The sequence below is a fragment of the Streptomyces sp. NPDC002867 genome, assembly GCF_053591895.1.
This window is the reverse complement of the sequence record NZ_JBSFUR010000003.1, coordinates 168,271-225,941: the sequence shown is the minus strand read 5'-3', so window position 1 is coordinate 225,941 and position 57,671 is coordinate 168,271. Positions and strand designations below refer to the sequence as shown.

At 71.8% G+C, this 57,671-nt stretch carries 44 protein-coding genes and 4 pseudogenes (1 of these 48 running past the window's edge); 24 read left to right on the top strand and 24 right to left on the bottom strand.

All coding sequences use genetic code 11. The features are described 5' to 3' along the window. Positions 1-455: 455 nt before the first annotated feature. The 3 genes and pseudogenes from ACWD0A_RS04115 to ACWD0A_RS04105 all read left to right on the top strand — a co-directional run bounded on the left by ACWD0A_RS04115 (position 456) and on the right by ACWD0A_RS04105 (position 3,648). Positions 456-980, top strand: coding sequence for a ricin-type beta-trefoil lectin domain protein (locus tag ACWD0A_RS04115; RefSeq protein ID WP_451294415.1), 525 nt, complete (start codon positions 456-458; stop codon positions 978-980). 136 nt (positions 981-1,116) lie between these two features. Next, positions 1,117-3,174 carry a phosphocholine-specific phospholipase C gene (locus tag ACWD0A_RS04110; RefSeq protein WP_451294413.1) on the top strand — a complete coding sequence of 686 codons (2,058 nt, stop codon included), beginning with the start codon at positions 1,117-1,119 and terminating at the stop codon, positions 3,172-3,174. 7 nt (positions 3,175-3,181) lie between these two features. Then, positions 3,182-3,648, top strand: a pseudogene (locus ACWD0A_RS04105) (SRPBCC family protein). Positions 3,649-3,662: 14 nt separating this feature from the next. Here the strand turns inward: ACWD0A_RS04105 and ACWD0A_RS04100 are convergent. From ACWD0A_RS04100 to ACWD0A_RS04080, 5 genes are all read right to left on the bottom strand, one after another. Continuing rightward, entirely contained in the window at positions 3,663-4,076 is a 414-nt protein-coding gene (locus tag ACWD0A_RS04100; RefSeq protein ID WP_451294411.1) for a DUF6191 domain-containing protein, read from the bottom strand. A gap of 270 nt (positions 4,077-4,346) precedes the next feature. After that, positions 4,347-5,405: a hypothetical protein gene (locus ACWD0A_RS04095; RefSeq protein WP_451294409.1), complete on the bottom strand. Its 1,059-nt coding sequence runs from the start codon at positions 5,403-5,405 to the stop codon at positions 4,347-4,349. Between the two features lie 144 nt (positions 5,406-5,549). Then, positions 5,550-6,998: a Yip1 family protein gene (locus ACWD0A_RS04090; protein WP_451294407.1), complete on the bottom strand. Its 1,449-nt coding sequence runs from the start codon at positions 6,996-6,998 to the stop codon at positions 5,550-5,552. An 81-nt stretch (positions 6,999-7,079) separates the two neighbouring features. Next, positions 7,080-8,087, bottom strand: coding sequence for a questin oxidase family protein (locus ACWD0A_RS04085; protein WP_451294405.1), 1,008 nt, complete (start codon positions 8,085-8,087; stop codon positions 7,080-7,082). A 57-nt stretch (positions 8,088-8,144) separates the two neighbouring features. Next, positions 8,145-8,600, bottom strand: a complete 456-nt coding sequence (locus ACWD0A_RS04080; RefSeq protein ID WP_451294403.1) for an Lrp/AsnC family transcriptional regulator — start codon at positions 8,598-8,600, stop codon at positions 8,145-8,147. A 130-nt stretch (positions 8,601-8,730) separates the two neighbouring features. Here ACWD0A_RS04080 and ACWD0A_RS04075 point away from each other — a divergent pair, with 130 nt between their 5' ends. The 5 genes from ACWD0A_RS04075 (at position 8,731) to ACWD0A_RS04055 (ending at position 16,000) form a co-directional block, all read left to right on the top strand. After that, positions 8,731-9,753: an asparaginase gene (locus tag ACWD0A_RS04075; RefSeq protein ID WP_451294401.1), complete on the top strand. Its 1,023-nt coding sequence runs from the start codon at positions 8,731-8,733 to the stop codon at positions 9,751-9,753. A 142-nt stretch (positions 9,754-9,895) separates the two neighbouring features. Then, a complete protein-coding gene (aspA, locus tag ACWD0A_RS04070; RefSeq protein ID WP_451294399.1) occupies positions 9,896-11,347 on the top strand; it encodes an aspartate ammonia-lyase in 1,452 nt (483 codons plus the stop codon). 170 nt (positions 11,348-11,517) lie between these two features. After that, the gene (locus ACWD0A_RS04065) at positions 11,518-12,414 is read left to right on the top strand and encodes an arginase family protein (protein ID WP_451294397.1); all 897 of its coding nucleotides are present in this window, start codon (positions 11,518-11,520) and stop codon (positions 12,412-12,414) included. Positions 12,415-12,714: 300 nt separating this feature from the next. Then, a complete protein-coding gene (locus tag ACWD0A_RS04060) occupies positions 12,715-15,429 on the top strand; it encodes a SpoIIE family protein phosphatase (RefSeq protein ID WP_451294395.1) in 2,715 nt (904 codons plus the stop codon). Positions 15,430-15,502: 73 nt separating this feature from the next. Further along, a complete protein-coding gene (locus tag ACWD0A_RS04055; RefSeq protein ID WP_451294393.1) occupies positions 15,503-16,000 on the top strand; it encodes a peptidylprolyl isomerase in 498 nt (165 codons plus the stop codon). Between the two features lie 77 nt (positions 16,001-16,077). Here ACWD0A_RS04055 and ACWD0A_RS04050 read toward each other — a convergent pair whose 3' ends face one another. Next, positions 16,078-16,503 carry a transglycosylase family protein gene (locus tag ACWD0A_RS04050; protein ID WP_451294391.1) on the bottom strand — a complete coding sequence of 142 codons (426 nt, stop codon included), beginning with the start codon at positions 16,501-16,503 and terminating at the stop codon, positions 16,078-16,080. A 259-nt stretch (positions 16,504-16,762) separates the two neighbouring features. Between ACWD0A_RS04050 and ACWD0A_RS04045 the strand changes: the two genes are divergently transcribed. Beyond that, a complete protein-coding gene (locus tag ACWD0A_RS04045; RefSeq protein ID WP_451294388.1) occupies positions 16,763-17,827 on the top strand; it encodes a cation diffusion facilitator family transporter in 1,065 nt (354 codons plus the stop codon). Between the two features lie 12 nt (positions 17,828-17,839). Here the strand turns inward: ACWD0A_RS04045 and ACWD0A_RS04040 are convergent, their stop codons facing one another. The 3 genes from ACWD0A_RS04040 to ACWD0A_RS04030 form a co-directional block, all read right to left on the bottom strand. Continuing rightward, complete coding sequence (locus ACWD0A_RS04040) at positions 17,840-20,356, bottom strand: SpoIIE family protein phosphatase (protein ID WP_451294386.1); 2,517 nt, start codon at positions 20,354-20,356, stop codon at positions 17,840-17,842. A 76-nt stretch (positions 20,357-20,432) separates the two neighbouring features. Further along, complete coding sequence (locus ACWD0A_RS04035; protein WP_451294384.1) at positions 20,433-21,245, bottom strand: hypothetical protein; 813 nt, start codon at positions 21,243-21,245, stop codon at positions 20,433-20,435. 209 nt (positions 21,246-21,454) lie between these two features. Beyond that, positions 21,455-22,912, bottom strand: coding sequence for an amino acid permease (locus tag ACWD0A_RS04030; RefSeq protein ID WP_451294382.1), 1,458 nt, complete (start codon positions 22,910-22,912; stop codon positions 21,455-21,457). A gap of 411 nt (positions 22,913-23,323) precedes the next feature. Between ACWD0A_RS04030 and ACWD0A_RS04025 the strand changes: the two are divergent. Then, positions 23,324-23,681: pseudogene (locus ACWD0A_RS04025) on the top strand (SulP family inorganic anion transporter); the annotation flags it as partial. Positions 23,682-23,747: 66 nt separating this feature from the next. On the opposite strand, the gene ACWD0A_RS04020 reads toward ACWD0A_RS04025, so the two are convergent. Beyond that, positions 23,748-25,229: a short-chain fatty acid transporter gene (locus ACWD0A_RS04020; RefSeq protein ID WP_451294380.1), complete on the bottom strand. Its 1,482-nt coding sequence runs from the start codon at positions 25,227-25,229 to the stop codon at positions 23,748-23,750. A gap of 305 nt (positions 25,230-25,534) precedes the next feature. Here ACWD0A_RS04020 and ACWD0A_RS04015 point away from each other — a divergent pair, with 305 nt between their 5' ends. Together ACWD0A_RS04015 and lpdA are read left to right on the top strand one after the other, a co-directional pair. Next, positions 25,535-26,056: an AMIN-like domain-containing (lipo)protein gene (locus ACWD0A_RS04015; protein WP_451294378.1), complete on the top strand. Its 522-nt coding sequence runs from the start codon at positions 25,535-25,537 to the stop codon at positions 26,054-26,056. Between the two features lie 145 nt (positions 26,057-26,201). Then, positions 26,202-27,602, top strand: a complete 1,401-nt coding sequence (gene lpdA, locus ACWD0A_RS04010) for a dihydrolipoyl dehydrogenase (protein ID WP_451294376.1) — start codon at positions 26,202-26,204, stop codon at positions 27,600-27,602. Positions 27,603-27,622: 20 nt separating this feature from the next. On the opposite strand, the gene ACWD0A_RS04005 is transcribed toward lpdA, so the two are convergent. The 4 genes from ACWD0A_RS04005 to ACWD0A_RS03990 form a co-directional block, all read right to left on the bottom strand. Continuing rightward, positions 27,623-30,055 carry a SpoIIE family protein phosphatase gene (locus tag ACWD0A_RS04005; protein WP_451294374.1) on the bottom strand — a complete coding sequence of 811 codons (2,433 nt, stop codon included), beginning with the start codon at positions 30,053-30,055 and terminating at the stop codon, positions 27,623-27,625. Continuing rightward, positions 30,055-31,893 (bottom strand): glycoside hydrolase family 15 protein, encoded by a 1,839-nt coding sequence (locus ACWD0A_RS04000; protein WP_451294372.1) that lies wholly within the window; start codon positions 31,891-31,893, stop codon positions 30,055-30,057. The genes ACWD0A_RS04005 and ACWD0A_RS04000 overlap by 1 nt, the downstream gene beginning before the upstream one ends. Before the next feature lie 96 nt (positions 31,894-31,989). Further along, positions 31,990-33,720, bottom strand: a complete 1,731-nt coding sequence (ctaD, locus tag ACWD0A_RS03995) for an aa3-type cytochrome oxidase subunit I (RefSeq protein ID WP_451294370.1) — start codon at positions 33,718-33,720, stop codon at positions 31,990-31,992. A 169-nt stretch (positions 33,721-33,889) separates the two neighbouring features. Beyond that, positions 33,890-34,132: a hypothetical protein gene (locus ACWD0A_RS03990; RefSeq protein WP_451294368.1), complete on the bottom strand. Its 243-nt coding sequence runs from the start codon at positions 34,130-34,132 to the stop codon at positions 33,890-33,892. A gap of 88 nt (positions 34,133-34,220) precedes the next feature. On the opposite strand from ACWD0A_RS03990, the pseudogene ACWD0A_RS03985 reads away from it, so the two are divergent. The 5 genes and pseudogenes from ACWD0A_RS03985 (at position 34,221) to ACWD0A_RS03965 (ending at position 39,025) form a co-directional block, all read left to right on the top strand. Continuing rightward, positions 34,221-34,917: pseudogene (locus ACWD0A_RS03985) on the top strand (GntR family transcriptional regulator). A gap of 120 nt (positions 34,918-35,037) precedes the next feature. Then, positions 35,038-35,403, top strand: a pseudogene (locus tag ACWD0A_RS03980) (amidohydrolase family protein); the annotation flags it as partial. A 227-nt stretch (positions 35,404-35,630) separates the two neighbouring features. Continuing rightward, entirely contained in the window at positions 35,631-36,974 is a 1,344-nt protein-coding gene (locus ACWD0A_RS03975) for an amidohydrolase family protein (protein WP_451294366.1), read from the top strand. 149 nt (positions 36,975-37,123) lie between these two features. Beyond that, a complete protein-coding gene (locus tag ACWD0A_RS03970) occupies positions 37,124-37,975 on the top strand; it encodes a GNAT family N-acetyltransferase (protein WP_451294364.1) in 852 nt (283 codons plus the stop codon). Between the two features lie 393 nt (positions 37,976-38,368). Beyond that, positions 38,369-39,025 carry a pyridoxamine 5'-phosphate oxidase family protein gene (locus tag ACWD0A_RS03965; RefSeq protein WP_451294362.1) on the top strand — a complete coding sequence of 219 codons (657 nt, stop codon included), beginning with the start codon at positions 38,369-38,371 and terminating at the stop codon, positions 39,023-39,025. On the opposite strand, the gene ACWD0A_RS03960 is transcribed toward ACWD0A_RS03965, so the two are convergent. Then, positions 39,022-41,079: a SpoIIE family protein phosphatase gene (locus ACWD0A_RS03960; RefSeq protein ID WP_451294360.1), complete on the bottom strand. Its 2,058-nt coding sequence runs from the start codon at positions 41,077-41,079 to the stop codon at positions 39,022-39,024. The genes ACWD0A_RS03965 and ACWD0A_RS03960 overlap by 4 nt on opposite strands. A gap of 322 nt (positions 41,080-41,401) precedes the next feature. Further along, positions 41,402-42,280 carry a PP2C family protein-serine/threonine phosphatase gene (locus ACWD0A_RS03955; protein ID WP_451294358.1) on the bottom strand — a complete coding sequence of 293 codons (879 nt, stop codon included), beginning with the start codon at positions 42,278-42,280 and terminating at the stop codon, positions 41,402-41,404. 201 nt (positions 42,281-42,481) lie between these two features. Here ACWD0A_RS03955 and ACWD0A_RS03950 point away from each other — a divergent pair, with 201 nt between their 5' ends. Then, positions 42,482-43,630 (top strand): hypothetical protein, encoded by a 1,149-nt coding sequence (locus tag ACWD0A_RS03950; protein ID WP_451294356.1) that lies wholly within the window; start codon positions 42,482-42,484, stop codon positions 43,628-43,630. Between the two features lie 259 nt (positions 43,631-43,889). Further along, positions 43,890-45,725 (top strand): SpoIIE family protein phosphatase, encoded by a 1,836-nt coding sequence (locus tag ACWD0A_RS03945; protein ID WP_451294585.1) that lies wholly within the window; start codon positions 43,890-43,892, stop codon positions 45,723-45,725. Between the two features lie 41 nt (positions 45,726-45,766). Here the strand turns inward: ACWD0A_RS03945 and ACWD0A_RS03940 are convergent, their stop codons facing one another. The 6 genes from ACWD0A_RS03940 to ACWD0A_RS03915 all read right to left on the bottom strand — a co-directional run bounded on the left by ACWD0A_RS03940 (position 45,767) and on the right by ACWD0A_RS03915 (position 50,286). Continuing rightward, positions 45,767-46,579 (bottom strand): SDR family oxidoreductase, encoded by an 813-nt coding sequence (locus tag ACWD0A_RS03940; protein WP_451294354.1) that lies wholly within the window; start codon positions 46,577-46,579, stop codon positions 45,767-45,769. Positions 46,580-46,647: 68 nt separating this feature from the next. Continuing rightward, a complete protein-coding gene (locus tag ACWD0A_RS03935) occupies positions 46,648-47,790 on the bottom strand; it encodes a YhjD/YihY/BrkB family envelope integrity protein (RefSeq protein WP_451294352.1) in 1,143 nt (380 codons plus the stop codon). Continuing rightward, positions 47,790-48,098: a DUF3618 domain-containing protein gene (locus ACWD0A_RS03930; protein ID WP_451294350.1), complete on the bottom strand. Its 309-nt coding sequence runs from the start codon at positions 48,096-48,098 to the stop codon at positions 47,790-47,792. Before ACWD0A_RS03930 ends, ACWD0A_RS03935 begins: the two co-directional genes overlap by 1 nt. Next, the gene (locus ACWD0A_RS03925) at positions 48,095-48,502 is read right to left on the bottom strand and encodes a phage holin family protein (RefSeq protein WP_451294348.1); all 408 of its coding nucleotides are present in this window, start codon (positions 48,500-48,502) and stop codon (positions 48,095-48,097) included. The genes ACWD0A_RS03930 and ACWD0A_RS03925 overlap by 4 nt, the downstream gene beginning before the upstream one ends. Before the next feature lie 115 nt (positions 48,503-48,617). Further along, entirely contained in the window at positions 48,618-49,073 is a 456-nt protein-coding gene (locus tag ACWD0A_RS03920; RefSeq protein ID WP_451294346.1) for a hypothetical protein, read from the bottom strand. Between the two features lie 148 nt (positions 49,074-49,221). Beyond that, entirely contained in the window at positions 49,222-50,286 is a 1,065-nt protein-coding gene (locus ACWD0A_RS03915) for an AraC family transcriptional regulator (RefSeq protein ID WP_451294344.1), read from the bottom strand. A 177-nt stretch (positions 50,287-50,463) separates the two neighbouring features. Here ACWD0A_RS03915 and ACWD0A_RS03910 point away from each other — a divergent pair, with 177 nt between their 5' ends. Together ACWD0A_RS03910 and ACWD0A_RS03905 are read left to right on the top strand one after the other, a co-directional pair. After that, positions 50,464-52,542: a neutral/alkaline ceramidase gene (locus tag ACWD0A_RS03910; protein ID WP_451294342.1), complete on the top strand. Its 2,079-nt coding sequence runs from the start codon at positions 50,464-50,466 to the stop codon at positions 52,540-52,542. A 72-nt stretch (positions 52,543-52,614) separates the two neighbouring features. After that, positions 52,615-53,013 carry a DnaJ family domain-containing protein gene (locus ACWD0A_RS03905; protein WP_451294340.1) on the top strand — a complete coding sequence of 133 codons (399 nt, stop codon included), beginning with the start codon at positions 52,615-52,617 and terminating at the stop codon, positions 53,011-53,013. 64 nt (positions 53,014-53,077) lie between these two features. On the opposite strand, the gene tgmB is transcribed toward ACWD0A_RS03905, so the two are convergent. Together tgmB and tgmA are read right to left on the bottom strand one after the other, a co-directional pair. Continuing rightward, a complete protein-coding gene (tgmB, locus tag ACWD0A_RS03900) occupies positions 53,078-54,007 on the bottom strand; it encodes an ATP-grasp ribosomal peptide maturase (RefSeq protein ID WP_451294338.1) in 930 nt (309 codons plus the stop codon). Positions 54,008-54,022: 15 nt separating this feature from the next. Beyond that, entirely contained in the window at positions 54,023-54,214 is a 192-nt protein-coding gene (tgmA, locus tag ACWD0A_RS03895) for a putative ATP-grasp-modified RiPP (RefSeq protein ID WP_177148025.1), read from the bottom strand. Positions 54,215-54,789: 575 nt separating this feature from the next. On the opposite strand from tgmA, the gene ACWD0A_RS03890 reads away from it, so the two are divergent. The 3 genes from ACWD0A_RS03890 to ACWD0A_RS03880 form a co-directional block, all read left to right on the top strand. Further along, positions 54,790-55,305 (top strand): mycothiol transferase, encoded by a 516-nt coding sequence (locus tag ACWD0A_RS03890; protein WP_451294336.1) that lies wholly within the window; start codon positions 54,790-54,792, stop codon positions 55,303-55,305. A 65-nt stretch (positions 55,306-55,370) separates the two neighbouring features. Further along, positions 55,371-56,198 (top strand): alpha/beta fold hydrolase, encoded by an 828-nt coding sequence (locus ACWD0A_RS03885; protein ID WP_451294334.1) that lies wholly within the window; start codon positions 55,371-55,373, stop codon positions 56,196-56,198. Positions 56,199-56,336: 138 nt separating this feature from the next. Continuing rightward, positions 56,337-57,671, top strand: the 5' portion of a protein-coding gene (locus ACWD0A_RS03880) for a glutamate-cysteine ligase family protein (protein ID WP_451294332.1). It continues 144 nt past the right edge of the window; 1,335 of the gene's 1,479 nt are visible here — the first part of the coding sequence; it begins with the start codon at positions 56,337-56,339; the stop codon falls past the right edge of the window.

Here is a 57,671-nt window from a genome sequence, read left to right as displayed (position 1 = left end):
GACCGCTGCTCGCCATTGCCGTCGGCCCCCGCCGCCCAGGGGCAGGCCCACAAGAGTCCAACCGGCCTGCCCGTAAGTCCATGCCCTCACCGAGCCGCCGCTCCCATTCTGTGGTGTGTACGTGCCCCACCCTCCCCCACAGCTCCTCTCCTGGAGGCACTCGTGCACCGCATCAGATCCCTGTGCGTCGCCGCGGCCGTGGCCGTCGCGGCGCCTGCGGGGCTCGCCGCTCCTGCCGCCGCCGCGGGCGGCGAGACGCGCGGCACCTACACCGACTACGGCTTCCCCTCCGGCACCGGCGCGCTCTCGGACGTCACCTTCGGCACGACGGTCGAGGCCGACCCCGGCCGCGGAAACGTCTTCTGGGCCCACCAGTTCGGGTTCACCAACGGTGTCGGCGGATACACCGGACAGCAACGCCGGCGGACGGGCACCGGCATGTTCCTGTTCTCCCTGTGGGACGCGGCCGCCGCCAGAGCCGGGTCCGCGGGGGCACTTCGGCGTCCGGCACCGCCGTCACGGCCTCGGTCGGCGGCACCTCGACGAGCAGAACCTGCAGCGCCTACGCGAAGGTCACCAAGGTGCCGGGCGGCAGCGTGCAGGAGGACGCCATCGGCAACTCCGCGTCCGGTGCGATCACCGGGATCGGCGGCAAGTGTGCCGACATCGACGGCGGGAGCGGCGCGGACGGCACGCCGGTCCAGCTGTGGACCTGCAACGGCGCCAACCACCAGAACTGGGTGCTCGCCCACAACGGCACCGTACGCGCCCTGTACACGTGCATGACGGCGAGCAGCAGCGGCGTACAGCTGAGGACCTGCGACGGCTCGGCCGCGCAGCAGTGGACACGCAGCGGCAACACCGTGGTCCATCAGGGCAGGTGCCTGGACGCCATTGGCGGGAGCAGCGCGAACGGTACGCGGCTGATCCCCTATCCGTGCACCGGCGGCGCCAACCAGAACTGGAACACACCGGGCTGACCGCCCGGCACACCGCGTCAAGACCCCGTACAGCCACAGTTCACCGGAACAGCAGCCCGGGCCCCTTCCCTTCCCCTCGGCCCTCTTGGAGGATTCCGGTCGCTCCTGTTCCCCTACCCCCCAAGAGGCCTCGCCCATGCCTGACATCAACCGGCGCCGCTTTCTGCAGATCGCGGGCGCGACAGCGGGCTTCGCGGCGCTGTCGAGCAGCATCGACCGCGCCGCGGCCATCCCCGCAGCCCGCAGCACCGGCACCATCCAGGACGTCGAGCACATCGTGGTGCTGATGCAGGAGAACCGTTCGTTCGACCACTACTTCGGCGCGCTGAAGGGCGTACGGGGCTTCGGCGACCCGCGCCCCGTGACGCTGCCCAGCGGCAAGCCGGTCTGGCACCAGTCGGACGGCAAGAAGGTGACGCTCCCCTTCCACCCGACGGCCGACGATCTCGGGATGCAATTCCTCCAGGGCCTCAACCACGACTGGGCGGGCGGCCACAAGGCGTTCAACAACGGCAAGTACGACCAGTGGGTGCCCGCCAAGACGCCGACGACGATGGCGTACCTCGACCGGGACGACATCCCCTTCCACTACGCCCTCGCCGACAGGTTCACCGTCTGCGACGCGTACCACTGCTCGTTCATCGGGGCCACGGACCCCAACCGCTACTACATGTGGACGGGTTACACCGGAAACGACGGCGCGGGCGGCGGGCCTGTCCTCGGCAACGAGGAGGCGGGGTACGGCTGGAGGACGTATCCCGAGCGGCTGGAGCAGGCGGGGATCTCGTGGAAGATCTACCAGGACGCGGGCGACGGCCTGGACGCCGCCGGCCACTGGGGCTGGATCAGCGACGCCTACCGCGGCAACTACGGCGACAACTCCCTCCTCTACTTCAACCAGTACCGCAACGCCCAGCCGGGCAATCCGCTGTACGACAAGGCACGCACCGGCACCGACGTCAAGAACGGCGACGGGTACGTCGACGACCTCAAGGCCGACGTACAGGCCGGCACGCTCCCCGAGATCTCCTGGATCGCCGCCCCCGAGGCGTTCACCGAGCACTCCAACTTCCCCTCGAACTACGGTGCCTGGTACATCGCGCGCGTCCTCGACGCACTGACGGCCAACCCGGCGGTGTGGAGCAGGACGGCCCTGTTCATCACCTACGACGAGAACGACGGCTTCTTCGACCACATCGTGCCCCCGTACCCGCCGGCGTCGGCCGCGCAGGGCAGGTCCACCGCGGACACCTCCACCGAGTTCTACGCGGGCGGCACGTCGTACGCCGCGGGCCACTACGGCCTGGGCCCGCGTGTGCCGATGCTCGTCGTCTCCCCATGGAGCACCGGCGGCTACGTGTGCTCCGAGGTCTTCGACCACACCTCGATCATCCGCTTCATGGAGCGCCGCTTCGGTGTGACCGAACCCAACATCTCCCCCTGGCGCCGCGCGATCTGCGGCGACCTCACCTCGGCCTTCGACTTCGGCGCCACCGACACCACTCCGGTGACGCTGCCCGACACCTCGGCCTACGAGCCGCCGGACCGCGAGCGCCACCCCGACTACCGGCCCACCCCGCCCGCCGTCGGCAGCATGCCGGCGCAGGAGCCCGGGGCGCGCCCCACCCGGCCGCTGCCCTACGCGCCGTACGTCGACAGCGCCGTCAACACGGCGGACGGCCGCATCGCCCTCACCTTCGGTCCGGGCGCGGCGGCCGGAGCGCAGTTCTACGTGACGTCTCCGAACCGTACCGACGCCCCGTGGACGTACACGGCGGAGGCGGGCAAGACCGTCACCGACACCTGGAACTCCGCCTACTCCAAGGGCACGCACCACCTCACCGTGCACGGGCCGAACGGCTTCCTGCGCACCTTCAGGAGCCCGGGGAAGACCGTGACCGTCGAAGCGAGGGCCCGTCACGACGCCACCACGGGAAACCTCGACCTGACCCTGACCAACCCGGGCGCCACGGCCGCGAGCCTCACCGTCACCAACGCCTACGGCGGCGCGCCCCGGATCCTCGCCCTGCCCGCCGGGGCCACGGTGACGCACACGGTGGACCTGAGCGGCACCGGGCGCTGGTACGACGTGTCGGTGGTCTGCGACACGAACAGCGTGTTCCTGCGCCGCTTCGCCGGTCACGTGGAGACCGGCGCGCCGGGGGTGAGCGACCCGGCGATCCGGACCACCTGAGAGCCGTATGCTGCCGGGCGCGTATGCGACGCAGGTCTCCCGGCACATCAGGGCGCCGCGGTCCGTCGTCTACCGGGCGCTTGTCGATGCGGAGGCACTCGCCACCTGGCGGGTGCCCTCCGGCATGAGCAGCCAGGTGCACGAGTTCGACGCCCGCGAGGGCGACGCGTTCCGCATCTCTCTCACGTACGAGGGACCGGGCGGCGCGGGCAAGTCGGGCGCCCGTACGGACACGTACCACGGACGCTTCGCGCGGCTGGTGCCCGACGAGCTGGTCGTCGAGGTGTTCGAGTTCGAGACGGCCGATCGCTGCGCGGCGAGATGACGATGACGACGACGCTCACCGACGCGGACGGCGGCACCGATGTCCTCATCGTGCACGAGGGAATCCCCGACAGCGTGCCGCCCGCCGACAACGAGACCGGCACCTGCATGGCCCTGGACAACCTCGCGAGGCTGGTCGAGACGGACTAGGCGTGTCCGATGGGTCAGCGAGCCTGCCGTGCGTGGTCGGAACCTGCGGATCCCCCCGTCCGGGCCGGCGCAACAATCAGCCGGCCCTCACGGGCGCGCCCGTGAGCGCACGAGCCATCCGCTGCCTGTGGCAACACGATGAACGCCGTGCCCTTGGTGAGGTCAATGCTGGAGCGGGGCGGCGCACCGTCGCTCTCGTCGTCCCGCCGCAGCAGTTCCACCCTCCGCTGCTCCAGCTCCACCGTCTTGTTTCCGTTCACGACCGCCGTGAATTCATCGAAGGCGATGTTCGACAACGACCGCCCCGTGCGCCTGCGTAGCCACGGCATCAAACCCAGCCCGGTGGACCATCGCCACGCGCTCTCCACCAGGGCGAACAAGACCAGCAGAGACGCGAACGCCGGGAACGACATGAGCAAAATCGTCACAGATGGCCCCTCATCGTGCTCGCCACGGTCGACTGCCGGGAAACGGCGGAAGGGTCGGCGCCGTGCTCATGGGACGTGCGGACTGGGAGAACCCGGAACGCCGGCCACGGCTCATCTTGCTGGTTGGCATGGGCTCACTGTTCTGGATCCGCAGCGCGCGGGGATCAGGCCGGCGCATGATCCCATTCCCCCATGCGGCGGAGGCGCCCTCCGAGGGAGATCCACCGCATGGAGGAGTGCCTGGGAGCAGGCCGGCTTCGGGGCGCGCGCTCAGTCTTCCGGAACGTGAACCGCGCACGTACGGAAGGGATGCCGTTGCACGCACGCGAACAGGGCGCTCCACCGGCCGCTGCCCTCGGCGGCCTCGGCTACCGTCGTCGCGCAGGTCGACTCGGACAGGGCCCAGAGGGAGCCGATGTTCCAACCGATCTCACGCGTTCGGTTCCTGATCATGTCGACACAGACGGCGGGCCCCTTGTGACGCTTGACCTCGTCGAGAAGTTCCAGGAACTCGGGATTCCGTAGCGAGCCGGCCCACTGTTCCAGCCGTCTGTTCGCCGCCCTCCGCTCCTGCGGCGTAGCCGTGGGGTCCCGGGATGTCGCCAGCGCGTCGCTGATCTCCTTCACGGTCTGCTGGATCTTGAATCGATCCTTCGGATCCTTGGGCCTGGCGCTGGGTTCCTGGAGCATCCCCGGCAGGCCACTGGCCCGTCGCACGAGGTTCATGAAGGACGCCCGCTCCTGCGGCGGCAGGGTCGGGACGGCCTCCACCGCTTCGGTGAGCCCCTCCGCGATGCTCCTGAGTACGGCCCGCTCCCGGGCCGTGGTGTTCGGTTGCTCGGCCATATCCAGCGTGGTGATGACCCCGTTCACGATGCTCCCGTAGGCGGCCCGCTCCCTGGGCGTGGTCTTGGGGTCGCTCATGACGTCCAGCGTCTCGCTCAGGGCCTTGTTCAGCTTCGCCTTCATCTCCTTGGTCGCCGTCAGTTCCGTCAGGGCAGCCTGCAGTTCCGTCCTCAGTTCCGGGGGGTTCGCCGGTGGGCGCTCAGGCGGTGGCGGCGCCTCTGGCGGTTCCGGTGGAGGCGGCTCAGGGGTTGGCGGCTCGGGAGGTTCCGGTGGCGGCGGCTCCCGTGGCGGCGGCTTCGGTGGCGGCGGCTCAGGCGGCTCCGGTGGCAGGGGTGTGGGTTGGCCCGGTGCTGCCTTCATGGCCCGGGCGACGCCATCGACCGCCGTCGCATCAGCGACCAAGCCCGCAGGCAAAGCGAGCGCGACGGTCAGACAGGGCACGCCGAGAAGGCGGGAGAGGTGTCGCCGGGGGATTTCGGCCATGACGGTTCCAGGTGCGGTCGGGGAACTGGCCGTTGAGGCGGCCCAGGGTCACCGGAGATCCACAGGCGTTACACATCAACTCTTCGCCCGCTCACGTCGTCTCGCAACTCAGGGGCCACTCGTCAATGCATCAACAATGCCACCTCAGGCAGCCGGGGAATTCAGCAGTTCAACAAAAGACACAATCGCTTGCGCATCAACGGCACTGACACCGTACCTGCCCTTTTCTCTTTTGTTTTCCTTTTCGGCACCGATCGCCTCGTCCAAAGACTCCGGAATGAAATCCGGCGACGACGATATGAATGCCGCGGACCTTGAATCAAAGGGAGTGACACCCCAGAGCGAGGTCACATAGACCGGCCGACGCGTGACATTGATGATATTGTTGTTGTGGCGGAGCCTGGAGCGATAGGCAACGTACTGGCCGCACTTCTTGACGGGGCAATAAAAGGCTCCCTGCCGCGCATCCCAAGAAGGATGCGCCACCTTGAATTCCTCCAGATCCACCTTCCCGCGATCCTTTCTCATCAGTTCGACCGTGAGGTCGGCCTGTATCGCGTCGTACCTGGCGGATCTGGGCAGTTGGACCAACTTCTCCTCTGTGTACTCCTCGCCTGGCGCGAGCCACGAACCCGGCCCGTAGAACAATCCTGTGCTTATGGTGTACCTCTCGGGCAATCCAGTGAAAAGCGCCACGTCGTGCTCAGCCTTCATGGCACTCTCCCACCCCCTCAGCCCGCCGGCACCGTCGGAGAGGTCGGCCCTGAGGCCAACAACCGAATAGTTGTCGCTGATGATGTAGGCCGGGACCTTTCCGGCGTTTTTGACCTGGAGGGTCAGGGGGAGGTGGATGGTGTCGAGTTCGGCGTCGATCCGCGCCTTGCCGAATTTGACCTCCAGATCGAAAAGCACGGCGGCGGAGACCGGCTGATAGACCGCGGAATAGGACAGATTGACTGCAGCCAGTAGCGTGGTGGCAGCCACCCCGGCCGCAAATCGCTTCGGATGGGGAGTTCCTCTCCACGCTTCTTCATGAATGAGCACCCAGAGAGCCCACAAAGACCAGCACCAGAGCGGGGGGTACGCGAACAGATACCGCGTGTACTCCCTTTCCTGGAACCAGAGGAAAAGCAGGAGACCGTTGATGGCCAGTGCGATGAGCGCCCCGATCAGGACAACCGCTCCAGAGAATTTCAGCCGGCGCTTTCCCCAGTAGTCGAGCACTGCCAGTGCCGCCAGGCCCTCCACGCCGCCCAGGAGGATCAACAGGACGCCGGTGATTCTTCCCGCGAAAGTGAGTGCGCCGACGACATCGGGGCTTCCGACAACGAAGAGCAGCGTCATGGATCCGAGCAGTCCCGCCGTCATCAGCGCCATGGTCGTGCGCCTCCGCCACGCGCGGTCGGGCCACGTTCCGCTGTCCGCCTCGCGCCAGTGCACGGATGCCCGGTCCTCCACATCCATGTCCCTCGGACAACCATGGTGGGTGAGGACTTTCCGCAGATCGCGCAGCGACCACGCGCTCCCCACCTTCGTGCCGCCGATCGAGATGTCGCGTAGCCCACGGCTGTCCGGTGGCTCGACGACCACCACCTTGGGTCTGCTCCTCATGGCATCAGGCTCTGGTCCGCGCCGAGTGCGTGCAAAGAGGACTGCTCCATTCGCCGGGGCGGCTCAGGAGAGGGGTTCGCTGAGTTCGACGGCGTACAGCGCGGCGGCCAGTGCCTGTTCGTCGCCGACGTCCAGGGCGGTGTCGGTCAGCTTGATGACGTGCTCGTCGCCGTGTCCGAGGGCCCATTCGAGAACCTCTTCGGCGGTGATGCGCCCCGGGGGCGTGTACGGCACCGGTTCCGCCGGGGCGTACATCGCGGTCACCGCCGCGGAGGCGGTCCACGCCGCATGCAGGCTGGGCACCCACAGCGCGCTCGGGAGCGCGGGGAGGGCGCGCAGCACCGCGTTGGGTGCGGTGGCCGCGTGGACCAGCATCGTCTCCTCGCCTTGCCCGTGGGTGGCGTAGCGATGTGTCGCGGCGCGCACCAGCTCGGTGAGCCGCCGCCGGGCTTCCTCCGGGTCGGTCACTCCGGCCGACCAGGCCGGCAGCCGGTCGACGAGGGCGAGCCGGGCGGGGAAGCCGCCCTGGGGGGCGCGGACCGGGGGCACCGCGTCCAGGGCGTTCCGTGCGTCCGCCGCGGCGCTGAGCAGGTCGACACCCGTGAGCGGGCGGTGCCGGGCGGCCCAATAGCCCAGCCCGTGGGCGAGTTCGGTGAGCCGGGGCACGCTCTCACCGCCTTCCATGAGGGCGCGTACGGCGTGACCGACCCGGATCACCGGATGCGTCGACCCGGCGTACATCCCCGGCAGCAGACGCGGCCACCAGGTGGCGAGCACGCTCCGCCAGGGCTGTTCGGCACCGGCGCGGGTGAAGTACGCGATCCAGTCGGCGGCCCGTCGCGGATCGCCCAGGGCGGCCGGCCAGTTGTCGTCCGTGACGCGCGCGACGGGGGTGGGGAACTCCTCGAGCTTGTTCGCGTAGCGATCCCGCCACCGGTGCACGGCTCCGGCCCGCCCCTGCGCCACCAGCGCCTCGACCACCATGGGGGCGTGGTTGGTGAGTCGCCCGAGCCGCTCCGGGCCTGATGCGTGCGATGTGTGCTGCGCCGTATCGGGCCGGGGAACGAACATCCGGTGCGGCCGGTGTCCTACGACCGAAGTCGCAGCGGTGGCGCCGGACCGCCCGCGTCAGCCGTCCACCGGCAGGCCGGCGGGGTCCTTGATCCGCTTCATGATGATCTGCGAGTTGACCTCGGTGACACCGGACAGAGCTGTGAGCTTCTCGATCCACAGCTGCTCGTACGCCCGCAGGTCCGCCACCGCGATGCGCAGCAGACACCCCGGGCTGCCGAACAACCGGTACGCCTCGATGACGTCCGGGATGTCCTGGAGCGCCCCCTCGAACGCCTCGACCGCCTCGCGGTCACGCCGTACCTCGATGGAGACGAGCACCTCGAAGCTGCGCCCGACGGCCTCGGGGTCGATCACCGCGCGGTAGCCCTGGATCACGCCGTCCTGTTCCAGTTGCCGGACCCGGCGCATGCAGGGCGAGGGCGTCAGGCCCACGCGCTGCGCCAGGTCCTGGTTGCTGAGCCGTCCGTCCTGCTGCAGCTCACGCAAGATTGCACGATCGATGGCGTCCATTGCGCAATTATCCACCACACCCTCCCAACCGGGCGAGTCGAAGAGGCAATCATATTGCGGGATAATCCACCTATCATTGCGTCGCACTCGAACCACCGCCCCCACCGGGGCACCGACGAGGAGAACGCAGATGGGACGGATCGTCGTCATCAGCACCGGCGGAACCATAGCCAGCCGCTGGCAGGGATCCGGATTCGCCGCCGATGCCCATGGCCAGGAGGTCATGGCGACCGCGGCGGTCCCCGCGGACGTCACCATCGAGATCGTCGACCTGTTCAGCGTGAACAGCCCCCGGCTCACCACGGCCCACCAGCTCACCCTGCTGCGCACCGTCCACGAGGTCCTCGCCGACCCGGACGTGGACGGCATCGTCGTCACGCACGGCACCGACACCCTGGAGGAGTCGGCGTTCCTCGTCGACCTCCACCACGACGACCCGCGTCCGGTCGTCTTCACCGGCGCCCAGCTGCCGCTCGACGCCGCCGACGGCGACGGCCCCGGCAACCTCCACGACGCCCTGCTGACCGCCTCGACGACCCGCGGCCTCGGCGTGCTGGTCGCCTTCGACGGCAAGGTGCACGCCGCACGCGGCACCGTCAAGACCGAGACACTCGCGGCGGACGCCTTCGCCGACCCCTCCGGCGCCCGCATCGGCAACGTGGGCTTCGGGCGCGTCTCGGTCCTGCGCCACCCCCGGCGTCCTGCGGGCCTGCCGCTCCCGGCCATGCCCGACAGCCCGCCGCGCGTCGACATGGTGATGCACTACTGCGACGCCGACCCGTATCTGCTGAACGCGGCCGTCGACGCCGGCGCGCAGGGCATCGTCCTGGTGGCCACCGGCGCCGGCAACGCCACTCCCGAGACCGTCGAGGCCGTCGCCGCCGCGGTGTCCCGCGGCGTGCTCGTCGCCCTGACCACACGTGTCCAGGCCGGACCCGTCACCGAGATCTACACCCACGGCGGTGCGGTCGACCTCGTCGCCGCCGGGGCCGTGCCGGCGGGCACGCTGCGCGCCGGCCAGACCCGTATCGCCGTGCTCAGCGCGCTGCTCGCCACCACCGACCCGCGCGAGCGCGACGAGGTACTGCGCCACGCCCTCGCCGTCCCCGTGCCGGCCGACGCCGCGTCGCCGGCCGAACTCGCCCGGGCCTAGGCCCGCCGCCGCGCACCGCGCGGACCTGCGGCCGTCACCGCGAAAGCAGCGCCCGGCGCCACCACCCGTGCTCCGGGCCCCCTTCACCCGTCACCCACGCCCCGACCCCGCGTACCCACGCGACAGGAGAGTCCGAACCTCCATGGCCACGCACCAGGACCACGTCCGCCCCGGGACACGTACCGAGCACGACCTGCTCGGTGACCGCGACGTCCCCGCCGACGCGTACTACGGCATCCACACCCTGCGGGCGGTGGAGAACTTCCCCATCACCGGCACCCCCGTCTCGGCCTACCCGGACCTCGTCACCGCCCTCGCCTGCGTCAAGCAGGCCGCGGCCCTCGCCAACCGCGACCTCGGCCTGCTGGAGGGACGCAAGGCGGACGCGATCGTGGCGGCGTGCGAGGAGATCAGGGCCGGGCGGCTCCACGACGCGTTCGTCGTCGACGTGATCCAGGGCGGCGCCGGGACCTCGACCAACATGAACGCCAACGAGGTCGTGGCCAACCTCGCCCTGGAACTCCTCGGTCACCGCAAGGGCGAGTACGCGCACCTGCACCCGCTGGAAGACGTCAACGCGGGCCAGAGCACCAACGACGTCTACCCGACCGCCGTCAAGATCGCGCTCGACTTCACGGCCCAGCGGCTGCTGGACGCCATGGAGGTGCTGCGCTCGGCGTTCGCGTCGAAGGCCGAGGAGTTCGCGGACGTCCTGAAGATGGGCCGCACCCAGCTCCAGGACGCGGTACCCATGACGCTGGGTCAGGAGTTCGCCACCTACGCCGTCATGCTGGCCGAGGACCACAAACGGCTCACCGAGGCACGGGAGCTGATCCGCGAGATCAATCTCGGCGGCACCGCCATCGGCACCGGGCTCAACGCCCACCCCCAGTACGCGGCGCTGGCCTGCCGTCACCTGCGCACCGTCACCGGACTGCCGCTGACGGTCGCCGACGACCTCGTCGAGGCCACCCAGGACGCGGGCGCGTTCGTCCAGCTGTCGGGTGTGCTGAAGCGGATCGCCGTCAAGCTCTCCAAGGTCTGCAACGACCTGCGGCTGCTGTCCTGCGGACCCCGCGCGGGCTTCGCCGAGATCAACCTGCCCGCGGTGCAGGCGGGATCCAGCATCATGCCCGGCAAGGTGAACCCCGTCGTCCCCGAGGTCGTCAACCAGATCGCCTTCGAGGTCATCGGCAACGACATGGCCGTGACCATGGCCGCCGAAGCGGGTCAGCTCCAGCTGAACGCCTTCGAACCGGTCATCGCCCACAGCCTGCTCAAGAGCCTGTCGCACCTGCGCGCCGGCTGCCTGACCCTCGCCGAGCGCTGCGTCGCCGGCATCACCGCGAACCGCGAGCACCTCGCCCACCTCGTCACCCACTCCATCGGTCTGGCGACCGCGCTCAACCCGCACATCGGGTACGAGCAGGCCACCGCCGTCGCCCAGGAAGCTCTGGTGACCGGCCGGAGTGTGCGTGAACTCGTCCTGGCCAAGGGACTGCTGACCGAGAGCGAGCTCCAGCTCGTCCTGCACCCTGACAATCTCGCCCGCCCGCACGTGCTGACCGAGGCCGCGAGCCCGGCCCTCGGCTGAGCCGCCCGACGGCGCGCCCAGGCGGGTGGCCCCGTTCACGAGAACGGACCCTGCGGCGATGTCCCCGTGCCGCCCCAGGGCAGCCCGGCATAGGGTCCGGTCCGCGGCCCCGCGCTGTCGGCCCCCGTCGCGCGGTTCCCGCGGCCGCCTCGCGGCGAAGGGGTGCGCACGTGCAGGTACTGGAGTTCATCGAGGCGCCGTCCGTGCTCGGTCTGCGGCCGTCCGGTGTCCAGGACCTTCCGCGCGCGCTGCTGGACGCCGGTCTGACGGGTCTTCCCGGGGCCGTGCGGGCGGGCCGGGTCGAAGCGCCGGCGTACGACCCGAGGCGTGACGAGGAGACCGGGGTCCTCAACCCCGCGGGTATCGCGCGGTACTCGATCGAACTGGCCGACGCCGTCGGCGGCGTGCTCGGCCGCGGCCACTTTCCCGTCGTGCTCGGCGGCGACTGCAGCATCCTGCTCGGCAGCCTGCTCGCCCTGCACCGCCGCGGACGCCACGGCCTGCTGTTCCTCGACGGCCACACGGACTTCTACCAGCCGTCCGCGGAGCCGGCCGGCGAGGCGGCGTCGATGGAACTGGCCCTGGCGACGGGCCGCGGCCCCCGGATCCTGACCGACCTGGAGGGGCGCGGGCCGCTGCTGCGGGACGAGGACGTCGTCGCCTTCGGCTTCCGCGACGCGGCCGAGTCGGCGCGGGCGGGGATGCAGCCGCTGCCGCCGCGCCTGCACGCGATGGGGCTCGACCGCGTCCGGGCGTCGGAGGCCGCCGCGGCCGCACGCCAGGCGGTCGACCACCTCACCCGCGGGGAGACGGCCGGCTTCTGGGTGCACCTCGACGTCGACGTCCTCGACGACGCGATCATGCCTGCCGTCGACTACCGGATCCCGGACGGACTGTCGTGGACGGAGCTGGAGACGGTGCTGGCGACGGCGCTGGCCGACGAGCGGGCCCGGGGACTGGACGTCACCATTTTCAACCCCCGGCTCGATCCCGGGGGAACGATGGCGGCCCGTCTCGTGGAATGCCTGCGTCAGGGGCTGTCGGCGCGAACGGACCGGCGTGTCTGACAACTGAGGGGGCGACCGGGCCACCGTGCGCCACGGGCCGTCCCGGCCACCGGCGACCGTCCACGCCGGCGGATCACCGCCTCGCCGCCACCGGCGATTCGTCCACGCCGGCGGATCGCCGCCGTGTCCGCCGCGGCGCGGATCGCTGCGCCCCGGGGCGCAGCCCAGGAGGGCGAAAAGTACATTGATGCTAGAAGGGTCATGATCGGGCCGTCGTCACGGCCCCCGGCCTTCGGCCGCCCGCCGCCTCACCGGAGGTCCGCCCGCAACGGACGCCCAGGTCCCCGGGAGTGGAACGCTATGAACCGGCACAGGCTCGACAGGTTCGACGCCTTGCGGCGCGCCCTGCGCGGCCCGATGTCCCTCCTGAGTTCCCGCAGCGTCGCCGGACAGGTCCTCTTCCTCCAGACCGTGGTCGCGGTGCTGCTCATCGTGGCCGCCGTGATCGCCCTCGTACTGCAGGCGCAGCACAACAGCGAGCAGGATGCGCAGAACCGGTCGATGGCTACCGCCGCCGCCTTCGCCCACGCCCCGGGGACCGCGGCCGCCCTGCGCTCGTCCGATCCCAGCGCCGTGCTCCAGCCGCTCGTGACGGCCGCCGCCCGCGAGTCGGGGGTCGACTTCATCACCGTGATGGCCCCCGACGGCATGCGCTACGCCGACACCTACCCCGACCTCGTCGGCCGGGTCGCCGTGGGGGTGGAGCGGGCCGGAGCCGGGGAGGCGTTCGCGGAGATCTTCGAAGGAGCTCCGAGCGACGCGGCCCGCGCGATCGTTCCGGTGATGACGCCCGACGGAACCGTCATCGGTCTGGTCGGCGCCGGCGTCCAGATCGCGAACGTCGGCAACGCCGTGGACCGGCAGCTCCCGGTGCTCCTGGCCTCCGCCGCCGCAGCCCTCGCCCTGGCCACGGCCAGCGCCGCCCTGGTGAGCCGGCGCCTGCGACGCCAGACGCACGGCATCGGCCCCGAAGAGATGACCCGGATGTACGAGCACCACGACGCGGTCCTGCACGCGGTGCGCGAAGGCGTCCTGATCGTCGGCGGCGACGACCGCCTGATGCTGGCCAACGACGAGGCCCGCCGCCTCCTGGAGCTGCCGCCGGACGCCGACGGGCAGCCGGTCGCCGATCTGGGCCTGGACCTCGACATCACCGGGCTGCTGGTCTCCGACCGTGCCGTCACCGACGAGGTGCACCTGGCGGGGGACCGGCTGCTGGCCGTCAGCACCCGGCCGACCGCGCCCTACGGCGGGAACTCGGGCAACGTGGCGACGCTCCGCGACACCACGGAGCTACGGGCCCTGGCGGGCACGGCGGAGGTGGCCCGGGAGCGCCTGAAGATCCTCTACGAGGCCGGGGTGCGGATCGGGACCACGCTGGACGTGGTGCGGACCGCGGAGGAGCTGTCGCGCGTGGCGGTCCCCCGCTTCGCGGACTTCGTCACGGTCGAACTGCCCGACGCGGTGCTGCACGGCGACGAGCCCTCGGGCGCGCCGTCGGCGATGCGCCGGGCGGCGCTGTGCGGTATCCGGGCCGACCACCCCTTCCAGCCGGTGGGAGACGTGATCCACTTCGTCGCGCACGCCACGCCGATGGCGGCGGCCATGGCCAGCGGTCACGCCGCCCTGGAGGCCGATCTGAAGGTCGCGGACGCCTGGCGGGCACAGGACCGCCACGGCGCGGACGTCGCCCTGGCCTACGGGGTCCACTCGCTCATCACGGCGCCGCTGCAGGGCAGCGGCGTGCTGCTGGGCATGGTGAACTTCTGGCGTTCGGAACGGCCCGAGCCGTTCGAGCAGGAGGACCTGACCTTCGCCGAGGAACTGGCCGCCCGTGCCGCCGTCGCCGTCGACAACGCCCGGCGCTTCACGCGCGAGCACCGGATGGCCGAAACGCTCCAGCGCAGCCTGCTGCCCCACGTGCTGCCCAGCCAGAACGCCCTCGACATCGCGTACCGCTACCTGCCCGCGCAGGCGCGGGTGGGCGGCGACTGGTTCGACGTGATCCCGCTGCCCGGGGCGCGGGTCGCGCTCGTCGTCGGCGACGTGGTCGGCCACGGACTGCACGCCGCGGCGACCATGGGCCGCCTGCGGACCGCGGTGCACAACTTCTCCACGCTGGACCTGCCTCCGGACGAGCTGATGACGCGGCTCGACGAACTGGTCAGCCGTATCGACCAGGACGAGCCGGGCGGCGACGGCGAGGGCACGACCGGAGCGACGTGCCTGTACGCGATCTACGATCCCGTCTCCGGCCTGTGCTGCATGTCGACGGCCGGACACCTGGCGCCCGCCCTGGTGCACCCGGACGGGACGGTGGGGTTCGCGGACGTACCCGTCTCACCCCCGCTGGGCCTGGGCGGCCTGCCGATGGAGGCCACGGAGGTGCGCCTGCCCGAGGACAGCAGGCTCGTCCTGTACACCGACGGGCTCGTCGAACACCGCGGCCGCGACATCGACGCCGGACTGGACGCGCTGCGCGGGGTGCTGTCCGAGCATGCCGACGGCGCCCCCGAGGAGATCTGCGAGGCGGTGATGGACACCATGCTGCCCACGCCGCGCCGCGACGACATCGCCCTGCTGGTGGCGCGTACCCGGCTGCTGGATCCGGGGCGGGTCGCCACGTGGGACGTGCCCCGCGACCCCGCCGCCGTCGCCCCGGTCCGCAACGCCTGCAGCCGCCAGCTGGAGGAGTGGGGGCTGGACGAGGTGGGATTCACCACGGAACTCGTACTGAGCGAGCTGATCACCAACGCGATCCGCTACGGCTCCGAGCCGATCCACGTACGGCTTCTGTACGAGCGTGCTCTCGTGTGCGAGGTCTCCGACGGCAGCAGCACCTCGCCCCATCTGCGCCGCGCGGCCCTCACCGACGAGGGAGGCCGCGGCCTGTTCCTCGTGGCCCAGCTCGCCACGCGGTGGGGAACGAGGTACACACCGACGGGCAAGGTGATCTGGACGGAGCAGTCCCTGACGGACAGTCACATCCCTCTGGAGGCCCTGCTCGGTACGTGACGCTCCCGCCCGAAGCGGGGCGAAGGGTGTGCCTGGTGTGCGCGGTGGTGACGACAGATGTCAGGATGCAGTCATGAGCAACAACGTGTACTTCGACATCACCATCGACGACCAGCCCGCCGGCCGGATCGTCTTCACCCTGTTCGACGACGTGGTCCCCAAGACCGCCAAGAACTTCCGCGAGCTGGCCACGGGCGAGCACGGCTACGGCTACGAGGGCTCGTCCTTCCACCGCGTCATCCCGGACTTCATGCTCCAGGGCGGAGACTTCACCCGCGGCGACGGCACGGGCGGCCGGAGCATCTACGGCGAGAAGTTCGCCGACGAGAACTTCCAGATCAAGCACACCAAGCCGGGCCAGCTCTCCATGGCCAACGCGGGCCCCAACACCAACGGCTCGCAGTTCTTCATCACCACGATCGTCACCGACTGGCTGGACAACAAGCACGTCGTCTTCGGCGAGGTCGTCGAGGGCATGGACGTCGTGAAGCAGATCGAGTCGCTGGGCTCGCGCAGCGGCGCGGTCAAGTCCAAGGTCACGATCGCCAAGTCGGGCGTTCTCGAGGGCTGATCACGGTCGGGGGGCGGAGTGCCGGCGGTCCGGGCAGGACCACCGGCACTTCCCCCGGCCTCGGCCGGCCTCGCGCCTCAGCGGCGGGCGCAGGTCCAGGCGCCCATGCCCTGGATGCGGGCGAGTCTCTTCGCCGTCGCGATCTGTTCCGACCTCGTCGCCAGATCCGCCCGCGGCGCGTACCTCAGGCCGCCCGCCGCCCGCCAGCTCGACTGGGTGAACTGCAGGCCGCCGTAGTGCCCGTTGCCCGTGTTGGCCTGCCAGTCGCCGCTGGACTCGCATTGGGCGATGGCGTTCCAGTCGACCCGTGGGCCCGTCGGGGCCGTGCCGCGCGCGGGGTCCGCATGGGCGCCCGGAGCTGCGCACAGCAGGACAAGTGAGGCGGAGACAGCGGCGCACAGACCCGCTCCGACGCGGATTCCCGCGGCGCGGCCGTTGTGGTGACGATGCATCAGACGCCCTTCTCTCGGCGGACCTGCCACGACGGTGGGCAGGCTGTCCATGACAATAGGTTCATGTGAGAAAGGCGGCATCCGCTGTTGCGCCCATCGGGTGCGGAGGCGATCTCCGCCTTCACCGAGGCCGTGTCGGAGGGCCGCGCGGTGGCGGGCCGTCACATCGCGGAGGCACCCCGCTGAACAGGCCCGTGTCCCCGCCTGTCCCCCGGGGCCGAACCGGACGCACCTGCGAGCGTGTCGCACCTGGTCAGAGGGTGTACGACGGCTGTAGCCGCAATGGGTTCCGCGTGCGACGGTAGGGCGTATGGCGGGGACAGAGCACACACACGACGACCACACGCACCGGCACGACCACCCTCACGGGCACGGGCCGGACGCCCGGTGGTCCCGTCTGCGTCACCGGGTGGCGCACCTGCTCCGCCCGCACTCCCACGAGTCGGCCGCCAAGGTCGACCGGGCACTGGAGACGTCCGCCCAGGGCATGCGGGCGCTGTGGATCTCCCTGGCCGTCCTCGGCGCCACGGCGGCGGCTCAGACCGTCGTGGTGGTGCTGTCGGGCTCGGTGGCGCTGCTGGGAGACACCGTGCACAACGCGGCCGACGCGCTGACCGCGGTGCCGCTGGCCGTCGCGTTCGTCCTCGGCCGGCGGGCGGCCACCCGGCGGTTCACCTACGGCTACGGGCGGGCCGAGGACCTGGCCGGCATGGTGATCGTGCTGACCATCGCCGCATCGGCCGCCTTCGCCGCGTGGTCGGCGGTGGACCGGCTGCTGAACCCGCGGGAGGTGAGCCACCTCCCGGCCGTCGCCGCCGCGGCCGTGATCGGCTTCGCGGGCAACGAGTGGGTCGCGCGCTACCGCATCCGCACCGGCCGCAGGATCGGCTCGGCGGCGCTGGTCGCCGATGGGCTGCACGCCCGCACCGACGGCTTCACGTCGCTTGCGGTTCTGCTCGGCGCGGGCGGTGCGGCGGTGGGCTGGCGCCTGGCCGACCCGATCGTCGGCCTCGCCATCACGGCCGCGATCCTGCTGGTGCTGCGCGACGCCGCCCGGGAGGTCTTCCACCGGGTGATGGACGCGGTCGACCCCGCCCTGGTGGACGCGGCGGAGCAGTCGCTGCGTGGCGTGCGGGGCGTGCGCGCGGTGGGCGAGCTGCGGCTGCGATGGATCGGGCACCGCCTGCGGGCGGAGGTCGCCGTCGTCGTCGACGGCCGGCTGACCGTGTTCGAGGCACACCGGGTGGCCGTGGACGCCGAGCACGCGCTGCTCCACGCGCTGCCCCGGCTGACGGCCGCCCTGGTCCATGCCGACCCGGCGCCCCTGCCCGGGACGGCCGATCCGCACGCCGCGCTCGCGCACCACGCGGCGTGACCCGCGGGCGCCTCAGAGGCCGTCGGCGCCGTCGGGGAACTCCTGCTCCGTCCAGATGATCTTGCCCGAGCTCGTGTATCGCGTGCCCCACCGCTGCACGAGCTGGGCGACGATGAACAGTCCGCGGCCGCCTTCGTCCTCGACCGTGCTGTGGCGCAGGTGCGGTGACGTGTGCCCGGCGTCGGCGACCTCGCACAGCAGGGCCCGGTCCCGGATGAGGCGCAGGTGCAGTGGTCCCCCGGCGTACCGGACGGCGTTCGTGACCAGTTCGCTGACGACGAGCTCGGTCGCGAACGCCAGCTCGTCCAGGCCCCATTCGCCCAGCTGTCCGGTCACGAGCTCGCGCGCGCGGCCGACCACGACCGGTTCCGCCGGGAGCTCCCAGACACAGACCTGGGCGGCGCCCAGTTGACGCGTACGGACGAGGAGCAGTGCGGTGTCGTCCGTCGCGGCCCCACCGGGGCGCAGTTCGGCCACCGCCCGGTCGCACAGTTCCTCCAGCGGCCTGCCGTGGCCGTCGGAGAGCAGGCGGCTCAGTGTGTCGAGTCCGTCGTCGATGTCACGCTCGCGCGCCTCGACGAGGCCGTTGGTGAACAGGGCGATCAGGCTGCCCTCGGGCAGCTCCGCCTCCACCGCCTCGAACGGCATGCCGCCCAGTCCCAGCGGCGGCCCGGCCGGCAGCTCGGGGAAGGCGCACGAGCCGTCGGGCTTCACGATCGCGGGCGGCAGGTGGCCGGCTCTGGCCATCGCGCAGCGGCGGGAGACCGGGTCGTAGACGGCGTAGAGGCAGGTCGCGCCGATGGCCACGTCGGGGTGCAGGCCGCCGGCTCCGGGCGGCCCGCCGTCCGCGGTGGACTCCAGGAGACCGGGATGTCGTTCCGGCGACCGGCCGACCAAGTCGTCCAGGCGGGTCAGCAGTTCGTCGGGGGCCATGTCCAGCCTGGCGAGCGCCTCCACGGTCGTGCGCAGCCGTCCCATGGTGGCCGCCGCCTGCAGCCCGTGACCGACGACATCCCCGACGACGAGGCCGACCCGTGCGCCGGAGAGCGGGATGACGTCCGCCCAGTCGCCGCCGACCCCGGTCACGTCGTCCGTGGGGAGGTAGCGGTGGGCTACGTCCACGGCGGGCTGCTGCGGCAGATGCTGGGGCAGCAACTGGCGCTGAAGGGTGCGGGAGGCGACGCGTTCGCGGGTGAAGCGGCGGGCATTGTCGATGGACACGGCGGCGCGAGCGGTCAACTCGTCCGCGAGCGCGACCTCGCCGTTGTCGAAGACGGCGGGGCGGCCGATGCGCACGAAGGTGACGAGGCCCATCGTGCCGCCCCGGGTCCGCAACGGCACGACCAGAGTGTTCTCGTCGAGCACCCGGCCGCCCGACGCCAGGCTCCGCAGCTGGGGCGAACCCCGCGGGTACCGCACACGGCGGACCGGCTCGCCCTCGTGCCCGGGCAGCGGTTCGCCCTCGTCCGGGTACGGCACGGGCAGCACGGTCTCCGCTGCGGTCCGCGGGTCGCACCGGGCGGCGACACGGACGTACACCGAGTCCGCCGCCCCCTCGGTGCCGGGCTCGCCGCCCTCCAGCACGGCGCGCTCCAGGTCGACCGTGACCGCGCTCGCGAAGTCCGGGACGGCGACGTCCGCGATCTCCTGCGCCGTGACGGACATGTCCAGCGTGGTGCCGATACGGCGGCCCGCCTCGACGAGCAGGGCGAGGCGGTTCTGGGCCTCGTAACGGTCCGTGATGTCGAACGCGTCCTCGCAGACGCCCAGCACGCGCCCGTCGGCGTCCAGCAGCCGGTAGTACGAACACGACCAGACGTGGTCCTTCTCCGGATCGCTCGGGAGCTTTCCGCGGAAGTGCAGGTCGATCACGGGCTCGCCGGTGTCGATCACCTGGTGCATGACCTCGTTGAGCGTCCGGCCGTCGAGGGGCAGCAGGGCGCCGTCGGGGTACAACTCGTCGGCCGTCCGGCCGCGGTACTCGGCCAGCGGGCGGCCCACCTCGTGGTCGTGCGCGGTGTTGGCCCACGTCAGTCTCAGATCGGTGTCGTAGACGGCCAGTCCGATCGCCGACTGGGTGGTCAGCCCGTGCAGCATGGCCCGCCGGGTCTCGGACAGATGCAGGCTCTCCAACTCGGCGATCAGCAGGATGCGTGCCGCCGGGCCGCCGCCGGTGAGCGGGCACACAACGACGACCACCTGCACGGCGTGGCCGTCGTGGTGCCGTGCCATGCGGGTGTCGCTGCCGCTGGACGGGAGATCGTGCGCCGTGCCCCGCCCGGAGTCGGCCGGATGGGAGCCGAGGATCACGTCGACGGGTTGGCCGATGACCTCTTCGCCCGGGTGGCCGAGCAGTGACTCGGCCGCGGGGCTCCACCCGATGACCGTGTTCCGGGCATCGAGAACCACCGTGGCCGCCTTGGCGAGGTCGAGAGGGCCACGCGGATCAGCGCTCTCCGGCACGCTCCATGCGGTCCATGTGTTCGCCGCGTTCCACGGACTCATGGCGGCTGAACCGGCACCGTTCATCTCCTCCAGAATCCACCCCGGCCCATACGCGCACAAGCCGCGCCGGCACGCCGCCGCGGCCCCGTCCGCCGGGCGGTCATCGGGCGAGTTCGGCGGCGGGGCCCATGACGATCACGGGCTGCTTCGCGGGGTCCAGGGCGCGCAGCAGCTCCCGCATGGCGTTCCGGGGAAGCGAGATGCATGCCTGGGTGGGGCCGTGGTGGTCGACGTGGATCCACACGCCGCCGCCCCTGTCGGAGCCGAGCGGCCGTGCCTTGTCCAGCGGAGTCGTTCCCCGGACGCGGTTGTAGTCGATGGCGACCACGTAGTCGAAGGAGCCGTCGAGGGATTCGCCAAGGAAGCCGGTGCCCGTGGCGACGAACTCGTCGTCCTGGTCGTACGGAAGCCGGGCCCCGGGATCCGGCAGCAGTCCGCCGGCATCGCCGAGCCCGAAGACTCCGATCGGTGTGCGCAGATCGCCCTCGCGGTGGTCGAGCGTCCAGCCGCGCAGGGCGTTGTGTGCGGGCCACGGCCCGGCGGCGCGCCTCCACTGCCGTGTCACGTCCTGTTCGTAGAGCACCGCGGTGGCGTCGCTGGTGTCCAGCGTCTCGCCGACGACCACCAGGGCCTGGCGCGTGCCGGCCGGGACATCGGCTCGGGTGGCCGGTCCTACCCCGGGAAGGTGAGCAGGGGACGGCGGCCGGAACCGGGCGCCAGGGCGGGCGTCCTGCCCCGCGGCGTCGTGCCGGCCGAACGGCCCGTCGACGGTTGCGGACGCCGATCGGGTTCCCGCAGAGGAGGGCGCCGAGGGGGGTGCGGACGGTGTCTGCGTGCACGCGGCGAGCAGCGGGGCAGCACACAGGGCTCCGACCAGCCACCTTGCGGCGCCGTTGCTGAGACTGAGGGGCATGGGGACAGCATCCTCCGGCGCTCGGGAAAACAACGCCGCATGGGTACCCCGTCCGCTGCCGCCTCTGTCACCCAGCCCGCGTACTCACTCCACCGGGGCACGGCCGCATGGCCTCACGTCCGCTGCGGGCGGGTAGGGCGGTATCTCCCGGGCGGTACGCGCGGGACACGCGGGCCCGGCCGCTGTGAAGGCCGGGCTCCGCGCCTCTGTCAGCTTCCGGGCTCGCGCGGTGGCGCCGCGGAACCGGCCTTCGCCGCCGCCTCGGCCTTGGCGAGCTCCGACTTCCGGTACGAGTAGGCGAAGTAGACGACCAGTCCGATGAGGAACCAGACCGCGAACCGCGCCCACGTCTGCCACTGGAGGAAGGTGATCAGCCAGATCGAGAAGACCACGCCGAGGGCGGGCACCACGGGCATGCCCGGGCACCGGAACGTGCGCGGCAGCTCGGGACGCCGGTAGCGCAGCACGATCACGGCGATGCACACCACGACGAAGGCCAGCAGGATGCCGATGTTGGTCAGTTCGGCCGCCTCGCCGATCGGCAGGAATCCGGCGATGGCCGCCGAGGCGAAGCCGACGATCCACGTCACCCGGGTCGGCACGTGCCGGGTCTCGTGCGTCTGCGCGAACCACTTCGGCAGCAGTCCGTCGCGGCTCATCGAGAACCAGACCCGTGTCACGCCCAGCATGAACGTGAACATCACGGTGAGGATGCCGATGATGGCGCCGACCGCGATCACGTCGGCGAGCCCCGCGAGCCCCACCGACTTGAAGGCCGTGGAGAAGCCGCTCTCCTTGTCGATGTCACGGTAGTTCTGCATGCCCGTCAGAACGAGGCAGGCCAGCACGTAGAGCACCATGGAGATGGCCAGCGAGTACACGATCGCCTTCGGCATGTGGCGCTGGGCGTCCTTGGACTCCTCGGCGGCCGTCGACATCGCGTCGTAGCCGAAGACGGCGAAGAACACCGTCGCCGCTCCCGTGAACGCCCCGCCCACCCCGTAGGGGAAGAACGGATCGTAGTTGGCGGTGTCGACGTGCAGCACGCCGACGGCGATGACGAGCAGGACGACGAGCACCTTCAGGACCACGACGCCCGTCTCGAAGCGGGCCGCGTTCTTGATGCCGAGGGTGAGGAGGTAGGCGATGAGCAGGCAGAGCAGCACGGCGAACAGGTCGACCCTGTGTCCGTCCCCGGTGCCCGGCGCGCCCAGCATCCAGGCCGGCAGCTCGGCGCCCGTCTCCTCGACGAGGAAGTTGAAGTACCCGGAGATGCCGATCGCCACGACGGCCACGATGGCGGTGTACTCCAGCAGGAGGTCCCAGCCGATGAACCAGCCCGCCAGTTCGCCGAGGACCGCGTAGCCGTAGGTGTAGGCCGACCCAGCCTTCGGGATCATTCCCGCGAACTCGGCGTACGAGAAGGCGGCCGCCGCGCTGGCGACGCCCGCGATCAGGAACGAGACCAGCACGGCCGGGCCCGCGGTGCCGTTGGCGACGGCGCCCGCAAGGCTGAAGATGCCCGCGCCGATGATGCCGCCGACACCGATCGCGGTGAGCTGCCACAGCCCGAGGGTGCGGGTCAGCCGTTGGTGGATGTCGGCTTCCTCGATCTGCTCGATGGGTTTGCGGCGCAGAACTCCGTGCCCCATCCGGAACCCGGCCATGAGCGTCACCTCTTCGCTGAAGGGATCTCTGACGCCCGATCATGATGGCCGAGGCACCGCATCGGCGGAAGGGGCCGCGCTGGTGTCGCGCGCGGATCCCGTGTTGGCCGGCGCAAAGAAGCGCGGCTGGTACGGCGAGGTGCACACCGGCGTCGTCCGCGCCCACCGCCCCGGCACCGGGGCCGTGTTCGACCGGCTCCGACGGTCAGGGGCGCGCAACCGGCCGCCGACGACGCCGAGTTGCCCCCGCGCCCCCACCCCCGTCCGTCGGGCGCACGGCCCACCGTGCCCCGGCGGCATGACCCCCCGGGCCGTGCCGCGTACCCTCCCCCACCGCCTCCTCCGCGCACCGGCCCGCCACGGCCGGTCCGGACCGCACCCTGAGGACCCTCGCCCGTGGTGTCACTTTCGGTACCGGGCCCGCCGGCCGCAGTGGCGCCGGCCACCGCCGCCACCGCCGTCGCCGGTCTGTCCCCGGCGACGGTCGAGGTCAGCGGGCTGCTCCAGGCCGCCCGGCTTCGACGACCTCGCACAGCTCGGCAGCACGGCGGTCGTCGGCACGGTGCTCGCGTTCGCCCCCATCGCCTCGGCCGAGAGCCTGTTCAGCACCGCGGCGGTGGACCGCATCCGCAACGGGCCGCGCACCGCCTACGACAAGGAGCTGGTGGCCCAGGGCGTGGGCAACACGCTGTGCGGAGCGCTCGGCGCGCTGCCGATGACGGCCGTGATCGTGCGCAGCGCGGCCGACGTCCAGGCCGGCGCCCGAACCGACGGGTGCCCTGCTGCCCTGACGGGCCCCTGCCCCGCCGCCCGGCCTGCCCGGGCGGCGGGTACGTCACGGGAAGGTGAGCGTCTGCGCGAACAGGGTGACGACCACGAGGACGACGGGGAAGCAGACCAGGAACATCGCGAAGGTGTAGCCCATGATGTCCCGGGCCTTCAGGCCCAGGATCGCCAGGGTCGGGAGCATCCAGAAGGGCTGGAGCAGGTTGGCGCTCGCCTCGCCCAGGTCGTACACCACCACCATCCAGCCCTGGTGCACCTCGAGCTGGTTGGCCGCGTCCATCACGTACGGAGCCTCGATCACCCACTTGCTGCCGCCGCTCGGCACGAAGATGCCGAGGACGCAGGAGTAGACCGCGATGAGGGCCGGATAGAAGAAGGCGTTGGAGATGTCCGTCAGCCAGCCGGCGATGGTGGAGGACAGGCCGGTGAAGGCGATCATGCCGAAGATGCCGCCGTACAGCGGAAACTGGATCAGCACACCGGACGCGGCGGACACTCCCTCGCGTACGGCCGCCACGAGCCGCGCCGGCCTCCAGTGCAGGATCAGGGCGAGCAGGATGAGGATCAGGTTGACCGTGTTCAGGTCCAGGGCGTTCAGGGGATGGCCCGTCGCCGAGGCGAAGTAGCGGTACAGGTACCACACGCCGAGCAGGAAGATCAGGACGGCGAACGCAGGGCTGTGCTCCAGCCAGTCGCCGGGCCGGCGCGGCTCGCCGGCGCCGGTGTCCTCGCGCTTCTCCTCCAGCAGTGGCCGCAGGCGGATGCCCAGGTCCTCGGCCGTCCTGGCGGCCTCGGGCGAAGGGGCGAGGAACCAGGCGAGGACCACCGCGACGAGGAACACGACGGCGGTGGCGGCCATGCCCTGCCACAGGAAGATGGTCTCGGTGAGCGGGATCAGGCCCGAGCCGCGGCCTTCCTCGATGACCTTCTGCACCGCCTCGGGGCTCGCCCCGGCGCTGGCGACCTGGAGGGCGGCCGAGCCGGAGAGGCCCTGCGCCCAGACGGTACCGAGTCCGAGGAACGCCATCGCGCCGATCGCCCGGTAGTCGACACCGCGCACCAGCCGGGAGATCTCCTTGGCGAGGATCGCGGTGAAGATCAGGCTGAACGCCCAGTTGAGGTACGACGACGCCATCGACACGGCGGCGGTGAACGCGACGGCGGCACGCGGGCTCCGGGGCACTCTGGCGAGGCGGGAGATCAGCCGGGCGACGGGCCGGGACACCGCGACCGCGTAGCCCCCGATGATGATCATCGCCATCTGGAGCGTGAACTGGATGAGCGACCAGAAGCCCTTGCCCCAGGCGTCCACGAGCCCGTATCCGGTGGTCGCCGTGGGATCGTCGGGCGCCCCCGTGACCGGCGCACCGGTCAGCAGGCCGAGTGCGAGGACCACGAAGGTGCCGACGAGGACGAAGCCGAAGGCGTCCGGCAGCCAGCGCTCCGTGGCGGCGGTGAATCGCAGGGCGATACGGGCGAGGACGTTCTCGCGCGTGTCGTCCGTGGTCCGCCCTGTCCTCGTCACAGCCATCCGACATCTCCTCACACCGCACAGCCCAGGCGCCTCACGCGCACCGCGGACCAGGAAGGTAGAGCAGGACGGCGACGATCACTATGGGCCCGGAGCCCATAGACCGCGCGGTGGTCATGGTGGACGGCCCCTTGAGTGCCCGGCGGGTGGCCGGGAACGGCGCTTGCGCGGGAGGTCCGGGGACATGGCCCGACGGCATCGGTAAATATCAAGGAATGGGGCGATAATGCTGCAACCATTCATATACGAGGCGTGTCTCCATCAGTGACACCGCAGTCCCCGCACAGGAAGAAACGGGGGACACCATGCACCACCAGTCACGGCTCGCGGCCGCCGCCGCGGCCATCCTCCTCACCGCCGGGATCGGATCGACGATCCCCGCGTCCGCCTCGCAGTCCGCCGCACCCTCCCAGGCTCCGGCGACCGCCCTCGTCACCAACGCACGCTGGGGCGGCCACAGCTCCTTCGACCGGATCGTCATCGACATCCGCGGCAAGGTGCCGCCCGTCACCGTTCAGGCGGTGAAGAAGCTGCACTACGACGGCCTCGGGACCGAGGTCCCGCTCGCCGGAAAGCACTTCCTGGAGATCAGGCTCTCGCCGGCCGCCGCACACGACGACAACGGCAGGTCCGTCTACAAGGGCCCCAAGCTCACCAAGATCTGGCTTCCCTCCCTGAAGGGCCTCGCCCTCACCGGCGACTTCGAAGGAGTGGTCACCTTGGGAGCCGCGTTCACGACCAAGCCCACCTACACGACCCGCGTCCTCCACTCGCCGGAGCGCTTCGTGCTCGACATCCGGCACGCGCCACCGGTCTGCGGCCGGTGACAGCACGGGGTCCCGGTCTCCGCACCGGGACCCCCTCCGCTCGGCGGGCCGTGCGGTCCCGCGGCTCTGGTCCGCCCGGTGCATTCCACCCATGTCGTCTGGGGATTGCCCCGCTCGCCAAGGGCCGGCCCCCTATCGTGCCGGCATGAGTGCACACTTCGATGTCGTGGTCCTCGGGGCCGGCCCCGGCGGCTACACCGCTGCCGTCCGATGCGCCCAGCTCGGCATGTCGGTGGCGGTGGTCGAGGAGCGGTACTGGGGAGGCGTGTGCCTGAACGTGGGGTGCATCCCCTCCAAGGCGCTGCTGCGCAATGCCGAGTTGGCCCATCTGTTCACGCACGAGGCGAAGACCTTCGGGATCCGTGTCGAGGGTCATGTCGGCTTCGACTACCGGGAGGCGTTCCTGCGCAGCCGGAAGGTGGCCGAGGGACGCGTCCGCGGCGTGCACTACCTCATGAAGAAGAACGCCGTCACCGAGTACGACGGGACGGGCGTCTTCACCGACGCGCACACCCTGCTGGTCCGGGCCGCCGACGGCACGGAACAGAGCATCGACTTCGACCACTGCGTCCTCGCCACCGGGGCCACGACGCGCCTGCTGCCGGGCACGAGCCCGAGCGAACGCGTCGTGACGTACGAGGAGCAGATCCTCAGCGACCGGCTGCCCGGCAGCGTCATCATCGCCGGAGCCGGTGCGATCGGCGTCGAGTTCGCGTACGTGCTCCACAACTACGGCGTGCAGGTGACGCTCGTGGAGTTCCTCGACCGGGTGGTCCCGCTGGAGGACGAGGAGGTCTCGGCGGAACTGGCCCGCCGGTACCGCAAGCTGGGAGTCAACGTCCTGACGTCGACGCGGGTCGAGGCGATCGACGATTCGGGGCCGCAGGTGCGGGTGCATGTGACGACGGGCGGGCAGCGCCAGGTGCTCGAGGCCGACAAGGTGCTGCAGGCCATCGGGTTCCAGCCGCGGGTGACCGGTTACGGCCTGGAGAACACCGGTGTGCGGCTGACCGATCGCGGGGCGGTCGATGTGGACGGCCGCTGCCGCACGAGCGTTCCCCACATCTTCGCGATCGGTGACGTCACGGCGAAGCTGATGCTCGCGCACGCCGCCGAGGCCATGGGCATCGTCGCCGCCGAGACCATCGCGGACGTGGAGACCATGGAACTCGACTACACGATGATCCCCCGCGCCACCTACTGCCAGCCGCAGATCGCCAGCTTCGGCTGGACCGAGACGCAGGCGCGCGAACGCGGCTTCGACGTGCGGGTGCAGAAGTTCCCCTTCACCGCCAACGGCAAGGCCCACGGCCTCGGCGACCCCGCCGGTTTCGTGAAGATCCTCAGCGACGGCCGGCACGGCGAACTGCTGGGGGCCCACCTCATCGGCCCCGAGGTCACCGAACTGCTGCCGGAACTGACCCTGGCGCAGCAGTGGGACCTGACGGTGCATGAAGTGGCCCGTAACGTGCATGCCCACCCGACCCTGGGCGAGGCGGTGAAGGAAGCGGTCCACGGCCTGGCCGGCCACATGATCAACATGTAGCGGACCGCTCCGCGCCGCCCTCACGGACCGGACAGCGGCTGCTGGGTCCAGATGGTCTTCCCGTGGCGTGTGTACCGGCTCCCCCAGCGCTCGGTGAGCTGCGCGATCAGGAAGAGGCCGCGTCCGCCTTCCTCGGTGGCCCGTGCCCGCCGCATCCTGGGCTGGGTGCTGCTCGCGTCGGAGACCTCGCAGATCAGTGCCCCGGCCCGGATGAGCCGGAGCTCGACGGAGCCGCCGCCCGCGTAGCGGATGGCGTTGGTGACCAGTTCGCTCGCCACGAGTTCGGTGGTGAAGGAGAGTTCGTCCAGGCCCCAGTGGGACAGCTGCCGCACCACCAGGGTGCGCGCGTGCGCGACCACCGCGGGATCGGCTTCCAGCCGCCATGTCGCACAGTCGTCCGGGGCGATCACGCGCGTACGGGCCAGCAGCAGCGTCACGTCGTCCGACAGGGGGCGCGGGGCGAGTCCGGACACGATCTGCCGGCCGGCTTCCTGGAGCGGGCGGCCGGGGGCGCCGGCGCGCGTCAGCAGGGAGGCGAGGGTCGCCATCCCCTCGTCGAGGTCGGCCCGGCCCCGCTCGACCAGGCCGTCGGTGTACAGGGCGAGGACGCTGTTCTCCTCGACCTCTGTCTCCAGGGGCTCGAACGGCAGGCCGCCGACTCCCAGGGGCGGTCCCGGGCTGACGTCCAGATAGCCGACGCTCCCGTCGGGGCGCAGCAGGGCGGGCGGGGGGTGCCCGGCGCTGGCCGCGACGCAGTGCCGGGTCACGGGGTCGTACGTCATGTACAGGCAGGTCGCGCCGTACGAATCGTAAGCCGTGCGCGGACCGTGGTCGTGCGCGCCGGCGGCGTCGGCGGTCTCGTCCGTGAGCTGGGAGACGAGGTCGTCGAGGTGGGCGAGCAGTTCGTCGGGTTCGAGATCGAGGTCGGCCAGCGTGCGTACGGCGGTGCGCAGGCGTCCCATCGTGGCCGTGGCCTGCAGACCGTGGCCGACCACGTCGCCGACGACGAGGGCGACCCGTGCCGAGGACAGCGGGATGACGTCGAACCAGTCGCCGCTGACGCCGGTGGCGGTGTCCGTGGGCAGGTAGACGCTGGCGCTCTGGACGGCGACCGTGTCGGCTGTCGTCGGTGGCAGCAGGCTGCGCTGGAGGCTCACGGCCGCGTGACGCTCGCGCGCGTAGCGGCGTGCGTTGTCCACGACGAGTGCGGCACGGGAGGCGATCTCCTCGAGCAGGGCCAGGTCGTCCTTCTCGAAGGGAATGCGCGGGCCGGTGCGCCACACCGTGACCTGCCCCAGGAGCCGCCCTCTGGCCCTGAGCAGTGCGCTCATCCCGGAGTGGGCGCCCGCGGGGCCGGGCTGCGGCGCGTCGGCCGCGGTCCCGGTCCGCGCCCCCGCGGCGGCTCCCCGGGCGGCCGGCCGGGGCCTGTCGGCGGACCACATCCGGCGGGCGGGCCGGCCGGTGGCGTCGACGGACACGGGGGCGCCGACCCGCAGGGGATCTCCCCCCGGCCCGGCCACGGCCGCCCGGCGTAGCATGTGCCGCCCGTCCTCGTGCGCCTCCGGTTCCTCGTGCGCGAACACCGACTCGGCGATGTCGACGGCCGCCGCGTCGGCCAGGGCGGGAACGAGGACGTCCACCAGGTCGCCGGTCGTCTCCGCGAGCGAGAGGGAGTTTCCGACGACGGCGGTGGCCCGGTGCAGCAGGTCGAGCCGTTCGCGTGCCCGCCGCTGCTCCGTCACGTCGACGAACAGGGCCGTGACGCCCATGACCCGGCCCTGCGGGTCCTGGAGGCGGAACGCGGACAGGGCCACGATGCGGCCCGCCCCCGGGTCCACGCGGGTCCGGACGAGGATCTCCGTCCCGACCTGCGGGGTCCCGGTGGTGAGCACCTGCCGCAGCACGCCGTCGATGCTCCGTGCGTCCTCGTCCTGGAGGAAGGCGGCGAGCCGCAGTCCGCCCAGGTCGTCGGGCACGCCCGTGTACGGGAGGAGGTGCGTGTTCGTCCTCTCCAGCCGCAGATCCGTGTCGAACATCGCGAGCCCGACGCGGTCCTGGAGGAACAGCTCCTCCAGGAAGGCGTGGGCCTGGCGCCATTTCGCCAGCATGGATCTGGGCGCGCCGAGGACGAGGAGGCGGGCGTCGCGCCTGCCGGTCCGTCCCGGGTCGAGGGGAAGCACGCGGAACAGCACCTCCGCCTCCTCTCCCCCGCCCTTCCGCACCACGGCGCTGCCTTCCCAGACCGGGCCGTCGCGCTGGGCGAGGACGTCCGGCCAGCAGGCGGGGTCGGCCAGCAGCTCGCGGACCCGACGGCCCGACAGGTCATCGGCCGGGCGGTTCAGGAGGGTTTCGGCCGCCGGTGTGCAGCCGAGGACGGTTCCGGTGCCGTCCACCACGAGTCCGGCCGTGTTCCCCGCGTCGAGTGGATCGTCGTTGCCGCGAGCCGTGCGCATCAGCCCAGGGCCCGGTCGAGGTTGAACGCGGCGCTGATGAGCGCCAGATGAGTGAACGCCTGCGGGAAGTTGCCGGTCTGCTCGCCGGTGCGGCCGATCTCCTCGGCGTACAGGCCGAGGTGGTTGGCGTAGGTGAGCATCTTCTCGAAGGCGAGCCGGGCCTCGTCCAGGCGCCCGGCGCGGGCGAGCGCCTCGACGTACCAGAAGGAGCAGATCGAGAACGTGCCTTCCTCGCCCCGCAGTCCGTCCGGGCTGGCCTGCGGGTCGTAGCGGTAGACCAGGGAGTCGGACACCAGGTCCTCGCCGAGCGCGTCGAGGGTGGCCAGCCACTTGGGGTCCGTCGGGGAGATGAACTTGGCCAGCGGCATCATCAGGACGGCCGCGTCGAGGACGGCCTCGTCCTCGTGCTGGACGAACGCCTTGCGCTCGGCGGACCAGCCGCGCTGCATGATCCGTCGGTAGATCGTATCGCGTACGCCGCCCCAGCGGATCATGTCGGCCGGCAGGCCGCGGCGCCTGGCGACCCTCATCGCGCGTTCGATCGCGACCCAGCACATCAGCTGCGAGTACAGGAACCTCTTGCGGCCGCCGCGGGTCTCCCACACCCCCTCGTCGGGCTGGTCCCAGTTCTCGCAGACCCAGTCGACCAGCTCCACGACGGTGTCCCAGTGTCCGCTGGAGAGCGGCTGTCCCCACTTGTCGTAGAGGTACAGGCAGTCGATGAGCGCGCCGTAGATGTCCAGTTGGAGCTGGCCGACGGCGCCGTTGCCGATACGGACCGGGGCGGAGCCCAAGTGGCCCTCGAGGTGCGGGAGTTCCTCCTCGGGGAGCTCGCGGCGGCCGTCGATGCCGTACATGATCTGCAGTCGGCAGTCCGCCCCGGCCGGGGCCAGGGCCTTCTCCGAGAGGAAGTTGACGAACGCTTCGGCCTCGTCGGTGAAGCCCAGTCTGAGGAGGGCGTAGATGCAGAAGGCGGCGTCGCGGACCCACACGTACCGGTAGTCCCAGTTGCGCTCGCCGCCGATCTGTTCCGGCAGGCTGGTCGTCGGCGCGGCCACGATGGCGCCGGTCGGCGCGTAGGTGAGCAGCTTGAGGGTGAGCGCGGAGCGGTGCACCATCTCCCGCCAGCGGCCGCGGTAGAGGGACCGGGACAGCCAGCGGCGCCAGTACCGGACGGTGGCGTCGAACAGGTCCTCCGCCTCGGTGAGGGCGCAGGACCGCGGCTCGACCGTGCCGCCGATCCGGTCGAGCGCGAAGACCGCGGACTCGCCTTCGAGGAGTTTGAACGAGGAGCGGACGTCCGGGCCGTCGATCTCGACCGGCACGGTGGACGTCAGGGCGAGCGAGAGATCCGCGCAGTCGAAGACCGTCTGGCCCTGCCGGGTGGTGACCGAGTGGCTCTGCCGGCCGTAGTCGAACCGGGGCGCCACCCGCGCGGTGAAGGGCAGCGATCCGCGGACGACGAGCACGCGGCGGATCAGGCGGTGCCGGTCGGCCTCGCGCGAGTCGTCGACGACGGGCATGAAGTCCTGGATCTCGCCGACGCCGTCGTCCGCGTAGAAGCGGGTGATGAGGATGTTGGTGTCGGGGAAGTAGAACTGCTTCGTGCGGACCGGCACGTCCGGGGCGAGGGCGAACGAGCCGCCGCGGTCGGCGTCCAGGATCGACGCGAAGACACTGGGCGCGTCGAAGCGTCCACAGCAGTACCAGTCGATGGTGCCGTTCGTGCCGATGAGCGCCGCGCTGCGCAGGTCGCCGATGAGCCCGTGCTCGGCGATCGGGAGGTACCGCGGCGCGCCCGCCTTGCTGGGGCGCGCACTCGTGGCTCCGGCAGTCACGCGAGCCTCCCATGACGTCGCAGGACACCCGCGTTTCAGTCTAGGACCGCCTCTTGGCGGCGGCGACCCGCGCCGGTCCGGGCGGGCAGGGCCCGGTCAGCCCCGGTCCTCCTCCCCCGCCGGCCTCGCGACGCCCTTGCCCGGCTCCACGGCGTCGCGGCGGCCGCGTGAGCGGGCTTCGTCGAGCTGCGCGAGCCCGGGGTGGTGCAGGTCGAAGGCGGGCGATTCCGAGCGGATCTTCGGCAGCGTGGTGAAGTTGTGGCGGGGCGGAGGGCAGGAGGTGGCCCATTCGAGAGAGCGCCCGTAGCCCCAGGGGTCGTCGACGTCCACGCGCTCGTTCGCCTTCGCGGTCTTCCACACGTTGTAGAAGAACGGCAGTGTCGAGATGCCCAGCAGAAAGGCGCCGATGGAGGAGACGGTGTTGAGCGCGGTGAAGCCGTCGGCCGCGAGGTAGTCGGCGTAGCGGCGAGGCATACCCTCGGCGCCGAGCCAGTGCTGCACGAGAAACGTGGTGTGGAAGCCGACGAACAGCGTCCAGAAATGGATCTTCCCGAGGCGTTCGTCGAGCAGGGTGCCGGTCATCTTGGGCCACCAGAAGTAGAAGCCGGCGAACATCGCGAAGACGACCGTGCCGAAGACGACGTAGTGGAAGTGGGCCACGACGAAATAGGTGTCGGTGACATGGAAGTCCATCGGCGGCGACGCGAGGACGATGCCCGTCAGGCCGCCGAAGAGGAAGGTCACGAGAAAGCCCATCGACCACAGCATCGGCGTCTCGAAGGACAGCGACCCGGTCCACATCGTGCCGATCCAGTTGAAGAACTTCACACCGGTCGGCACGGCGATGAGGAACGTCATGAAGGAGAAGAACGGCAGCAGCACGGCACCGGTCGCGAACATGTGGTGCGCCCACACCACCACGGACAGACCGGTGATGGCGATGGTGGCGCCGACGAGCCCGACGTAGCCGAAGATCGGTTTGCGCGAGAACACCGGGATGATCTCGGTGATGATGCCGAAGAACGGCAGCGCGATGATGTAGACCTCGGGATGGCCGAAGAACCAGAACAGGTGCTGCCACAGCAGTGCCCCGCCGTTCCCCGGGTTGAACACCTGGGCGCCGAAGCGGCGGTCCGCCTCCAGGACCAGCAGAGCGGCCGCGAGGACCGGGAACGCCATCAGGACCAGCACCGAGGTGAACAGCACGTTCCAGGTGAAGATCGGCATCCGGAACATCGTCATGCCCGGGCCCCGCAGGCAGATGATCGTGGTGACGAAGTTGACCGCGCCGAGGATCGTGCCGAACCCGGCCAGCGCGAGCCCCATGATCCACAGGTCCCCGCCGACGAACGGGGTGCGCTCGCCGCCGCTGAGCGGCGTGTAGGCGGTCCAGCCGAAATCCGCCGCCCCCTGCGGTGTCAGCAGGCTGCTCACCACGATGAGACCGCCGAAGAGGAACAGCCAGAAGGACAGCATGTTCAGCCGGGGGAACGCGACGTCGGGCGAGCCGATCTGCAGCGGCATGACGGCGTTGGCGAATCCCGCGAACGTGGGGGTGGCGAAGAGCAGCAGCATGATCGTGCCGTGCAGGGTGAACGTCTGGTTGTACTGCTCGCTGCTGACGATCTGGAGGCCCGGCCGTGCCAGCTCCGCACGGAGCAGCAGCGCCATCACACCGCCGATGACGAAGAAGAGGAACGACGCGATCAGGTACAGGTGCCCGATCCTCTTGTGGTCGGTGGTGGTGATCCACGAGATCACCGCCTGGCCTCGTCCGCGGTGGGGAACCGGAACCGGTGTGACGGTCTGCTCGGTCGGCGTCGCCATGGAAACCCTTCCGTGTCGGGCGGGGCGGAGCACGGCGCACCGGACGGTCGGCCGGACACGGCGTGCCGGTCTCCTGACTACCCCGAGTCCACGAGGTGACGCCCGCCGAAACGGCGGCGCGTAAGAGTGACCCTGCGTGCCGAAGCCCTCCTCGGCAGGGCGGTCCCGCTCACCCCGGTCGCCGCCGGGGCGGGCGTACCGGGTGGTGCGCCGTGATCTCGGCGATGCGCCGGGCGGCTTCCTCGGGGGACGCACCGGGCTGCACCATATGACTGGCCGTCAGCCGGGCGATGACCTCGATCGCGAGGCCGCGCGACTCCGCGCCCACGTCGGGCCAGGCCTCGGCGGCGTACGCGCCGAGCATGGCGGTCGCGGTGTCGAAGACCGGCTCGGGGCGCGTGGCCGGACCCACGACAGGGAGTGCCGAGGACGGCTCCGGCGGAGCGGCGCCGTGCGGCGCATATCCTCACCCGAGGCATGCCGAGTGGAGGGCCGTAGAGGTGGCGGAGAGCAGGAAGACCGTTTCGGGCGGCACGGAAGGCGGCTCGCATCCCTCCGCCTCGCTCAGCGCGCAGGCGCGTGAGGCCGTCCGGCAGCGCATCGTCGACCGGCGTTAGCCGCAGGGTGCGCGCCTGGTCGAGCGCGAGGTCGCCGAGGAACTCGGCATGTCGCGCGTCCCGGTCCGCGAGGCCCTGCGGGCGCTGGTCGCCGAGGGCCTGCTGGAGCTGCTGCCGCACAGCGGGGTGCGGGTGCGCCGCCTGGAACGGGCCGATGTGGAGCACCTGTACGAGGTGTGGGAGCCGCTCGCGGTCCAGGCGTCGCGGCTCGCGGCGCGAGAGGCGGCCGGTGACCCCGAGGGGCTCGCCGCCCTGGAGGCGACGCTCCGGCAGGCCGAGCAGGCGGCCGCGGACGACGCCGGGGAACGCGAGGTGGCCGCGCACACGGCGTTCCACGAGGGCGTGGTGACGCTGTCGGGCAACCCCCTCCTGGCCCGCACGATGGAGCAGTTGAGCTGGCAGCTCCAACTGCTGTTCGGCATGCGCGAGGAGCCCGCGCACATGCGTGCCCAGCACGCCGACATGTTCCGCCACATCGCGCTGGGCGACGCGGAGGCCGCCGCGGCGAGCACGCTGCTGCATGTGCGCGACAGGCAGGAGGGTGGCCCTGCGCTCCCTCTTCGGCGACACCTCTCAGTGAGCCACTTGTATACCAACACAGAAATCACTGCCACGCGAGACCGGCCCGTACTTGCTCGCGCCTGGCTTTCAGGCATCACCCTTGCTCTTCGAGATGCGCTTGGTATACAAACTGGAGCGGCTGGCCACGTCGCCGGACCCGGTGCTCGCCGAGCGCGGCCGCACCTTCCTGCCGGTGCTGAAGCGCGCGGTCCTGGCCGCGCACGAGCTCGGTGTGCCGCTGGCCGCGGGCACCGACTCGGCGGGCGGGACCGTCGACCCCGTGGGCCGTGAGGTCGAGTTGATGCGGGAGGCGGGACTGCCGGCGCTCGACGCGATCCGTACGGCCACGACCGGCGCTGCCCGTCTGCTGGGCCTGGAGCGCACGGCGGGCCGGCTCGTACGGGGGTTCGCCGGCGACGTGATCGTCGTGGACGGTGACCCGCTGGCGGACGTGTCGGTGCTGAAGAAGCCCGTACGGGTGGTCCGGGCGGGCATCGCGCTCTGAGCCCGGTCCGGCCCGTGAACCGCCGGGGCGGGCAGGGCCGTTGGGTCCCTGCCCGCCTCTGGCCACCGCTTCCGCATGTACCGCCGACCGCCGACGCCGTCCGTTCCCCCGGCACCCGCTCCGCCACTACCGACGCCTGCACCGGCGTTCCGCCGCACCTGGACCGCCGCGATCCACCCACCGCCGAAGCCGAAGCCGAAGCCGAAGCCGAAGCCGAAGGAGTCTGTATGACACCGTCCTCGCAATCCGCCGGCGGTCTGAGCCGTCGCACGGTGATCGCCGGCGCCGCCGCCATGGCCGGCACCACCGCGGCGCTGTCCGCCACCGCCTCGCTGTCCCGGGCCCAGGCCGCCCACGCCCCCGCCGCGCAGCCACAGGGCGGCCGCCCCTCCAGGGCCGTGGTCTTCCGGGACGTGCGCCCGTTCGGCGCGCAGACCGCCGTGGACCTGACGGTCGTCGACGGCCGGATCTCCGACCGGCCCGGGCCGCCCGGTGCCGAAGTGGTCGACGGCGACGGCCGCATCGCGCTCCCCTCGCTCGTGGACGCGCACATCCACCCCGACAAGACGACCTGGGGCGGCTCCTGGGTGTCGCGCAAGCCGGCGAACGGCCTCGCCGACTACGTCGCCCAGGACGTGGAGCTGTTCCGCAGCCAGCGCCGGCCCGTCGCGGAACGCGCGTACGGCCTGATGACCCACGCCGTGACCCGGGGCACCCGTGCGATGCGTGCGCACGCGGACGTGGCCCCGGCGTACGACCTGGCCGGTGTCGAAGGCGTGGGCACGGCCCGCGAGCGTCTGCGGCACGCGCTCGACGTCCAGATCGTCGCCTTCCCGCAGCACGGCGTGATCCGCACTCCCGGTACGGCGGAGCTGCTCGAGGAGGCGGCTCGTACCGGAGCCGTCGACCTGATCGGCGGCATCGATCCGATCGGCTTCGACCAGGCGCTCGACGAGCAGCTCGATCTGGTCTTCGGCATCGCGGACCGGCACGGGGTCGGCGTCGACATCCACCTGCACGACCGCGGCGAGAAGGGGCTCACGGCGCTGCGCGGCATCATCGACCGGACGCGGGCGCTGTCCCTGTGGGGCAAGGTGACCGTCAGCCACGTGTTCTGCCTGCCAGGGCTGGGCGACCGTGAACTGGGCGCGGTGGCCTCGGACATGGGGGACCTCGGCATTTCGCTGACCACGGTGGCGCCGTCCGACTCTCTGGTCCTGCCCGTCGCGCGGCTTCGGGAGCACGGCGTGGACGTCGGGCTGGGATCCGACGGCGTGCGCGACTCGTGGAGCCCGTTCGGCAACGCGGACATGCTCCACCGCACGCATCTGCTCGGCTGGGTCACGGACGTACGCCTCGACGAGGAGCTGACGGACTGCTACCGCGTGGCCGCCCACGGCGGCGCGGACATTCTGGGACTCGCCCACGCGGACTTCGCACCCGGGGCTCCGGCCGACTTCGTCCTCGTACGCGGCGAGTGCCTGCCGCAGGTGGTGGTGGACACACCGCGGCGCGACATGGTCGTCCACGGCGGACGCGTCGTGGCGCGCGACGGGAATCCGGTCGGCTAGGCCCGGCTCCGGCTCCGCCGGGCGTCGCCGCCCGCGATGGCTTGTCCTGAACGGTTCCGTGCGACACGGCTGCTAGAAACGCCTCGTCGGACACCGAGGACGAGGCACACGGGCGGCGGCTGCGGTGCCGCTCGGCGGAGGGACGGACCATGGCGGAATTCGAGATCCGGAACGCGAGCGCTCTCGACATCGCGCTGATGAGGGACTGGGCCGATGAGGAGGGCTGGAATCCGGGCGACTCCGATCTCTGGGCGTTCACCGTCGCCGATCCGCACGGATTCCTGGTCGGGCACCTCGACGGTGAGCCGGTGGGGTGTATCTCGGCCGTGCGCTACGGCTCCGGGTTCGGGTTCATCGGCTTCTACATCGCCCGGCCCCCGGTACGCGGTCAGGGTTACGGCATCCAGCTCTGGCGCGCCGGGACGGAACGTCTGGCCGAACGGGTCGTCGGGCTCGACGGGGTCGTCGACCAGCAGGACAACTACCGCCGGTCCGGGTTCCGCCACGCCTGGAACAACGTCCGCTTCGAAGGTGTACCGCCCCAGGGCGACGCGGCGACGCGGGCGAAGGCGGAACTGGTCGACGCCCGTTCCCTTCCCTTCGGCCGGCTCGCCGCGTACGACCGCCGGTTCTTCCCCGAGGCGCGGCACGCGTTCCTGGCGGCCTGGGTCGGTCTGCCCGGGCGCACGGCGGTGGCCGCGCTGCGGGACGGCGCGTTGCAGGGGCTCGGCGTCATCCGCCCCTGCAGCGGCGCCTCGCGCATCGGCCCGCTCTACGCGGCCGACGCGGACGTGGCGGCCGCCCTGGTCCACGCGCTCGCGGCGACCGCTCCCGGCGCGGCCGTGGCCGTCGACGTCCCCGACCACAACACCGCGGCCCTGGACCTGATGCCGCAGCTCGGGCTCGCGCCGGGCTTCGAGACGGCCCGCATGTACACCGGTCCGGCCCCCGAGAGCGACCGGTCAGGAATGTTCGGCGTCACCAGCCTCGAACTCGGCTGACCGCCGCGTGCGCGGTCGGGCCCGCGGCGACGGCCGCCTCGGCCCACTGCCTCATCACGACGCCGGCCGTCCGGGACTCCCACGCCACGCAGCCCCTCTGTGCCCCCAGCGCCTTCCGTCTCCCGGCAGCAGCGCCCCGCGCCGGACGCGTACGGTGCCCGGGGTACGGTGTTCGGCCGGGTCTGTCGTCGGCGGAGCGCCGACGACACCCCTGCGCCGCGTTCCGCGCGGCGCGTGATCAATGGATCTTCACAACTGCGCGACGGCTTCGACGCCTTCCCACAGCCTCGGCCGGGCAGCATAGTGGCCCCATCGCCCGGCCGTCGCCGGGCGATGAACCCGACGGCGCGCACCATCAGTTCCACCAGGCCCCAAGGAAGAGGACGACCCCCCGTGACACCTCACAGCGGCACTTTCGGATCCGCCGGCGAGCGTCTGCTGCAGAACCACCTGGGCAGCGCGGAACGGGCCGCGGGATTCTACGGCCGCCAGGTACAACCCCAGCTCACTCCCCAGATGCGGGAATTCATACGCCAGCAGAACATGGTCTTCATCTCCACGGCCGACGCCGGCGGAGAGTGCGACGCGAGCTTCCGGGCCGGCCCGCCGGGTTTCGTCGTCGATCTGGACCAACGCACCCTGACGTATCCCGAGTACCGCGGCAACGGTGTCCTCGCCAGCGCCGGGAACGTCACGGAAAATCCGCACATGGGGCTGCTGTTCATCGACTTCACCCACCATCACATCGGGCTGCACGTCAACGGCAGGGCGCTGCTGCGCACCGACGAGGAGCAGCGGCGGACGTATCCGTGGCTCCCCGTCGACACGGCGCCCGGGCGCCGCCCCGACCTGTGGGTGCACCTCGTCGTCGAAGAGGCGTACGTGCACTGCTCCAAGCACATCCCGCACCTGGAACCCGCCCAGCGGCCGCGGCTCTCCCCGGACAGCCGACCCAAGGACGCCGAGTACTTCGTCGCCCCGCGCCCGCCCGCTCCGCCGTCCCAGGCGCCCGTCCCGGTCCCGGCCCGGCACTACGGCCACGGGGGTTAGGCGGTCCGCCGGACGGCGAGCAGGGCGACGTCGTCGATGCGGCCCGGGTCGTCCTGGCCGGTGAGGAACTCCGCCAGGGCCGCGAGGTCCATGTCGCCGCCGCGGGCCGTCGTCCGCAGCCAGCCCCGGATGTCGTCCGCCATGCGGCGCACGCACGTGTCGATGTCGGCGTCCCGGCGCTCGACGAGTCCGTCGGTGAACAGCACCAGGGCCTCGTCGGCGCCGAGCGTCGCCGCCGTCGTCGGGTAGTGGGCCCGCGGGTCCACACCGAGGGGCGGACCCCCCGCGAGACGGATCTCGTCGACGGCGCCCGGGCGCACACGCATCGGATGGGGGTGTCCGGCCCGGGCGCCTTTCAGCGTGCCGTCGACGGGGTCGAGGACGAGGTAGGCGCAGGTCGCGAACCGATCGGTTTCCAGGTCGCACAGCACGCGGTTGACCCGGGACAGGATCGTTCCGGGTGCGAGGCCCGCTTCGGCGCAGGTCCGCAGAGCGACGCGCAACTGCCCCATGACGGCGGAGGCATGGGCGTCGTGGCCCTGGACGTCACCGATCACCAGGGCCGCCGATCCGTCGCTGAGGGGCAGGACGTCGTACCAGTCCCCGCCGATGTGCATGCCGCGGGTTCCGGGAAGGTAGCGGGACTGCACGCTGAGCGCGGAGAGCGTGGGCAGGTGGCGCGGGAGCATGGCCTCCTGCAGGTCGGTGGCGCGCTGATGCTCGTCGTCGAACAGCTGCGCGCGCTCCAGGCTCTGGCTGAGGATGACGGCGACCGCCGTGTAGAAGGTGCGTTCGCCGGCGTCGAAGCGGCGAGGTCCGGCGAAGGCGATGAGGCACGCCCCGGTGACATGGTCGGCCGACCCGAGGGACAGCACCACCCAGGACCTCGGCGGCAGCGGACCGGCGACGGCGAGGCCGGGGATGGGCGGCAGGGAGTGCTGCGTGAGGTCCTCGATGAACAGCGGCTCGTCCTGGGTGGCCGCGAAGGCCATCATCGCGTGGGCCGGTCCGCGCAGGTGCTCCAGTGCGGGAGCGACACGGGTCTCCCCCACGATGTCCAGGCGGCCGTCCTCCGCGATGCCGAGGACCAGGTTCTCGGCGCCGAGGGCGGGGCGCGCCAGATCCGTCATGACCTGGGTGACGTCGCGCACCGTGACCGCCTTGGACAGAGCACGGGTGAGCGTGAACAGGAAGGCGTCGCGGGAGGTGTCCGGCGAGACGTGGGCGGCGGACGCCGCGGCGGAGCCGGCCCCGGTCTCGTAGACGAACCCGAGCGCCCGGGACGGGCGGCCCGTGTGGTCGACCAGGACGCGGCCGCATTCGGCCAGATGGTGCACGCTGCCGTCACGGTGGACGACCCGGTAGGCCAGGTGGTACCGGTCGGAACCGGCCAGGTCACCGGACTCGGCCGCGGCGACGGCGGCCTCGGTGACCTGGGCGATCGCGGCCTGCAGCACCGGCACGTCCTCGGGATGCAGCAGGGCGAAGAACGTCTCGCCCCTGCCGTCGAACTCGGCCGGGTCGACGCCGTAGATGGCGCACGCGCGGTCGTCCCAGTAGACGTCGTCCGCGGCGAAGTCCCAGGCGAAGACGCCCGCCTCCGCCGCGTCCATCGCCGAGGCGAGGAGCCCCGCCTCGGCGCGGGCCCTGAGCGCGAGGGCGCACCCCTCGGCGAGCAGGGACCACAGGCCGGGGTCCGGCCGGTCGCCGTCCCGGCCGGCGCCGTCCTCCGTGCCCACGGCGAGCGCTCCGAGCACCTGCCCGTCCGTCGCCAGCGGGAGAACCGACGTCGGGCCGGCCGCACCGTGGACCGTCCTGGGCCGTCCGGTGTGCACCACCTCGCGCGCGGCCTTTTCGACTGCTTCGTCGCCGGGCGGGTCGGGGAACACGTCGAGGACGGCCCCCCGTCCGACGTACAGCCGTGTGTGTCCGGCCGGGAGACTCCAGAGCCCTTCGCCCGCGGCGGTCAGGGCGTCGACCATGGCCTGTGGTTCACGGCAGCGCAGGACGCGCAGCACGTGGCGCACGAGCTCTGAGGGATCGGCTCTGCCCATGCCACAACCTTTCCGACGGCAGCCCGCATGCCCATTCTGCGCACTGCTCGGGCGACGGGCATGTTCTCGGGCGGCGCGCCGGCACGGTGGCCGTCATACGTCCGGCAGGGTCTGCTCGGCCCGGATCGTCTTGCCCATGGGGCCACCACTTCGTCCTGCGCCGCTCGGCCCCGCTGACCCACGGGCCGTTCGCGGCTCTGGTCCCAGCATGCTCCCGCGTGCCGTGACTCCCAAGAGACCGACCGGCAGCCGACCGCGGGCACCTGCGTACCTGCCGCGGGCGCCGAGCGAGTGGTGGCGCGCCGGGCGGGGTGCCGCGCGGCTACCGGGCCTCTCCCGGCGTACGCCGGGACAGGGCGGTGCGGACACCGCCGGGTACGGGCGGCTCGGCAGCCCGGCCGTGACGGAGGAGCAGTGCCGTGATGTCGTCGTGGGCGCCCGCGTCGAGGGCGCGGCGGACCAGGAAGCGCGCGTCCTCCAGGAGTTCGTCGCCGGAGTCCGACGCGCGCGGGCGGCGGGCCAGCGCCGCCCGCAGGTCCCCCGCTCCGGGCAGGCAGCGCCACAGGCCGTCGGTGCAGAGCAGAAGGCGGCCCGGTCCCGGGGGCCGATGGCTGCGGACGTACGGTGACGGTTCGTCGGCGCCGGCCCCCAACCAGGCGGAGAGCGCCTCGTGTTCGCCGGTGTCGTCCTCGGTCAGCGCCATGCCCGGCCCCTCGTCGGGCAGCCAGTAGGCGCGGCTGTCGCCGACGCCGGTGCTCCAGATGCCCTCGGGGCCGGCGGCTCCCGCGACGAACGTGCAGGCGGGCGCGCTGTCCGGCGACTTCGCCAGCGCGGTGACGGCGTGAAAGGCGCGGCGGGCGGCGTCCGCGAGGGCGGTTTCCGGCAGAGCGCCCGCCCGCAGCAGCGCGGCCAGCGCTGCCACGCCCGCCTCGGCGGCCACGCGGGCGGCGCGCTCCGCGCGCGGCGCCATCGAGACACCGTCGGCCACGGCGGCGACGGTCCAGACGCCCGTCGTCGCCAGCGCCATCGCGTCCGCGTTGACGCCGCGACGTCTGCCCCGGTCGCTGACCCCGGCCGCGACACCCGCCACCGTGATCTCCACATGGGCGCGGAACGCAGGCTGCTGCGCGCCGCAGTCCCAGCACCATCCGTCGGGGGCGACCGTTCCGCCGCATCGCACGCAGTGCGTCGTGTCCGTCATCGGACCGGCATCCTGTCACGCCGCGGGCGGAATGGCGCTCAGGGTTTCCGGTGCACGCGACCGGATACGCGCACAGCAACGGGTTCACACGGCGGCAACGCGGCCGTAGCCGCCCTGTGTGGCGCCGCGTCTACGCTCGGGACAGCACGCCGTCGGCCGACGCCGCCCCACGGGCCCCTCCCGCACCTTCGAACGAGGCCCATGCTGCTCGACACTCCTCCCTGGCTCGCCCATCTCTTCCAGCGGCAGCGGCTGCCCATACCGTGGGCCGCCGTCGTGCGCGGCGCGATCGCCTGCGGACCGCTGCTCGCCGCGGGTCTCGCCACGGGACGTGCGCACCTGGCCGTCCCCGCCGCCCTCGGCGCGATGCTCGCCGGGGTCAACGACCGCCCGGGAACGCGGCGCAGGGGCGTGGTCCACATCGGTCTGCCCGCGCTGGCCGGGGCGTTCGGGATGCTCCTCGGCTCGGGGCTCGCACCACTCGGTTCCGGCTGGTGGGCCGTGCCCGTGGTCTGCGCGGTCGCGCTGGTCTCGGGCGCGGTCAGCGCGGCCGGCCCCGTCAGTTCGGCCGCGGGGATGCAGATGCTGGTCGCCGTGGTCGTCGGTCTTGGCATGCCTCTGCCGGGAACACCGTGGGCCAAGGCCCTGTGCTTCCTCGGCGGCGCGGGCTGGCTGCTGTTGCTGCGTCTCCTGCTGTCGTCACGCGGGCGCTCGGCCGCCGGGCCGCTGAGCGGCGAGCGCGAGGCGGTGGCAGCCGTGTTCGACGCGCTGGCCGACGCGCTCGCCGAAGTGGGGCGCCCGGGGGCGGAGGCAGCGCGGCGGCAGCTGACCGCCGCGCTCGACCGTGCCGACGAGGAGGTGCTCCTGCTGCGGCGGCTGCGTGTGGGACGCCGCCGCGACGGGGCCGCGCTTCTCGAAGGGTTCGGCGCGGCCACCGCGCTCTGCGAGGCCGCCGTGGCCCTGCTGTGGGAGCGCCGGCCGCTGCCCGTGCGGATCTGCGAAGGCCCCCGGCGGCTGGCGCGGGCCGTGCGCACGGGCAGCCCGCCGGGCAGCGTCCGGTGCTGCGGCGCGCCGCGTACACGGCGCTGGCCGAGGCCCGCTCCGCCGCCGGCACCGCGTCAGCCGAACTCCTGCCGCGCGGGGTCCCCGGCTGCGACTGGCAGCCACTGCTCACCACCACGGAACGCATCGTGGACGCGACCACCGCGTACGCGGTCCACCTGGCCTACGGATCGCGGCCGCCGGCCGCCGCCGTCCACCGGCTGGCCCGTGCCCTGGCGGCCGCGGCCGACACCCTGGACCAGGCGCGCGATCTCGAAGAGACCGTCGGACGGTCGGCACAGGTGCTGACCGCACACCTGCGCCACAGCGGTCTGGAGGCGCTGGCTCAGGACGGCACGGCCGGTCCGTGCCCGGACACCGGCGGGCACCACCGGCGTGCGCCCGTATGGGCTCGCTGAGCGGAGCGCGGGTCCGTCCGCGGGTACTGGACGTGCACAACGAGGTACTCCGGTGAAGCATGGAGACGTCAGCCTGCAAGCCGCCCGGCGACGGGCACCGAAAGCGGTGACGCGTGCAATTCACACCCGCCGACGGCACCGGCAGGGCGATGAACAGCCCGGACCGGCTCCCGGCGCCCTCGTTCCTCAAGGCGGTGTTCGACGCCCTGGGCGCGGGGATCTACGTCACGGACGCCGAGGGCCGCATCACGGCGGCCAACCCCTGGGCGGAGCGGATCGTGGGGCGCTCCGAGGAGGAGACGGTCGGGCGCGACCTGCACGACCTGCTCCACCGCGACGCCGAGGGAAGGCCGACCCCCCGCGACACGTGCCGGATCCTCGACGTGCTGGCCGACGGCCGGCCGGCCGAGGGGAGCGACGACCACTACCTCCGCGCGGACGGCACGGTGACACCGATCATCTGGGCGGCGACCGCCCTGATGCAGGAGGACCGGGTGGACGGTGCCGTGATCGTCTTCCACGACTTCACCCTCCACCGGGAGGCGGCCGAACGGACCGCGGCGCATCTGGCCGCGCTGGAGGAGCTGACAGGCCGGCTGAGCACCGTGGCAGGCATCTCGACCGTGCTCATCTCCACGCTGGACTTCGACGAGATGCTGCACCGGCTCGTACGACTGATCGTGCCCGAACTCGGCGACTGGGCCGCGGCCGACCTGCTCACCGGCGAGGAGACCCAGGCGGCGCGGCGCCTCGCCGTCCACAGCCGGCACGACCCCGAGAGCGCGCGCTCCCTGGAGGGCCCCCTGCCGCCGCTGCCGCAGACGTCGGCCGGGGCGCTGTCGCGGGTGCTGCGCCACGCGGAGCACGTTCTCCTCGACGCCGACGATCTGAGCGCCGAACCGGATTCCGCCTTCGGTCGGGCCCACCGCGAGCTGTTCCACCGCCTCGGCGGCCACTCGGCCGCCGTCGTGCCGCTGTACTCGCGCCGCAAGGTCTACGGTGCGCTCACCGTCGCCCGGACCGCCGGCTCACCGGCGTACACGGAAGCGGATCTGATGGTGCTGGCCGACATCGGCCGCAGGGCCGGGCTGGTCATGGACAACGCCCTCCTGTTCGACCAGCAGCGCCATGTCGCCGAGACCATGCAGCGTCAACTGCTCACCCCGCTGCCGCAGATCAACCGCCTGCGGATGGCGGCCCGCTACTGGCCGGCGCAGAGCGCCGCGGAGATCGGCGGCGACTGGTACGACTCGTTCCTCCTCGCCGACGGCGTGACCACGATGGTCATCGGCGACGTCGCCGGGCACGACCTCAAGGCGGCCGCGCACATGGCCGAGGTCCGCAACATGCTGCGCGCTCTGGCCTGGGACCGGCAGGAGCCGCCCAGCCTCATCATGCGCCGGCTGGACGAGGCCATGACCCACACCAGTGACGCCCCGATGGCCACGGCGATCTTCGCCCGCATCGAGGGGTCGTCGGGCGGGCCGTGGCGGATGCACTGGGTCAACGCGGGGCATCCGCCGCCGTTGCTGGTGACCGCCGACGGCCTGGCCCGTTTCCTCGAGGAGGGCCACGGGCCGCTGCTGGGGATGAGTTCCGCGCTGCACCTCGGCCTCGGCTGGCCCGACGCGCGCGTGGAGCTCCCGCCGCTGTCCACCCTGTTGCTCTACACCGACGGGCTGGTCGAGAGCCGCTCGCGGCCCATCGACACCGGACTCGCGCTGCTGCGGCGGCACGCCTCCACGCTCGCGCGCCTCGATGTGGAGGACTTCTGCGACGAGTTGCTCGACCGTATCGAGCCGAGCGGCGACGACGTCGCCCTGCTCGCCCTGCGCCTGCCGGCCGCGGGAGAGGGGGCGGACGACGAGGAGCCGTTGCCGGCACGCCCCGCGCACAGCCCCGCCGCCGACAACCGGGCGGCGCCGGGTTCCCGTGTCGAGCACACGCCGGTGCGCAACGCCTCCGACGAGGTGCGGGACACCTGACGCTCCGGCGCGGCGCACACGGCCTCGTGTACCGGACGGGTTCAGGGGCGCCGCCAGTCGTCCTCGCGCAGGTGGGAGCCGGCCATCGGGCCCATGCGCAGCATCCCGCCGTCGACCGACCACGACGCACCGGTGACGTAGGACGCGTCCGGGCCGGCCAGGAACGCGATGACCGCCGCCACCTCGCGGGCGTCGCCCGGGCGGCGCAGGGGGATGCCCGGCCGCTCGACCCGCCGCACGTCCGCGTCCTCCTGGCCGGTCATGGGGGTCGCGATCTCGCCGGGGGCCACGGCGTTCACCGTGATGCCGTGCTCGGCGAGTTCGAGCGCCATGACCTGTGTCAGCAGGCCGAGACCGCCCTTGGCGGCGCAGTAGGGGGCGGCCCCGACGCGCGGCTGGTGCTCGTGGACGGAGGTGACGTTCACGATCCGGCCGCCGTCGCCCTGCGCGATCATCCGGCGTGCGGCGCGCTGGCCGCACAGGAACGGTCCGAGGAGGTCGACGTCGACGACCTGGCGCACGGTTTCCAGGTCGAGTTCCAGGAAGGGGGTGGCGGTTCCCGTTCCGGCGTTGTTGACGAGGACGTCCACGCGGCCGAGTTCGTCGGCCAGGTCGTCCACCACCCCTGCGGCGTCGGGCAGTCGGGTCAGGTCCATGCGGGCCACGGCCGCCTTGCGGCCGTGTGCGCGCACCTCGTCCGCGGTCGACTCGCCGCCTTCGCGGTCGGTGTGGAAGGTGATGCCGATGTCCATGCCGGCCGTGGCGAGACGGACGGCGGTGGCACGGCCGATGCCGGAGTCGGCGCCCGTCACGATGGCGACCGGGGCGGGGCGTTGTTCCTGGTGGGTGCTCATGGCACTCTCCGTCGCTGGGTGCGTACCCTCGCGGGCACGGGCGGCCGTCGTACGCGGCACCGGGCCGGTCAGGTCGCGCGCCGTCGGTCCTCGTCGCTCCACTTGCGGGTGTCGCGCGGCTCGACGTACGGCTCGTCGGCGGGCGGATGGCCGCCCGCGATGGCCCGTTGCCTGCTCATCTCCGCGTCGAACTCCAGGCCCAGCAGAATCGCGAGGTTGGTGATCCACAGCCACACCAGGAAGACGATCACGCCGGCGACGGTGCCGTAGGTCTTGTTGTAGGAGCCGAAGTTGGCGACGTAGACGGCGAAGCCCGCGGAGGCGAGCATCCAGATCACCACGGCGAGGAAGCTGCCGGGGGTCACCCAGGAGAAGCCGCGGCCCCGCGCGTTCGGCGCGGCCCAGTACAGCAGGGCGATCATCAGGGAGACGAGCACGACCAGGACCGGCCATTTCGCGATCGACCACACCGTCATGGCGGTGTCACCGATCCCGAACGCCGCCCCCACCTGGCGGGCGATGCCTCCGCTGAGGATCACGATCAGCGCGCTCACGCACGCAAGGATCATCAGGGCGACCGTCACCCCCAGGCGCACGGGAAGGATCTTCCAGGCCGGGCGGCCCTCGGGCATGTCGTAGACCGCGTTGGAGGAGCGGATGAAGGCGGCCACGTAACCGGAGGCGGACCAGAGGGCTCCCAGCAGACCGACGACAGCCAGGACCGACCCGGTGCCGCCGCTGCCCTGCAGTTGTGTGACCGCGTTGGTGATCACGTCGCGGGCCGCACCCGGAGCGAGCTGTTGCAGGTTGTCCAGGACCGTCCGGGTGGCGCTCGCTCCGGCGATCCCGAGCAGGGAGACGAGAACGAGAAGGGCCGGGAAGAGGGCGAGCACCCCGTAATAGGTCAGTGCGGCCGCGCGGTCCGCGAGTTCGTCGTCCTTGAACTCCTTCAGCGTCCGGCGCAGCACCTGCCCCCAGGAGCGCTTCGACAGCTGGGTGGGCTTGTCGGGAGTGCTCGGACCGGCCTCCTGCGTCCGCTCGGCGCCGGGGCGCGTGCTGTCGTCGGCCGGCCGGTCGGGCTGGTCGCGCCGGTCGGCCCGGTCGGGCTGGTCGGGCCGGGCTGCCGCGGCCGTGGGGTCCCCACCGCCGCGCGGTGCGGCGGTGGGAGGCGGGTGCGCGTGGCCGCGTCGGCGGTGGGTCAGGCGCGACATCACCGATGCCACCTCCGCCGTGCCAGCATCAGCAGCACCAGAATCGCGGCCGCGCCGGCGGCGAGCGACGCCGCCTTGCCACGCGGCGTTCCGACGGTGGCGGCGACCTGCTCCTTGGCGTGCCCGGTCTTCGCCGCCATGTGCTGCTTCGCCTCGACCGCGGATCTGCGGGCCCGAGCCTTCACGTCCGTCCTGGCGGCCAGTTCCTCCACGGTCCGGCCGAGTTCCTCACGGGAGTGTTCCACCTGGGCCCGCAGTTCCTGCAGGCCGGGCCTGCCCCCGTCGTGGGAGGCTCGTGTGCCGCTCATCGGTGTGCCCTTCCCTTGATCTCCTCCATGTCGGCCCGCACGCTGTCGATCGTCTGCCGCGGTGCCGGCGGAGTCGCCTGCTTGATGTTCTTCCTGCCCGCGGCCGCGAGGACCGCCGCGACGAGGAAGAGGACGGCGGCCACGATCAGCGCGGACGCCCACCAGGGCAGCACGAGCGCAAGCGCGATGATCGCTGCCGCGACCAGGGCCTGCAGGCCGAGCACGGCGACGAGTCCGGCGCCGCCGAACAGCCCGCCGCCCCTCCCGAGGCGCTTGCCCTTCTGTGTCATCTCCGCCTGTGCGAGACGCATCTCCGCGCGCACCAGCTGCGAGATCTGCTGCGACGCGTCGGAGACCAGTGCGCCTATCGGTTCTTCGGCCCTGGTCCGATAGGTCTGGCTCACGGATCCTCACCGCCTTCCGGGTCGTGGCCCGTGCACTTCGTGGGCACAACCCCGGGTACCCAGGTCGGATGCCGCCACGCACGCGTGCCCGACCGGGACCGGCACACCGGCGTGGTCAGTCGGGCAGTGTGCTGTGGTCGGGGTGATGAGGAGTCCTGCGGCGTTGCCTCATCTCCGCCTCGTACAGATGGTCGCGGCCCTCCGCGAGGCGGTTGCGCACCTGGAGTTCGACCTCGGCGAAGGGGCGGTAGTACGTGGCGTTGTACGCCTCGACGATCTGGTACGTCCAGTGGCCGGGGATCACGTTGCGGCCCAGGATCTCCCGCTCGACCAGGTCGGCCTCGCGGTGGTGCCCGGCTTCGCGGAGCAGCCGTACGGCGTCGTCGAGGCCGAGGTCCGCCCGGCCGGTCAGCTGGTGGAACGCGTAGAGGTGGCCCCGGGCCCGTTCCGTGGTCTCCAGCGACTTCGACAGGGCCCCGAGGGCCGCCACCGTCGTGTCGCCGACACCTGGCGGGCGCAGGTGCTGCGGGTCCCGTCCGTCGTGGTCCGCGCTGCCTCGGCCTGTGCTCATGGTCGCCGCTCCCCACGCTCGCTGCTGTTCTCCGCGGTGTGCTCCGTCTCGTGACTCGGAGGTGTTTCATACGATATGCGACGAAAAGTCACGGAGAGTGCGCTTGCCGCGCGCCGCCTGATCTTTCGCGGTGCGCCGGCCGGGGCAGTCATGGCCGGCGCTGCGGGGAGCGGGCGCCGCGCAGCGCGGAGGGGCTGGTGCCGAACCAGCGTGCCACCGCGCGGCGCAGCGTCCGGGCGTCGCTGAAGCCGAGCAGGCCCGCGATGTTGTGCATCGGGAGGTCGCTCCCCATGATCAACTCTTCGGCACGGACGAGGCGTACGGAGTCGACGAGCGCCTCGTACGACGTGCCGTGCTCGGCGAGGCGGCGCCGCAGGGTCCGCTCGCTCATCCCCCGGGCGAGCGCCTGCTGCGCGAGAGGCGGCACATGGGGCAGGCCGCGGGCCACGGAGACCTCGAGGCCCTGCACCAGGTCCTGGCGGTCGCGGCCCTGCGCACGGGCCGCGTCGAGGAGGGCGAGTACCTGGGCGAGGGTGTAGGCGTCGGCGCCCGGCAGCGGCGTGCGCAGCCAGTCGTCGCCGAAGACGATCCGGTCGTCGGGGGCGTCGAAGACGACGGGGCAGCGGAAGCAGTCCTCGTACGCGTCGCCGTACGGCGGGCGGGGGTGGCGTACGGCGACGGTGTGCGGGGCGAAGGTCTCGTCCAGACAGTCCCGGACGAGGGCGACGATGCCGGCGAAGGCCTCCTCCAGCAGGAACGCCCGCAGTTCGGAGTCCGTGTAGCGGGCCGTGGCCAGGATCGCGGCGCCCTCGGGCACGGTCTGCGTGCGGTGGTCGAGCATGGACCCGGTGACGCCGTGGTGGCGGACGCCCAGTTCGAGGGCGTCGTGGAGGGTGGGGCTGGCCTGCAGCCCGAGACCGACGAGACCCCAGGCGGTGGCGCGCCGGCGGCGGCCGACGGCGAGGCCCAGAGCGGGGTCGTCGAGGTCGCGCATGGCCTCGCGTATGACCGAGCTGGCCTGCCGGTAGGAGATGCGCTGGCCGACGACGCTCAGGGCGGCCTCGCTGAGGCCGGCGCGGCGCAGGGCCGGGCCGAGGTCGTGGCCGCGTTCGGCGGCGACGAGGGTGAGGTAGCGCAGCAGGTGCGGCGTGATCGTCGCCGATCCGTACCGCGGGTCGGTCAGGGGCGGGGCCTGCGCTGCCTGGCGCTTCATGCGGTCGCACCTCCGGGCCGTCACTGTAGGGACCGCGGCGGCCCGGCCGACAGGGTCCGTGGCCGCCGAAGTCCCGTTACTGGCCGGTCGGGTCCTGTCCCCCGGGCCGCCGCGCACCTTACCGTCGGTCACACCCGTGATCGAACGCACCCGTTACCCGTCTGCGAGGGAGAAGGCATGCGGTTCCCCACGACGCGCTCCAGGGCGGTGTCCCTGCTGGTCGCCGGATCACTCGGCGCCCTGGCCCTGGCGGCAGTGCCGGGTGCGGTGCCCGCCGGTGCGGCCCAGGGGCCGTACAGGACGGCCCAGGACGGCGGCGACTACCTCGTCGGCCGCGGGATCGCCGATGTGACCGGCGAGGCCGCCGAAGTGGGCATGATGGGCTACTCCAGCTTCGAGCAGAAGGCGACCGGGATCCATCAGCGGCAGCGCTCACGGGCGTTCGTCGTCGCCGACCCGGCGAGCGGCAGCCGGATCGTCTACGTCAACGCCGATCTCGGCATGATCTTCCAGTCGGTGCATCAAGGGGTGCTCGCGCGCCTGAAGCAGCGGTACGGCTCCCTCTACACCGAGCGCAATGTGCTGTTGTCGGCCACGCACACCCACGCCGGTTCCGGCGGGCACTCCCACCACGTCGCGTACAACCTGGCGTCGCTCGGCTTCCAGAAGGACACGTACCAGGCGATCGTGGACGGCATCGTCGAGTCGGTGGCCGAGGCCCACGAGGACCTGCGGCCGGGGTCGATCACGCTCGGCCGGGGTGAGCTGACGAACGCGAGCGTCAACCGCTCCAAGGTGGCGTTCGACAGGAATCCCGCGGCCGACAGGGCGGCGTTCCCCGGCGCGATCGACCCGGCGATGACGGTGCTGCGGTTCCGGCAGGGCGGCGGCGACATCGGCGCGATCAGCTGGTTCGCCACCCACAACACCTCGCTGACCAACAGGAACACCCTGCTCAGCCCGGACAACAAGGGCTACGCGTCCTACGAGTGGGAGCACGACGAGAAGGGCGTGCGTTACCTGGAGGAGGCGAAGGGGTTCGTCGCCGCGTTCCCCAACACCAATGCCGGTGACATGTCGCCCAATCTGCATCTGAAACCCGGATCGGGCCCCACGGAGGACGAGTTCGAGAACACCCGGATCATCGGAGACCGCCAGTTCACCCGGGCACGGCAGATATACGACGCCGCCCGCACCCCGCTGACCGGCAGCGTGGACGCGCGGATGCGGTACGTGGACATGGAGGAGGTGACCGTCTCCGGCAGGTACACCCCGGACGGCAGGGAGCACCGCACCTGCCCGGCGATGGTCGGCGCCTCGACCCTGGCGGGAAGTGTGGAGGACGGCCCCGCGATCCCCGGGTTCACCGAGGGCATGAACAGTCCCGTCGCCACGCTGCTGGAGCCGTTCCGCATCGACCCGCCCGAGTGGCTGGTGGGCTGCCAGTACCCGAAGGCCGACCTGGTGCCCACGGGGCTGATCTCCGCGGCGGTACCGGCGACTCCGAAGGTCCTGCCCGTGCAGATCGTCAAGATCGGGCAGCTCTACCTGGTGGCCGGACCGGCGGAGTACACGATCGTGTCCGGGCTGCGCATCCGCCGGTCGGTCGCCGCGGAGCTCGGCGTACCGGTGGAGAACGTCCTGATGCAGGGCTACGCGAACGCCTACAGCCAGTACGTGACGACGCCGGAGGAGTACGACCTCCAGCAGTACGAGGGGGGTTCGACGCTCTACGGCCGCCACACGCTGCCCGCCTACCAGCAGGAGTTCAGCAGGCTCGCGGCGTCGCTGAGGGACGGCACAGACACCGGGCGCGGACCGACGCCGCCTGATCTGTCGGACCGGCAGATCACCCTGCAGACCGGCGTGGTGATGGACAACCCTCCGTCGGGCAGGGCGTTCGGGGACGTGCTGGGCGAGCCCGCGGCTTCGTACGCGCCGGGGGCCACGGTGACGGCGGAGTTCGTGACCGGGCATCCCAAGAACAATCTGCGCCGGGGCGGGACGTTCCTGGAGGTGCAGCGGCTGGTGGACGGGCAGTGGGACCGCGTGCGGGACGACGGCGACTGGGACACCACGTACCGCTGGGTGCGGATCAACGGGGTGACCGGCACCTCGAAGGCCGTGATCACCTGGAAGCCACCGGCCGGGACCGCGGCCGGGACGTACCGGATCGTGCACCACGGCGACTGGAAGAGCCTGTTCGGCAAGGTCACGGCGTTCACCGGGGCGACGAGGCCATTCAGGGTCGGCTGACGCGGGAGGCTCACCCGCGGGGCGGACCGGGCGGCCTGTCGTGGGGCCGGGCGGGGGCCGTAGGCTGGTGCCATGACGGAGCGCAAGCCGCCGGGCGTGAGTTTCGAGTCTTTCGTCGACAAGCAGATCCGCGACGCCGCCGAGCGCGGGGAGTTCACGGAGCTGCCCGGCTTCGGGAAGCCCCTGCCGGACGGGGACGCCGGCTACGACGAGCTGTGGTGGATCAAGCGCAAGATGCACCGCGAGGGCCTGTCCGTCCTCCCGCCCTCCCTGGCCCTGCGCAAGGAGGCCGAGGACGCGCTGGAGAAGGCCTCGCGGGCGCCGTCGGAGGCGGCGGTGCGCCGTGTCGTCGCCGAGATCAACGAGAAGATCAGGGCGATGCTGTTGCGTCCACCGCCGGGACCGCCGCTCGGCCTGAAGCCGTACGACACGGACGCGGTCGTGGCGGAGTGGCGACGGGGCCGCTCCTGAGGGCATGCCGTCCCGAGGGCGCGGGCCCTGACGGCCGCGCGAGCGGGCCGTCCCGCGCCTGTGGTCAGACCGGCTCGGCACCCAGCCACGAGGCGACGGCGCGGGCTATCGGCTGCCCTGTCTCCAGCTCGACGAAGCCGAACTGACCGCCCTGGTTGCATTCCAGGAACCACCAGGTGCCGTCCGCGTCCTCCGCGAAGTCGAAGGCCCCGTAGGCGAGTTCCGCGTGCTTCTTGTACGTCTCGACGGCCCGGGCGATCTGTACGGGGACCTCCACGGGCTCCCAGGTGTGGCCCGTGTCGCCGAACCGGCCGTCGACCTGGCCGGCGTCGGCGACCTTGCGCGCGGCGAAGTGCGTCTCCCCCACGCTGGTCAGTCGGATGTCGGCACGTTTGGGGATGTAACGCTGCAGCAGGGTGGGGGCGGCGGCGACACCGGAGAAGTCGGCGTCCGGCGGCACCAGCGTCGTGGGCAGCGCCATGGGCGGATCGCCCGGTGACTTGCCGGAGACGGACTTCACCACCACCTGCCGGTACTGTTCGGCGAACCGCCTGGCCATGGAGGGGTAGGTGGTCACGAGGGTCGCGGGCACCGGGAAGCCGCACCGGTGGGCGACGCGCATCTGCCACGGCTTGCGCCGGGCCCTGGCAGCCGCGCTCGGGTGGTTCATCCAGCGCGCGGCCGTGGAGTCGAGCATGCCGTACAGCGCGTGGCCGCTCTCCTCGGAGAGCCAGGCCGAGGGCTCACCCGCGTGCGCGGCAGGTTCGCCCGGCCTGCGGACCCACACGGACCGCAGCCCGTCGACGCTGGCCACACGACCCCCGGTGGACAGGTAACCGCGGAACTCCCCCCGTACGTACTCCGCGGACAGGGCGACGTCACCGGGCAGGTCTCCCGGGTCGAACCGCACGAGCGGCACGCCCTGTTCGTGAAGTTCCGCCACCACCAGGTCCGCGGTGACGTCCTGCTCGCACGTCAGCACCAACACCGTCACGGCGCGCAGTCCGGCTCAGTCGTCGAAGTGGGTCGCGGAGCCCGCCTTGGACGTCGTCGTCCCGGCGGCGGCGAGCAGGGCCCGGTCCGAGATGGCCGGACGCCCGTCGGGCAGGACGTTCAGCTGCAGTGCGGAGTCGTACGAGTACGCGGCCAGGGCCGGGGCCGGTTCGGCGGGGCGTGCGTAGTTCCACGCGAACGGTTTCATGTGCTGCTTCCTCCCCTGCCCGCGCGGTCCCGCCGGGCTGCTCATGTGACAGTACGTGGCGAAGCCGTGCATAGTTTCAACACATAGAGTCACATTGTGAATGTTGTTCACCGAAAAACCTTCGGATCCGAACGCGACCCGGCGGCGACATACCCCCGCCGAAGCCATTCAGACAGACGCGCCACTCGCCTCAAGGGTTTCAAGTCTTGGCCATGACGTGACGCAGATGACACGGCAATAGGCCCAAAGTACCGTAAGGGCCCCGCGGTTGAGAGAGGCGCGACGCAGCCTTCCGTCAACGGCGGGACTCCTGACCATTTGTCAACCCTCCATGGCCGAACCGCTATTTGTCGTGCCGTGGATGCGTGCTGTACGAACGCGCACGTCGCCCCGAGATCCGCCGGCGCCTCCGCGACCGCGCCGGGGCGGGTTCGCCTCCGCCGCGATGTCGCGCCCGGACCAGCCCTGGTCACGGGGCAGGCGTCCACCTTGATCGTCACCGGTGCGGGAACATGTCGGACGTCCGGCCGGGCCCCACGATGGACAGAGGGGCAGTCGACCGGAGGAGACAGACGATGAGAACCGCCGACCTGCTGGCAGACGCGTTCGGGCGCGTGCGCGAGGCGGTCCACGAGGCCGTGGAGGGACTCGTGGCCGAGGACCTGGCCGCCCGGCTGGACGAGGGGGGCAACTCCGTCGCCTGGCTCGTGTGGCACCTGACGCGCATCCAGGACGACCACGTGGCCGACGCCGCGGACCGGGAGCAGGTGTGGACGTCGCAGGACTGGGCGAGCAGATTCGCCCTGCCGTTCCCCGATGCCGCCACGGGCTACGGGCACACGGTGAAGGACGTCGCCGCCGTATGCCCCGACTCCGCCCGCCTGCTGCTGGGTTACTACGACGCGGTCCACGAGGAGACCCTGCGTTTCGTGCGCACCCTCGACGACGCGGCGCTCGACCGGGTCGTCGACACCTCATGGAACCCGCCCGTCACGCTGGGCGTGCGCCTCGTCAGTGTGATCTCCGACGACCTCCAGCACGCCGGGCAGGCGGCATTCGTCCGCGGCAGCCTCGGCCGGCGGCACACCTGACGGGCCGCACGGTGCGGCGTAAGGTGCGATGAGCTGTTGGCCCCTGACACTGTGAGAGGTGCACCTTGTCCGACTGGCACGTGGCACGGACCTTCGACAGCTCGGCGGGCGAGGTCCGCTGGGACCGGCTCGGCGACCTCGCGGCCCCGCCCGTGGTGCTGCTGCACGGCACGCCCTTCTCGTCCTTCGTCTGGCGCGCCGTGGCGCGTGCGCTCGCCGCGGCGGGCCGTCAGGTCCTCGTGTGGGACATGCCGGGCTACGGCGCGTCGGCGAAGTTCAGCGGGCAGGACGTCTCGCTCGCCGCCCAGGGGCGGGTCCTCACCGAGCTGCTCGACCACTGGGAACTCGACGAACCGCAGGTCGTGGCGCACGATGTCGGCGGCGCGGTCGCGCTGCGCGCGCTTCTCCTGCACGGCAGGCGTTTCCGCCGCCTCGCCCTCGTCGACCCGGTGGCCCTGGCGCCCTGGGGATCGCCGTTCTTCCGCCTGGTCGGCGAGCACGCCGGTGTCTTCGAGCGGCTGCCGCCCGCGCTGCACCGGGCCCTGGTCCGCGAGTACGTGGCGTCCGCCAGCTCCCCGGGGCTGCATCCGGCCCCCCTCGACCGGCTGGTCGAGCCGTGGACCGGCGAGGCGGGCCAAGCCGCGTTCTACCGCCAGATCGCCCAGGCCGATCAGCGCTGGACCGACGAGATCGAGCGCCGATACGGCTCCGTCGACGTCCCGGTCCTCGTGTGCTGGGGCGAGGACGACGCCTGGATCCCTGCGACCAGGGGCAAGGAGCTGGCCGACCGCATCCCCGGCGCGCGGCTGCAGCCGATCGCCGGAGCGGGGCACTTGGTGCAGGAGGACGCCCCGGCCGAGCTCACGGCGGCGCTGCTGGGCTTCCTGGACTGACGCGGCCGGCCCCGGCCGGTCACGCTCCGTCCCACCCTCGTCATGTCCGCCGTGGGCGGCGGCCGCCTCACTGGTCGCCGCCGCCCACAGGTGTCACGCTGGGACGGTGGTCTGTGCCCGACGATCCCGGGAGGGCCGATGGGGCGTGACGTCCCGGCGCTGGTCTTCACCCGTGAGGACCGCCGCCGCTACCGGAACAAGATGCAGGCGTGTCTGGACACGTTCGCGCAGATGCTGCGCGCGGCGAAGTTCGAGTTCGAGCGGCCGCAGGTGGGTCTGGAGATCGAGCTGAACCTGGTCGACGAGACCGGGGAACCCGCGATGCGCAGCACCGACGTCCTGGAGGCCATCGCGGATCCGGCGTGGTCGAGCGAGCTGGGCCGCTTCAATCTGGAGATCAACATCTCGCCCCGCAGGCTGACGGCCGGCGGGCCGGACTCCTGGGAGCAGGAGATCCGGGGTGCTCTGAACCACGCCGAGGAGCGCGCCTCGGAGGTCGGGGCGCACCTGGCCATGATCGGCATCCTGCCGACGCTGCGCCGCAAGGACGTCGGCGAGGCGGCCCTGTCCGAGAACCCCCGCTACCGGCTGCTCAACGAGCAGGTCTTCGCCGCGCGCGGCGAGGACCTGCGCATCGAGGTGGACGGCATCGACCGGCTGCGCACCTACGCGGACACGATCACTCCCGAGGCGGCGTGCACGAGCACCCAGTTCCACCTGCAGGTCGCCCCTGAGGAGTTCCCGGCCTACTGGAACGCGGCGCAGGCCATCGCCGGTGTGCAGGTGGGGCTGGCCGCGAACTCCCCGTTCCTGTTCGGCAAGGAGCTCTGGCGCGAGACCCGCATCCCGCTGTTCGAGCAGGCGACGGACACCCGCCCGGAGGAGATCAAGGTGCAGGGCGTACGGCCCCGGGTGTGGTTCGGCGAGCGCTGGATCAACAGCGTCTTCGACCTCTTCGAGGAGAACGTGCGCTACTTCCCCGCCCTGCTGCCGGTGTGCGACGAGGAGGATCCGCGGGAGACGCTCGAGGGCGGCGACACACCGGAGCTGTCCGAGCTGACCCTGCACAACGGCACGATCTACCGGTGGAACCGCCCGATCTACGCCGTCGACCACGGCAAGCCGCACCTGCGGATCGAGAACCGGGTGCTGCCCGCGGGGCCGACGGTGGCCGACATCCTCGCCAACGGCGCCTTCTACTACGGGCTGACGCGCGCACTCGTGGACGAGGAGCGGCCGGTGTGGTCGCGGATGTCGTTCCAGGCCGCGGAGGACAATCTGCACACGGCGGCCCGGCACGGGATCGACGCCCGGCTGTACTGGCCGGGCATGGGTGAAGTGCCGGTCGCCGAACTGGTGTTGCGGAGGCTGCTGCCGCTCGCGCACCGCGGTCTGGAGGCTTCGGGGATGGACGCGCCGTGGCGGGAGCCGCTGCTCGGCATCATCGAGCAGCGCTGCGTGACCGGCCGCAAC

Coding starts and splice junctions, on each gene's coding strand:
- ACWD0A_RS04085 (WP_451294405.1), bottom strand. CDS start 8,087: ATGTTCGTTCCCCGGCCCGATACGGCGCAGCACACATCGCACGCATCA.
- ACWD0A_RS03920 (WP_451294346.1), bottom strand. CDS start 49,073: ATGAGCACAGGCCGAGGCAGCGCGGACCACGACGGACGGGACCCGCAG.
- ACWD0A_RS03940 (WP_451294354.1), bottom strand. CDS start 46,579: ATGAGCACCCACCAGGAACAACGCCCCGCCCCGGTCGCCATCGTGACG.
- ACWD0A_RS03975 (WP_451294366.1), top strand. CDS start 35,631: ATGACACCGTCCTCGCAATCCGCCGGCGGTCTGAGCCGTCGCACGGTG.
- ACWD0A_RS04110 (WP_451294413.1), top strand. CDS start 1,117: ATGCCTGACATCAACCGGCGCCGCTTTCTGCAGATCGCGGGCGCGACA.
- ACWD0A_RS03930 (WP_451294350.1), bottom strand. CDS start 48,098: ATGAGCGGCACACGAGCCTCCCACGACGGGGGCAGGCCCGGCCTGCAG.
- ACWD0A_RS04055 (WP_451294393.1), top strand. CDS start 15,503: ATGAGCAACAACGTGTACTTCGACATCACCATCGACGACCAGCCCGCC.
- ACWD0A_RS03950 (WP_451294356.1), top strand. CDS start 42,482: ATGCTGCTCGACACTCCTCCCTGGCTCGCCCATCTCTTCCAGCGGCAG.
- ACWD0A_RS03905 (WP_451294340.1), top strand. CDS start 52,615: ATGACGGAGCGCAAGCCGCCGGGCGTGAGTTTCGAGTCTTTCGTCGAC.
- ACWD0A_RS03955 (WP_451294358.1), bottom strand. CDS start 42,280: ATGACGGACACGACGCACTGCGTGCGATGCGGCGGAACGGTCGCCCCC.
- ACWD0A_RS04040 (WP_451294386.1), bottom strand. CDS start 20,356: ATGAACGGTGCCGGTTCAGCCGCCATGAGTCCGTGGAACGCGGCGAAC.
- ACWD0A_RS04020 (WP_451294380.1), bottom strand. CDS start 25,229: ATGGCTGTGACGAGGACAGGGCGGACCACGGACGACACGCGCGAGAAC.
- ACWD0A_RS04030 (WP_451294382.1), bottom strand. CDS start 22,912: ATGGCCGGGTTCCGGATGGGGCACGGAGTTCTGCGCCGCAAACCCATC.
- ACWD0A_RS03910 (WP_451294342.1), top strand. CDS start 50,464: ATGCGGTTCCCCACGACGCGCTCCAGGGCGGTGTCCCTGCTGGTCGCC.
- ACWD0A_RS04005 (WP_451294374.1), bottom strand. CDS start 30,055: ATGCGCACGGCTCGCGGCAACGACGATCCACTCGACGCGGGGAACACG.
- ACWD0A_RS04035 (WP_451294384.1), bottom strand. CDS start 21,245: ATGCCCCTCAGTCTCAGCAACGGCGCCGCAAGGTGGCTGGTCGGAGCC.
- ACWD0A_RS03945 (WP_451294585.1), top strand. CDS start 43,890: ATGAACAGCCCGGACCGGCTCCCGGCGCCCTCGTTCCTCAAGGCGGTG.
- ACWD0A_RS04095 (WP_451294409.1), bottom strand. CDS start 5,405: ATGGCCGAAATCCCCCGGCGACACCTCTCCCGCCTTCTCGGCGTGCCC.
- lpdA (WP_451294376.1), top strand. CDS start 26,202: ATGAGTGCACACTTCGATGTCGTGGTCCTCGGGGCCGGCCCCGGCGGC.
- ACWD0A_RS03915 (WP_451294344.1), bottom strand. CDS start 50,286: ATGAAGCGCCAGGCAGCGCAGGCCCCGCCCCTGACCGACCCGCGGTAC.
- ACWD0A_RS04015 (WP_451294378.1), top strand. CDS start 25,535: ATGCACCACCAGTCACGGCTCGCGGCCGCCGCCGCGGCCATCCTCCTC.
- ACWD0A_RS03935 (WP_451294352.1), bottom strand. CDS start 47,790: ATGTCGCGCCTGACCCACCGCCGACGCGGCCACGCGCACCCGCCTCCC.
- ACWD0A_RS04050 (WP_451294391.1), bottom strand. CDS start 16,503: ATGGACAGCCTGCCCACCGTCGTGGCAGGTCCGCCGAGAGAAGGGCGT.
- ACWD0A_RS03970 (WP_451294364.1), top strand. CDS start 37,124: ATGGCGGAATTCGAGATCCGGAACGCGAGCGCTCTCGACATCGCGCTG.
- ctaD (WP_451294370.1), bottom strand. CDS start 33,720: ATGGCGACGCCGACCGAGCAGACCGTCACACCGGTTCCGGTTCCCCAC.
- ACWD0A_RS04080 (WP_451294403.1), bottom strand. CDS start 8,600: ATGGACGCCATCGATCGTGCAATCTTGCGTGAGCTGCAGCAGGACGGA.
- aspA (WP_451294399.1), top strand. CDS start 9,896: ATGGCCACGCACCAGGACCACGTCCGCCCCGGGACACGTACCGAGCAC.
- ACWD0A_RS03960 (WP_451294360.1), bottom strand. CDS start 41,079: ATGGGCAGAGCCGATCCCTCAGAGCTCGTGCGCCACGTGCTGCGCGTC.
- ACWD0A_RS03890 (WP_451294336.1), top strand. CDS start 54,790: ATGAGAACCGCCGACCTGCTGGCAGACGCGTTCGGGCGCGTGCGCGAG.
- ACWD0A_RS04060 (WP_451294395.1), top strand. CDS start 12,715: ATGAACCGGCACAGGCTCGACAGGTTCGACGCCTTGCGGCGCGCCCTG.
- tgmA (WP_177148025.1), bottom strand. CDS start 54,214: ATGAAACCGTTCGCGTGGAACTACGCACGCCCCGCCGAACCGGCCCCG.
- ACWD0A_RS04075 (WP_451294401.1), top strand. CDS start 8,731: ATGGGACGGATCGTCGTCATCAGCACCGGCGGAACCATAGCCAGCCGC.
- ACWD0A_RS04045 (WP_451294388.1), top strand. CDS start 16,763: ATGGCGGGGACAGAGCACACACACGACGACCACACGCACCGGCACGAC.